Genomic DNA, 57671 nt, shown 5'->3' with positions numbered 1-57671 from the left:
GCCGCCTCGGTGGCCTCGGCGGCGAGTTCGGCGTGCGGATGGACCTCGGTGAGCGGCAGGTGCCGCCACACGTACCGGATGTTGGTGAACTCGGCCAGCAGCTCCCGTACCACCGGTTCGGCCTGGCCGCAGTAGGGGCACTCGAAGTCGCCGTACTCGACCACCGTCACCGGTGCGTCCGCCGGCCCCCGGATGTGGTCGCGCTCCGGGTCGACCGGCACCAGCAGATCGACGATCTCCTCCGCGGTACCGAGCAGCGCGCGGGCGCGCCGCTCGGCCGGCAGCCGGGCGGCGAGCCGGAACACCGCCCAGGTGACGACCGCCGACACGACCGTCGCGGCGAGGATGCCGAGTTTCGCCTCGTCCAGGGCGGGGCCGGTCAGCGCGTGGGAGGCCACCAGGAGGGCGACGGTGAATCCGATGCCGGAGACGGTGCCGACGCCGGTCACGGCGCCCCAGCCGACGGGCGGCCGGAGCCGGTTGTGACTGGACGCGGCCACCAGGCGCGAGGTGAGGATGATCCCCGCCGGCTTGCCGATCACGTACGCCACGACCACGCCGAGCGTGACCGGAGAGGTGACGGCCCGGGCCAGCAGGTCCCCGTCGATGACGAGGCCGACGTTGGCCAGGGCGAAGAGCGGCACGATCACGTAGCTCGCCCACGGGTGGTAGAGGTGCTGCAGGCGGTCGTTCGGGGAGAGCGCGGCCACCAGCCCGGCGCGCACCGAGTGGGCGAACTGCGGGGTGGGCTGTTCCCGGAAGAGGCGGAACAGATCGCTGGTCCGCTCCAGGTCGACCCGGCTCGGCGCGTAGGCGAAGGTGAGCAGGCCCATGAGGAGGCCCACCACGACCGGGTCGACGCCGGAGACCGAGACCGCGACCCAGGCCGCCACCCCCAGCAGCAGGTAGATCGGCCCGTACCGGAAGCCGGTCGTCCGAGCCAGCAGGACGACGGCGAAGATTCCGGCCGCGGCGAGCAGCGCGGGCGGCGACGGGTGTTCCGGATAGGCGACCGCCAGCACGACGATGGCGACCACGTCGTCGACGACGGAGACGGTCAGCAGGAAGCCGCGCAGCCGGTCCGAGAAGCGCGGTCCGAGGACGGCGAGCGTGGCGAGCGCGAGCGCGGTGTCGGTGGCCATCACCACGCCCCAACCGGCCGCGGTGGCGTTCCCCGCGTTGATCGCGAGATAGATCAGGATCGGTACGAGCATGCCGCCGAGCCCGGCCAGCAGCGGCAACATGAACCGCCGCCGTTCCCGCAGCTCCCCGATGTCGAAGTCGCGACGCAACTCCAACCCGGCGACCAGGAAGAAGATCGTCATGAGTCCGCTGTTGACCCAGCCGCGCAGGTCGCGGGAGAGGTCCCAGTCGCCGAGGCGTATCGAGAGCGGCGTGTGCCAGAACGACTCGTACGACGACGCGGCGACGTTCGCCCAGACGAGGGCGGCCACCGTGGCGACCACGACCAGGCGGGCGCTGCCCGTCTCGGTGCGCAGGAAGGAGCGGAGCGAGGCGTCGAACCGGCCGACCCACGTGGTCTGACCGGACCATCGCGGCCGGGCGGCGCCCCTGGTCATCGCGGCTCCTCGACCGTCTCGTCACACAGAATTCGGGCAATTCACCGTAGCTGGCCCGGAGAGTCGGCTCGGCGGATTGCATCTGCTGACGCAGCAGCGACTTCCTCCCCGCGGTTCGGTCCGAGGACCGTCGCGACGGAGATCCGAGGATCCGTCAACTGCGGTGAATATCCAATTTGTCGGAAAGGCGGCAAATTTCCCTATAGCTTCTAGCCAGCCTTCTCGACGGTCGAGAGGGGACTGAAAGAGCAGAGGCAAACGTGAGACTCATCCGGCGACTTTCGGCTACGGGGGCCGTGGCGATCGCGGCCGTTGGCGCCGTAGCCCTCCTCACCGCAACTCCCACACTCGCCGCACCCGGCGACGCCAGTGCCCGGGGCGTGGTGGTCGACCTGTCCGCGGAGGTCGCGGGCGTCCCGGTCATCACCGCGGACGTCGTCATCGGCTCGGCCACCGCCCCCGCCGACGGCGGCACCGACAGCGAGACCGCGCTGGCCATCACCATCCCCGGCGCCCTGGGAGTCACCGCCAGCGGAACCGTCGTCGAGGTCAGCGCCACCCGCGGTGAGACCGCGTCGTCGGCCAACGCCGAAATCGCCGATCTCTCCCTGGCGGTTCTCGGCACCCCGGTAGTCGACGCCGAGGTGATCACCGCGGCGGTCAGCTGCCCGCAGGTCGGCGCGCAGACCGCGGACACCACCTTCACCGGGCTGGAGCTCTTCGGTGAGCCGGTGGTCCTGGTCCCGAACACTCCCGGCGTGACCGCGAGCGCCGCAGTCACCGTACCGGGTCTGGTCGGCGCCGCCCTCGAGGCGACGCTCACCAATGTGGAGACCACCACCGCCGACGGCGCCACCGCCATCGCCGTGCAGGCCGCTCTGCGGCTGAGCGGCAGCATCGTCGGCGGGCCGCTGATCGACATCCCGGTCGGCACCGTCATCCTCGCCGAGGCGGTCTGCGAGCGCCCGCTCGGGCCGACCGGAACCCCGACCCAGCCCACCGCACCTCCGACGGACGGCCCGACACAGCCGCCGACCGAGGGCCCGACGCAGCCTCCGACAGGCGACCCGACACAGCCGCCGACGGCCGCGCCCACCCTTCCGGTCACCGGCGGTAACTCGTCCGGTCTGTGGTGGCTGCTCGGCACCGGCGCGGCGATGGTGGTCACCGGCACGGCGGCACGGCTGATCCTGCGCCGTTCCCGGGCCTCACTCGAGGCGTAGCCAGCTCCCTGAACTGGTCACCGCAGCGGGGGTTTCCGGCCTCATCGCCGGGGACCCCCGCTGCCGTCGTGCGGCGGCGGGTGCCCACCGCCCTGCTCGCGCTCCGCGCCGAGCAGGGCGGCCAGCTCGGCCGCGGAGCCGGGGCGGGCGCCGACCAGCCCGGGGACCCGGTCGAGCAGCCGGTGCACCAGCGGAGCCCAGGCCGGCAGCAGGTGCGCCGCGGCGAGCAGCCCCGCGTCGGCCAGAGCGACGGCCGCCGGCATCGTACGCACGCCACCGTCGGCGACCACGGCCACCGCGTCCGCCCAGCGGAAGGCGAGATCGACGTCGTGGGTGGAGAGCACCACCGTCGTGCCGGCGGCGTGCAGGTCGTCCAACGTCCGCAACAACGCCTCCACCCCGGCCGGATCGAGCCCGGCGGTCGGCTCGTCCAGGATGAGCAGCCGCGGTCGCATCGCCACCGCCCCGGCGATGGCCACCCGCTTGCGCTGGCCGTACGAGAGCAGGTGGGTCGGGCGGTCGGCGAGCGAGGTCACCCCGAGCGCCGCCAGCGCCTCGTCGCCGCGCCGCCGGACCTCCTCCGGCGGCAGGCCGAGATTGACCGGCCCGAAGGAGACGTCCTGCCGAACGCTGGCGGAGAAGAGCTGGTCGTCCGGGTCCTGCAGCACCAGCTGCACCTGCTGCCGGAGAGCGCGCAGCCCCGCCCGGTTGTGCCGCACCCGGGCACCGGCGACGGCGACCTGACCGGCGCCGGGCGTCAGCGCGCCGGCGGCGAGCCGGAACAGGGTCGTCTTGCCACCTCCGTTGGGGCCGACCACGGCCAGCCGCCCGCCCGACTCGACGCGGAGGTCGGCGCCGGAGAGGACCGGACGCTCCGGCTGGTAGGCGAAGTGCACGCCGGTGAGCTCCAGCAGCGGTTCGGTCACCACTGCGGTCCCACGACGGCGGCGGTCGCCGCGACGATCAGCACGAGCAGTCCCCCGCTGGCCGCCATGAACGGCCGTGACACCCGGCGCGCCTCGACCTGCACCGCGAGCGAACCGGTGTATCCGCGCAAGGCCAACCCCTCCTCGAGGCGCCGCGCCCGGCTGAACGCCCGCACGAAGACGGCGCCCGCCTGCCCGGCGAGCGACCGGTAGGTGGTGCGCCAGGTCCGGAAGCCGAGCCGTGCCGCCTGGGCCTCCCGGACCGCGCGCACGCTCTCCACCAGGAGGAAGAGCATCCGGTACGTCAGCGCGGCGACCTCGGTGACCGCCGCGGGGACGCCCAGCCGCCGCAGCCGCGGCAGCACGTCCGACAGAGGCGTGGTGGCGCTGAACAGCAGCAGGCAGGTCAGCGCCGCGACCGACCGGCCGGCGGTGTGCGCCGCCGGGCCGAAGCCGGCGGTGTCGAGCGTCAGCCGCACCGGCGCGTGCACCGTCACCACCAGCGGTACCGTCGACGTGGCCACGAAGAGCAGCGGCACCCGGGCCGCCCGCAGCACCACGGCCGGCGACACCCGGGCGGGCCCGACGAGCAGCACCGCCGCGGCCACGCCGGAGAGCAGCGCGCCCGGCCACGACGGCAGGATCACCGCGCAGGCCAGCAACCCCAGCGAGAGCAACGCCTTCTCCGCGGGGTGTCGTGACCGCCATGGGCCGCTGTGCGCCGCGACGTCGAGAGCGAACACCTACTCGTGCGGCTGCTCGGCGGCGCGGTACCGGCGCCGCGTCCGGGCGACCCCGAAGTAGTAGCCGAGGAAACCGGCGCCCAGCGCGGCCTGGAGCGCGAAGAGCGCGGACTCCACCTCACCGGAGGGTGGTTCGTAGATCGGCGAGAACCACGGCTCGTAGTCGGGGTGGCTGTCGACGATCGCCTGCTCGGCGAGCGCGTCCGCCCCGGCGAACGGCTCGTCACCGGAGCCGAGACCGAGCGCCACCGGCGCCACCGCCAGCAGCACGACCGCGAGCAGCAGGAGCAGGTTGGTCCGGGAGAAGCGCCTCATGCCTGCACCGCCGGCGTCCGCAGCACACCGAGCCGGCGCAGCTCGTCGCCGCTGACCCGGGTCAGGAGGCGTACCACCAGCACCGAGAGCAGCCCCTCGCTGACGGCCAACGGGATCTGGGTCACCGCGAAGATCCCGCCGAACTTGACGAGCGCACCGACGAACCCGGTCGCCGGGTCGGGGAACGCCAGCGCCAGCTGGGCGCTGGTCACGCAGTAGGTGGCCAGGTCACCGAGCGCCGCGGCGGCGAAGACCGCCGCGTCCAGACCGCCGCCGAGCCGGCGGATCAGCGCGTAGACCGCGTACGCCACCCAGGGGCCGACGATCGCCATCGAGAAGATGTTGGCGCCCAGCGTGCTCAGCCCGCCGTGGGCGAGCAACACCGCCTGGAAGAGCAGCACGATGCCGCCGAGCACGCTCATCACCGGTGGCCGGAACAGCACCGCCCCGAGCCCGGTGCCGGTCGGGTGCGAACAGGAACCGGTCACCGAGGGGATCTTCAGCGCGGAGAGCACGAAGGTGAACGCCCCCGCGGCGCCGAGCAGCAGCTTCGATTCCGGGTCCCGGCGGACCTGCTGGACCAGCGCCCGGCTGCCGTGGACGACGAACGGCGCGGACACCGCGAACCACGCCGCGGCCTGTATCGGGGGCAGGTACCCCTCGGCGATGTGCATCGACGACCTTCCTCTCCAGCACCTCGTGGATGAGATCCCGTCAAGGCCGGTCTCCTGGCTCCCGGATCGACGCTCACTCCGGCCTTCCCAGACCCGGATGGGCCCAGTGGCGTCTTCGGAGATCGCTACCCGGTCACAGTGGCGAGGGCCGCGCCGGCATTCCACCGGCTTCCCGTGCACCTTGACGGGCGAGAGGCTATCGGGCCGTCACCGGGCGGGGCAAGCGCGCGACGGGCGGCGTGACGTACGCCGCCCCCGGCGCTCCCGGCGTCGCCGTCCGCACCGGACGGAGCCCGGCCCGCGGACGCGGACGGGGTACCCGGCCCGGGGACGGCAGCGGCCCGCCGCGATCCCCCGTCGGTGAGGACGGTGGGCGCGGCGCACGACACGGGCCGGGTGACGGTGAGAGAAAGGCGACACGCGGACGCGACATCTGGTGTTGCCGGGCCGGGGACGGCGGCATATATGGTGTCTCACGCAGCTGGTTCGGCCGCTCCTGCACGGGACGGTCGAGGCAAGAGGGAACCCGGTGCGAATCCGGGACTGCCCCGCAGCGGTGAGTGGGAACGAACGCCGTCATCGAGCACTGGGCCCGACGGGCCTGGGAAGCGACGGCCAGTAGGCGACCGGCCTCCCCGGTCACGCCCGCGAGTCCGAAGACCTGCCAGCGCGCCGCACGCGACGCGTGCGGCGGTCGGAGGCCGCGCGGGACGGCCGACGCCATCGACCGGCCGGTCCCGGCCGGCCCGGTCCGCCGTCAGGCGACCAGTGGCGTTCCTCCTGCGCGTCCGTCGACCCGTGGACATGCGTGAGGAGGGGACATGACGGCGACGCAGGAACAGGCTGTGGCCGATCAGGCAGTGCCGGAGCAGCGTCGGCATGTGATGCAGGTCCGTAAGCGCGACGGCGACACCGAGCCGGTGGACGTCAACAAGATCGTCAGGGCGGTGGAGCGGTGGGTCGCCGACCTGGACGAGGTGGACCCGCTCCGGGTCGCCACCAAGACGATCAGCGGCCTGTACGACGGTGCGACCACCGCGGAGCTGGACAAGTTGTCGATCCAGACGGCGGCGGAGCTGATCGGTGAGGAGCCGCAGTACTCGCGGCTGGCGGCGCGGCTGCTCGCCGCCTACGTGGACAAGGAGGTACGCGGCCAAGGCGTCGCGAGCTTCAGCCAGTCCATCCGGTACGCCCACGGTCTGGGCCTGATCGGGGACGGCACGGCCGAGTTCGTGGCCCGTCACGCGCGCAAGCTGGACGACGCGGTGGACCCGGCCGGTGATCTGCGGTTCGAGTATTTCGGCCTGCGCACGGTCGCGGACCGGTACCTGCTGCGCCACCCGCAGTCGCGGCTGGTGGTGGAGACGCCGCAGTACTGGCTGCTGCGGGTGGCCTGCGGACTGTCCGAGACGCCGGTCGAGGCTATCGAGTTCTACCGGCTCATGTCGTCGCTGGCGTACCTGCCGAGCTCGCCGACACTGTTCAACTCGGGCACCCGGCACACCCAGATGTCGTCCTGCTTCCTGGTCGACTCCCCCCGCGACGAGCTGGACTCGATCTACGAGCGCTACCACCAGGTGGCGAAGCTGTCGAAGTTCTCCGGCGGCATCGGGATCGCCTGGTCGCGGGTACGCGGCCGCGGCGCGCTGATCCGCGGCACGAACGGCCGGTCGAACGGGATCGTGCCGTTCCTCAAGACCCTCGACGCCGGCGTCGCGGCGGTCAACCAGGGCGGCCGGCGCAAGGGGGCGGCCTGCGTCTACCTGGAACCATGGCACCCGGACGTCGAGGAGTTCCTGGAGCTGCGCGACAACACCGGTGAGGAGTCCCGGCGTACGCACAACCTCAACCTGGCGAACTGGATCCCCGACGAGTTCATGCGCCGGGTCGAGGCGGACGGCGACTGGTCGCTGATCGACCCGTCCGAGGCGCCGGAGCTGCCGGACCTGTACGGCGAGGAGTTCGACGAGGCGTACCGCGCGGCCGAGAAGAAGGCCGTGAAGACGGTCAAGGCCCGGGAGCTGTACGGGCGGATGATGCGCACGCTCGCGCAGACCGGCAACGGGTGGATGACGTTCAAGGACCCGTCCAACCGGCTCTCCAACCAGACCGGCGCGCCCGGCAACACGATCCATCTCTCCAACCTCTGCACCGAGATCCTCGAGGTGAACAACGACGCCGAGACCGCGGTCTGCAATCTCGGCTCGGTCAACCTCGGCGCGCACGTCACCCCCGAGGGGGTCGACTGGGAGAAGTTGCGCTCCACGGTGCGCACCGCGGTGGTCTTCCTCGACCGGGTGATCGACATCAACTACTACCCGGCCGAGCAGGCGGCGGCGTCGAACCCGCGCTGGCGGCCGGTCGGTCTCGGGCTGATGGGCCTGCAGGACGCCTTCTTCACCCTGCGCCTGCCGTTCGACTCGGCGCAGGCCCGGGAGCTCTCCACCCGGGTACAGGAGGAGATCTTCCTGACCGCGTTGGAGACGTCGGCCGGGCTCGCCGAGCGGTTCGGCCCGCACCCCGCGTACGCCGAGACCCGCGCCGCCGCGGGCGACCTGCACCCGGACCTCTGGGGCGTCGAACCCACCCAGACCGGCCGGTGGAGCGCGCTGCGGTCGACGATCGCCGCGCACGGTCTGCGCAACTCGCTGCTGGTCGCGATCGCCCCGACCGCCACGATCGCCTCGATCGCCGGCTGCTACGAGTGCATCGAGCCGCAGGTGTCCAACCTGTTCAAGCGCGAGACGATGTCCGGCGAGTTCCTCCAGGTCAACACGTATCTGGTCCGTGAGCTGAAGGCGCGCGGGCTGTGGACGCCGGCGATCCGGGAGCAGATCAAGCGCGCCGAGGGCTCGGTGCAGGGAATCGGCGAGCTGCCCGCCGACGTCCGCGAGCTGTTCCGCACCGCCTGGGAGCTGCCGCAGCGGGCCCTGATCGACCTCGCCGCCGCCCGCGCCCCGTTCATCGACCAGTCGCAGTCGCTGAACCTGTTCATGGGCGCGCCCACCATCGGCAAGTTGTCGTCGATGTACCTCCACGCCTGGAAGTCCGGGCTGAAGACCACCTACTACCTGCGGTCGCGTCCCGCGACCCGCATCCAGCAGGCCACCGTCGCCGTCGGTCAGGCGGTCACACCGATCGTCGCCGTGAGCGACGACGAGGCGCTGGCCTGCTCCCTGGAGAACCCCGAGAGCTGCGAGGCCTGCCAGTGACCACGATCCCCGAACCCCGTACCACCGGCGCCGGCGAGCGGCAGATGCTGCTCGACCCCGGCATGGACCTGACCCTGCGCCCGATGCGCTACCCGCACTTCTTCGACCGGTTCAAGGACGCCATCAAGAACACCTGGACCGTCGAGGAGGTCGACCTGCACTCCGACCTCGCCGACCTGGCGAAGCTCTCCCCCGCCGAGCGGCACCTGGTGTCCCGGCTGGTCGCGTTCTTCGCCACCGGTGACACGATCGTCGCCAACAACCTGGTGCTCAACCTCTACCAGCACGTCAACAGCCCGGAGGGCCGGCTCTACCTGTCCCGCCAGCTGTTCGAGGAGGCGGTGCACGTCCAGTTCTACCTGAACCTGCTGGACACCTACGTGCCGGACGACAAGGAGCGCTTCGCGGCGTTCGCGGCGATCGAGAACATCCCCTCGATCCGGCGCAAGGCCGAGTTCTGCTTCCGCTGGATCGACTCCATCTTCGACCTGCGCGAGCTGCGGACCCGGGAGGACCGCCGGGCGTTCCTGCTGAACCTGATCTGCTTCGCCGCGTGCATCGAGGGTCTGTTCTTCTACGGCGCCTTCGCCTACGTCTACTTCCTGCGCTCCCGCGGGCTGCTCAACGGCCTCGCCTCCGGCACCAACTGGGTGTTCCGCGACGAATCCATGCACATGGCGTTCGCCTTCGACGTGGTGGAGACCGTACGGCGGGAGGAGCCGGAGCTCTTCGACGACGAGATGGCCCGCCAGGTGCGGGAGATGCTGGCCGAGGCGGTCGAGTGCGAGGTGCAGTTCGCCGAGGACCTGCTCGAACAGGGCGTCTCCGGGCTCTCCCTCGGCGACATGCGGGAGTACCTCCAGCACGTGGCCGATCGGCGGCTCGCCCAGCTCGGCATCGAGCCGCTCTACGGTTCGGCGAACCCGTTCGCGTTCATGGAGCTCCAGGACGTGCAGGAGTTGTCGAACTTCTTCGAGCGCCGGGTGTCGGCGTACCAGGTCGCGGTGACGGGCAGCGTCACCTTCGACGACGACTTCTGACCAGCGGCGCGCGCACCGGGCCGTCCGACACCCCGGTGCGGCGCGCAGAGCACCCACCGGGCCCGCCCGGGCGCGGATCGAATTGATCCGCGCCCGGCGGGCCCGCCCCGTTTCCCGCCCCGGACGCACGCCGGTGGGTGTTGCCTCAAGTAATCCTCAAATCCCCAGCACGTCAGCCATCGATGTGAGGATTGCGAATACGATCACCGCACCCGGCTCGCCCACAGCCTTCCCGACCCGTTTCACGACCGCGATCCCCGTCCTGCCACCACGGTCCACCGTGGGCGAGTCCAACGCGTCAGTCCCCAGCAGATCGGAGCGGTCGGCACCTGGGCGGGCCAGGATCAACCACTGGCCGCACACGGAAGGAGGGGAGTATGCGACGCAGGCATCTCAACGTCGCGCTTCTCGCGCTGACCGCCATGACGGGAAGCGTCCTCATGGCGACCGCGCCGGCGGGCGCGGACCCCGCGCACCCCACAGCCGGCGCGGGTGCGAAGCGATCGCACCTCGAGGCTCAGGAATCGGTACGCCTGGTACGCATCCAGCTGACCGGCGCCGACATGCTGGACAAGGTGGTCGCCGCCGGGTTCGACCTGGAGCACGGCGTCAAGCGCGTGCCGACCGGCATCGAGGCCGAGGCGGTGGTGACCGCCGAGCAGGTCGCCGAGCTCCAGTCGATGGGCGCCGCCATCCTCGGCGCGAACGAGGGCTTCGCCTGGAACGAGCAGGCCGACGGCGGCTTCCAGGCCGCCGGCCGGCAGGCCGTCGCGCCGCTCAGCCACGAGCAGACCGTCCGGGTCGTCCGCGCCGACTGGTTCACCACCAAGGGGCAGGGCTTCCTCTACGTCGAGGCGCGGACCACCGAGGGGCAGCAGGCGGACCCGGTCGTCGGGATGCAGCTCGAGAACGACTCCGGTCGGGGCACGTCGTTCGGCTTCGCCCGGACGATGAGCCGGTTCGTCGACTCGGGGCAGTACATGTTCCACCGGAACCTGTTCAAGCTCGACGAGCGCCCGAGCCAGATCCGGGTCACCAGCTCGACCGGCGGCGTCACCACCGGCAAGGTCTCCGACTGGCTGGAGAACGCCCCGCCGCCGCTGACCGAGAACCGGGGCTACAAGTCGGACTTCGTCGACGGCTACAAGACTCCGCAGCAGCTCTACGACCGCGCCGAGGAGATCGCCCGGCAGTACCCGGACATCGCCCAGATCATCTACCTGCCGAACAAGACCAACGGCTACCAGCGCAAGGCGCAGGCCACGATCGGCGGCACCGGGCAGTCCGCGGTCGTCGTCAGCTCGGCGGCGTGGGGCCACGAGGGCGGCAACGACATCACCGTCGACTTCGTCGAGCGCCCGGGGGCGGACCTCCCGCTCGCCGTCGAGGTGACCGGCAAGGCGATCCGGGTACTGCTCGCCAAGGATGCCGCCGGCGCGCTCGCGAGCACGGCCGCCCAGGTGGCGACGGCGCTGGAGACCCAGTCCGCGGGCCTCGTCGACCGGGCGCACCCGTACCGGACCAACACCGGCACCGGCATCGTCGCGGCGACCGGCGGCCCGGTCGCGCTCACCGACTTCCTCGACCAGAAGCGGGTCGGCGCGCCGGAGGGTGAGGTGCCCCGCGGCCCGGCCACGATCCCGGTCCTGCGGATCGGCAAGCACCGCGACGGCACGAAGCCCGGCGTCCTGATCCAGGCGCAGGACCACGCCCGCGAGTGGGTGCCGGCCACGACCTCGTTGGAGTCGGCCGAGCGGCTGGTGCACAACTACCGGACCGACCGGGAGACCAAGAAGATCGTCGAGGGCACGGATGTCTTCTTCATCCTCTCCAACAACCCGGACGGGGCGAACTACAGCTTCTACAACTTCGCCTCGCAGCGTAAGAACCTGACGAACCACTGCCCGGACGAGAACGCCGATCCGGGGCGGCGTGACTCCTGGGGCGTCGACCTGAACCGGAACTACCGGGTCGGCTCGGGCCACGACGGCTACGCCGGCGGCTCGACGGTGTGCACCAGCGGCACCTACCAGGGGCCGGAGAAGCTCTCCGAGCCCGAGTCGCAGAACATCATCTGGCTGGTCGAGAAGTACCGGAACATCAAGTTCATGATGTCGGTGCATTCGAACGGGGGTCAGCTCTTCTGGCAGCCGGGCGCGTACATCGCCGACGGCCGGATCACCACGCCGCGCCCGCCGCTGGGCGACGAGGCGTTCTACTGGCAGTCGGCCGGCCGGATCCTCTCGCAGGTCAAGGCGTACCGGGAGACCGTCGTGACGCCGGAGAACGTCGGCGGCTCGTCGGACGTCCTCTACTCCTCGGCCGGCAACGTCCGCGAGGACCTGTACCACACCTACGGCATCTACGCCTTCGGTTGGGAGGTCGGCGGTTCGGTCTACAACCCGGCCACCGGCAACTGGCAGGGCGGCTCGTTCCAGCCACCGTGGGAGGGCGACCCGAACCTGGTCAGCGGCCACTCCGAGACGATGGAGTACGCCAACGGGATCATGGAGATGTTCCGGGTCGCGGCGGACTGGGGCAAGGACAAGAAGGACCCGAGGTCCACGCTCGTCCCCGGCGGTGGGAGGTACCGCGCGCCGGTCGACGTGCGCTTCGAGACGAACGAGCCGGCCACCGTCTACTACACGACCGACGGCAGCCGGCCCACGCTCCAGTCGCAGCGCTACGAGGCGACCGAGTTCCGTGAGCCGGGGCAGGTGTTCCACGTGACCGAGACGACCACGTTCAAGTGGTTCTCGGTCGACGCGGCCGGCAACGTCGAGAACAACTACGACCCGACGAAGAAGGGCAAGCGCGACAGCTACCGCACGGCGACCATCAGGATCGACAAGAGGTAGCCAGTCAGGTCGCCTCGTCGGTGCGGGTCGGTCCCACACCGACGAGGCGACGCTCGCCGCGTCAGGCCGTGCCGGCCGGCCGGTCGCGGGAGACGGCGGGAGTGAGCAGGTCCGCCAGGCCGAAGAGGGCTCCCGCGGCGGGCAGCCGCGGCGCCCAGTCCGGCTCCCGGTGGAGGTAGCTCGCCGGGTCGGCGCGGAGCAGCCCGATCAGGACCTCCGCCACGATCCGGCCGCCGACCGGGCCGAGCCGGTCGCCCGCACCGCGGTGTTCCGCCTCCTTGAGGATGTAGAACCACAGTGGAGTGCCCTGCGGCCAGGTCTGCTCCAGCTCGTCGGCGGTCAGCGGCGGCACGTCCATGAGCCGGGCGACCGCCTCGCCGCTGGGCAGGCCGGTGGTCTCGCCCCGCAGCAGGTCGCGTACCGCCAGCGAGCGGTAGGCGGCGGCGTCGACCGCGCCGGTCACCTGCTCGGGCAGCCCGATGAGGCTGGCGGGAAGCCGGCCGTCGAGGCGTTTGGCCCGCTGCGCGGGCGGGCGGCCGGGCACGTCGAAGAGCTGTGCGAGGTCCACCCGCCGGTCGGCCGGCAGCGGGCCGAAACCGACCAGATCGGGGAAGACCGGCACCGCGGGACCGCCCTCGACGAGCCGGTAGGTGTGCCGGATCTGCCCGTGGCCGTACCGGAAGGCGGCGTCGGCGAACTCCAGCGGGATGTACGCCTGGCCCGGCTCCGGCGCGAACCACCGGCCGCCCTCGGCGAGCACCTGCCGGACCAGGGGCGCACCGACCAGCCGGGGCAGGTAGTCGTGGACCACTGTCCACTGGTAGTGCCAGGTGAGGGCGGTCCGTGCCGCGTCGAAGACGTCGGCCTCGGGCAACCCGTCGGCGCGCAGCAGGTCGACGAGGCGGTTGTGCGCGTGCAGCAGGGCAACGTGCAGGCTCAGCACGAAGATGTGTGAGTCGTTGCGGGGGTCGCCGATCAGGGCCACTCCCTGCTGGTTGCGCGGCACGTCGCCGCCGTCGGGGCCGAGCAGGAACTTCGCCGGGTCGCCGAGGTCGAACAGGTAGGGCGAGCCGACCGGGCCGTCCGAATAGATCATCTCCAGGTTGAGCATCGGGGCGCGGGCGTTGCGCAGCGACTCGACGGCCACGCCGCCGGTGACGGGCGAGCGATCGGCGGTGATGTCGTGGGCGATCAACTGCCCGAAGAAGGGCCATCCGGCGGCCTCGGTGGCGTCGTCACCGCCGGTGTTCAACTGGTCCAGGGCCGCCGCGGCGGCACAGATCCCGCCGTCGCCGCCCGCGCGGATCAGGAGTTGGGGGTCGGTGCCCAGCGGGGCCAGGTCGCGGAACATCCGCCCGTAGCGGGCCGCGCCGGTGGGCCGGTCGACGGCGCGGACCGGGCTGAGGCAGTGGTCGCGGGCGGCCACCCGGCTGCCGTGCGGATGTGACGTGGCGCTGCCCACCTGCTGATTGTCCCCCCGGCCGACGCCCGTCGGGGGCCCATTCGGCGTCCGCCCCGTCGGTGTGCCGTCACCGGGTACCTCGCCGTCACCGGGCACCTCGGTCGACGGCGGGTGCTCGCCCGGTCCGGCGTCGCCGTCGAGGGCCCGCTCCGCGCCGAGCAGCCTGTTGACGTCGCGCTCGTGCGGGCAGGCGCCGGCGCCGAGTGGGGTGCTCATCTTTCCTCCGTGGCCTGGGTGAGCTCTGGTGCGGATGGGACGGGCCGACGCCCTCCCGGTCGAGACGGAGCACCCCGAGCGCACCACGATCTTCTGACGAGTCTCCTGGTCGCCGGAGCGCCCGTCGCAGCCCCGCTGCCACTAAGACCGGACGGTCCCCCGCGCTGTGACAGCCGGCGTTCCGCGCTCCTCGGCCCGTACCGGCCGAGCCCGGGCCGGTTCCGCCGGGGCGCCCGCCCGGCCGCCGAATCGCGCCGCAGGCCGTCACAATCCGCGCGGCTGTCCGGTCATACGAGGTGGGGCAACTCCCATCCGAAACCAGGAGGGTCAACGAACATGAAGATCGCTGTCATCGGAGGCACCGGGCTCATCGGGTCCCAGGTGGTGAAGATCCTGAACGCGGGCGGGCACGAGGCGGTGCCGCACTCCCCGAGCACCGGACTGGACCTGATCAGCGGGAAGGGCCTGACCGAGGCGATGGCGGGAGCCGACGTCGTCGTCAACCTGACGAACTCGCCGACCTTCGACGAGGCGTCGCCGGCGTTCTTCCAGACGACGATGGAGAACATGCTCGCGGCGGCCAAGGCCGCCGACGTCGGTCACGCCGTCATCCTCTCGATCGTCGGCGCGGACCAGGTGCCGGACCTGGTCTACTACCGGGCCAAGGTGCTCCAGGAGGATCTCCTCAAGGCCGGCCCCGTGCCCTACTCGATCGTCCGCGCCACCCAGTTCTTCGAGTTCGTGGACGCGGCCATGTCCTGGACCTCGGACGAGACGACCGTGCGCCTGCCCGCCACGCTCGTGCAGCCGATGGCCTCGGCCGACGTCGCCCAGGCCGTGGCCGACGTCGCCGCCGGGGCCCCGCTCGGGGGCACCCGCAACGTCGCCGGCCCCGAGGTCTTCCCCCTCGACGAGCTGGGCCGGATCACCCTCGCCGCCCGTGGTGACCAGCGCACCGTCGTCACCGACGACAGCGCCGGCCTCTTCGCCGCCGCCTCCGGCAACGCCCTCATCGCCGGGAGCGACGCGGTGATCTTCAAGACCACCTATCGGGAGTTCCTCGCGCGCTGACCGGCGGGGCCCGCACGACAGCGTCGTGCGGGCCCCTCAGCTCGGCCGGCGACGGTGCCAGCCGGCCAGCTTGGCCGGGTTCAGCACGATCCAGAGCGTGCTGACCCTCGCACCGTCCAGCTTCACGGCGGCCACCGCCACGGACCGCTCGCCACGGCGTAGCACCAGCCCCGCGCGGCCGTTGACTGCCTCGACGGTCAGCTCCGTGCCCGGTGGCGCGGACAGCAGGAGCGCGACCAGCCGAGCGGCCTCCTCCCCGCCGCGGACGGAGCCGAGGGCGGCGGGCACCACGCCGCCGCCGTCGCAGACCACGAGGGCGTCGGCGGCCAGGGCGGCCCGGAGCGCGGCGACGTCGCCGAGCCGGCAGGCCTCAGCAAGCCGGCGCACCGCCCGGTCATGCCGGTGACGGCGGAGCGAACCCGAACGACCACCGCGCGGGCAGCCCCACCGACGCGACCCCCACCTCCGGAAGAAACGGTTGATCCGTCGCACGCATGCGGCCCTCCGGTCTCGCGCGGTCACCAGCCAGGACCGGACAGCCCGCTGCTCTGTGACAGGGTCAGGCCACCGCGGCCGCCGCGTTCTTCTCCGGGTTGACCATCCACAGAACCTGGTCGATGCCGTCGGCCGAGGCGGTGACCGTGATCAGCCCGTAGACACTTCCGTCCTGCCGCAGCACGGCGGACGTCTGGCCGTTCGTCGTCGTCCACTCCACCTCGACCTTCGACCAGAACCAGTTCAGCGCGGCGAGGAACTTCGCCACCCGCTGCGCCCCCACCACCGGACGGCGGGAGACGCGAACCCTGCCGTTGCCGTCGGCGATGTTCGTCGCGTCCGCGGCGAGAAGCCGCTCCAACTCGGCCATGTCGCCGGAACGGGCCGCCGCGATGAAGGTGTTCAGCAACTCTTTCTGCGCGGCCGCGCTCACCGGCGTACGGCGCTCCTCGGCCATGTGCTTGCGCGCCCGGCTGACCAGCTGGCGCACCGCCGGCTCGGTCGACCGCAGGATGTCGGCGATCTGGGCGTACGGGTAGTCGAATGCCTCGCGCAGGACATAAGCCGCACGCTCGTTCGGCGTGAGCTTCTCCATCAGCAGGAGCGCCGCGAACTCCAGGGCGGCGCCACGCTCCGCCCCCAGATACGGATCCGCGCTGGTGTCCACCGGCTCCGGCAGCCACGGCCCGATGTACGTCTCACGCCGCGTCCGCGCCGAATGCAGCGCGTTGATGGCGAGGCGGGTCGTGGTCGTCGCCAGGAACGCCGACGGGTTGACCACGGCGCTGCGGTCGGTCGTCTGCCACCGCAGCCACACCTCCTGGACCAGGTCCTCGGCCTCGCTGGCGCTGCTGAGCATCCGGTACGCGATCCCGAACAGCCGGGGCCGGACGCTGGTGAAGACTTTTGCGGCCTCCTCGAGATCGTCCGAGCCGACCGGCTCGTGACCCACAGCGGATTCCGCCATTGCTCGCCCCCGTCCGATCATGCCGTCGGCTTCCCCGAGCCCATCGTGTGCCGGAGTTGCCGCAAATGCCAAGGCGCGGGGCGCAGAGGTGACGTTGACGACGAAACCCACGGGAACCGAAGAACATGATCGAGCCGCCGCCCCGGTCCGTCGTCGGCGTCCGACGCCCCCGCACCCGCACTCATCGTCTCCCAACCCGACACCGTGAGTAGGTCGATCCCGGGTGCCCGACACGATCGCGGTCGGCGGCTCGTCCCGGCTCACGGCCCGTATCGTGCGCCGGGAAGGTTCGTGCCGCCCGCGTCCACGGAACGCTTGGGGCGGACCGGCCGCAGCGAGAGAAGGGTGCGCGGTGAGGACCAGCCGACTCGAGGCGTTCAGTGACGGCGTGCTCGCCATCATCATCACGATCATGGTGCTGGAGCTGCGGGTGCCCGAGGGCGACCATTTCTCCGACCTCGTGCGCACCAGCGGCGTCGGCCTGCTCACCTACCTGCTCAGCTTCGTCTACGTGGGCATCTACTGGAACAACCACCACCACATGTTCCACCTGGTGCAGAAGGTCAGCGGCATCGTGCTCTGGGCGAACCTGGTGCTGCTGTTCTGCCTGTCGTTGTTCCCGTTCACGACCGCCTGGGTGGACGAGTCGAGGTTCGAGCAGACCCCTGTCGTCATCTACGGTCTGAACCTGCTCGCCGCGGCCGTCGCCTACTTCGTGCTCCAGCGTGTGATCATCCGGCAGCAGGGAGCGGACTCGCCGCTGCGCCATGCCCTCGGCCTCGACCTCAAGGGCAAGCTCTCCCCGGCACTGCTCGTCGCCGGGATCCTCAGCGCGCTCACCCTCGACCGGGACGGGCGGGTCGGAGTCTGGCTCGCCCTGACGTGCTTCGTCGTCGTTGCGATCATGTGGATCGTCCCCGACCGCCGAATCGACCGGGCCATCCGCGAGTACGGGGCTCCGGCGTGAGGTGCTCGCACCCTCCTCCGGCCCCGTTGCGGGGTTGACCGGGGCGGTCCGGCACCCTCGCGCCCCCCCCCAGCCGGCGGTGGACGCACCGCACCGGCCGCACTTCCGTCCGCAATGGACGATCTTCGTGCCGCCACCGCCGGCCGACCTGTCGGGGTGGCCTGTTACGGTTCCGCCGCCCTTGCCGCTGTCGGACCGGAGGTTGCCGTGATCCATTCAGTTGTTCCGTCGCTCGCCGGGCTGCCGGTGCCGCCCGTCCGGTCCGGGAGGTCGTTGCCCGACGGGGTGGCCCGCCGGGTCGAGCCGACGGGCTTCGACGCGGAGCCCGCGAGGAACGACAGCCGGCAGCACGGCGACCTCGTGGCCGGGGTGTGATCGGCGATGGCTTTCGGATCCCACGCACGTTCGTTCGCCGGCCGACCGGTCGTCGCGGTTCCCGAGGACGGTCCGCTGCCGGAAATGGACGGTCCGGTCTCGTGGCACTTCTCCCGCTGGGACTTCGACGACGACGCCGAGGACGTCCTCTCCGAGGAGTTCCAGGTGGCGTTCGAGGAGTTCGTGGCGCAGGCCGGCCCGCGGGTGGAGTCGCTGGTCGTGGGGGCCTGGGGCTACGCCGCGTTCAACCCCGCCCCGATCGCGCAGCTCTGCGCCGCGGCGCCCCGCCTGCCGGCGCTGCGTGCCCTCTTCCTCGGCGACATGACCAGCGAGGAGTGTGAGGTCTCCTGGATGAAGGTTGGTGACGTCAGCCAGTTGCTGGCGGCGTTCCCGTCCCTGGAGGTGCTGCGGGTACGCGGCGGCGAGGATTTCCGCTTCTCCCCCGTCCGGCATCCGCGGCTGCGGGAGCTGGCGGTGGAGAGCGGCGGCCTGTCGCGGGAGTTCGTCGGCGCGGTGCTCGATTCCGAGCTGCCCGCGCTGAGCGACCTGGAGCTGTGGCTCGGCACCTCGAACTACGGCGGCGACACGACGCCCGCCGACCTGGCGCCGCTGCTGGCCGGGGAGCGGTTCCCGCAGCTGCGACGGTTGGGGCTGCGCAACGCGGAGATCGCCGACGAGGTCGCGCAGGCGTTGACGTCCGCACCGGTGGTGCGCCGGATCGAGCGGCTGGACCTGTCGCTGGGCACCCTCGGCGACGAGGGTGCTGCCGCGCTGCTGGCCGGTCAGCCGCTGACTCACCTGGCCGGGCTCGACCTGCACCACCACTTCATGTCCGACGAGGTGGCGGCGTCGGTGGTCGCCGCGCTGCCGGGCGTCCAGGTGGACGTCTCCGACCGGCAGGAGCCCGACGAGTACGGCGGTGAGACCTACCGCTACACGGCGGTGTCGGAGTGACATGCGACTGACCGTCGTCGGTAACCCCGGCAATCGCCGGGTGGGGATGTTCACCCGTGCGGTGCTGGCCGCGGGGCTGCCCCGGCCCGAGGTGCTGCCCTGGGCCGACGTGCTGGCCGGGGCCGCGCCGCCGCCCGCCGGGGCGCTGGTGCGGGTGGATTCGCCCGGCGAGGACCCGCAGGTCGATCGGATGCTGCGCCGGGCGGCCACCACCGCCCGGCACGGCGAGCTGGTCGGCCTCGCCGCCGCGTACGCCGGCCTGGTCGACGGCCTGGCACGGGTCGGCGCCGGCGGCGCCGACCTGCTCAACCGGCCGGAGGACATCGCGGTGCTCTGCGACAAGCGGCGCTGCCACGCGGTGCTGTCGGCGGCCGGGGTGCCGGTGCCGGCCGCGCTGCCGCCCGTGGGCGGGTACGCGCAGCTGCGGACGGCGATGGCGGCAGCCGGCTGGGCCCGGGTCTTCGTCAAGCCCGCGCACGGCTCGTCCGCCGCCGGGGTGATGGCGCTGGCGGTCGGCCCCCGACGGGTGCAGGCCGTCACCACCGTCGAGCATACCCCGGAGGCGTTGTTCAACTCGCTGCGGGTGCGCCGCTACACCGACGAGCCGGAGATCGCCGCGATCGTCGACCGGCTCGCCCCGGACGGCCTGCACGTCGAGCGATGGCTGCCGAAGGCCGGCCTCGGTGACCGGGTGGTCGACGTGCGGGTGCTGGTGGTGGCGGGCCGGCCGACGCACGCGGTGGTCCGCGCCGCCGACGGACCGTTGACCAACCTGCACCTCGGCAACGCCCGCGGTGACCTCGCCGAACTGCGGGCCGCGGCCGGGACGGAGGGCTGGTCGGCGGCGATGGAGACGTGCGAACGGGTCGCCGCGTGCTTCCCGGGCTCGCTGCACGTCGGGATCGATCTGATGTTCCTGGCCGGCTGGCGCCGGCACGCCGTGGCCGAGGTCAACGCGTTCGGCGACCTGCTGCCCGGGGTGCTGGCCGACGGGCGGGACAGCTACGCCGAGCAGGTGCACGCGCTCACCAGCGGCCGGTGGCGGCGTTGGCGGGCGGCCCTCGGGGCGGAGCCGGCGCGGGAGGTGGTCACGTGCGGAGCCTGATCGGCGGTCATGACCTGCTCCTGGTCACCCTCGACACGTTGCGCTACGACGTGGCCGTCGCGGAGGCGGTGGCGGGGCGCACCCCGAACCTCGCGCGGGCCCTGCCGGGCGGGCGTTGGGAGCGACGCCACTCCCCCGCCAGCTTCACCTACGCCGCGCACCACGCCTTCTTCGCCGGCTTCCTGCCCACACCGGTGGGTCCCGGCCGGCACGAGCGGCTCTACGCGGCGGCCTTCCCGGGCAGCGAGACCTCCGGACCGGAGACCTGGGTCTTCGACGCGCCGGACCTGCCGAGCGCCCTCACCGAGGTCGGTTACCACACGCTCTGCCTGGGCGGGGTCGGCTTCTTCAACCGGCACAGCCCGCTCGGGGCGGTGCTTCCCGGCCTCTTCGCCGAGGCGCACTGGGAGCCGGAGTTCGGGGTCACCTCGCCGACCTGCCTGGACGCGCAGCTGGGCCGGCTGGCCGAGGTGCTGCCCCGCGTGCCGGCCACGCAGCCGCTGTTCACCTTCCTCAACGTCGCCGCGATGCACCAGCCCAACCGGCACCACCTGCCCGGCGCGGAGGTCGACAGCCTGGCCAGCCACAGCGCCGCGCTGCGGTACGTGGACGGGCGGGTCGATCGGCTCTTCAACCTGGTCACCGGCCGGGGCCGGCCGGTGTTCACGATCATCTGCTCCGACCACGGCACCGCCTACGGAGAGGACGGGCACACCGGCCACCGGATCGGCCACGACGTGGTGTGGACCGTTCCGTACGCTCACTTCACCCTGCACCCGGGAGAATGGTGACCAGCACCGACGCGAGCCTCGACGGCTCGCCGTACCAGCAGTACCTGTACGCGTACCCGCACAAGACCTCGTACCGGCCACTGCGGCCCCGCCCCCGGTTGGCGGACGTGTGGCGGGCCGAGGCGCGGGAAGCCCTCTTCCTCTACGTGCACGTGCCGTTCTGCGAGATGCGCTGCGGCTTCTGCAACCTCTTCACCCGCGCCAACGCCCCGCAGGAGCAGGTCACCGCGTACCTTCGGCAGCTGCGCCGGCAGGCCGAACGGGTCGCCGACGCGCTCGGCGACGACGCCGGGTACGCCCGGGCGGCGTTCGGGGGCGGCACCCCGACCCACCTCACCGCCGACGAGTTGACCGAGCTGTTCGACATCGCCACCGGCACGGTCGGCGCCCACCTGCCGGGCGTACCCCTCTCGGTGGAGACCTCGCCGGCCACCGCGACCCCGGACCGGCTCGCGGTGCTCGCCGCGCACGGCACGACCCGGGTGAGCATCGGCGTGCAGAGCTTCCTCGACGTCGAGGCCCGCGCCGCGGGCCGTCCGCAGCGCCGCACCGAGGTGGAAGCCGCGCTCGGCGCGATCCGCGACGCCCGGATCCCGGTGCTCAACATCGACCTGATCTACGGCATCGACGGGCAGACCGCCGAGACCTGGCAGGAGAGCCTGGCCGCGGCGCTGGCCTGGCGGCCCGAGGAGCTCTACCTGTACCCGCTCTACGTCCGGCCGCTCACCGGGCTCGGCCGGCGCGCCCACGCCCGCGCCGACTGGGACGCTCAGCGGCTCGCCCTCTACCGGCAGGCCGTGGAGACGCTGGGCGCGGCCGGCTACCGGCAGGAGTCCATGCGGCAGTTCCGCCGGACGGACGTGCCGGCCCCGGACGGTCCGGACTACTGCTGCCAGGACGACGGCATGGTCGGCCTGGGGTGCGGCGCGCGCTCGTACACCACGACGTTGCACTACTCCTTCGACTACGCGGTGAGCGTCTCCGAGGTGCGGGCGGTACTCGACGACTACCTCGCCCGCCCCGCCGACGACTTCCGGTATGCCGAGTTCGGGTTCCACCTCGACGGCGCCGAGCAGCGCCGGCGGTGGCTGCTCAAGTCGCTGCTGCGCGCCGAGGGCGTCGACGCCGACGCCTACCGGGCCCGCTTCGGGCGCCCGCCGGCCGACGACTTCCCCCAGCTCGGCCGGCTCGTCGAGCGGGGCTGGGCCACCGACGGCGGGCTTCGACTGACGCCCATGGGGCTGGCCCACTCCGACGCCGTCGGCCCGTGGCTCACCTCCGCCGAGGTCCGCCAGGCGATGACCGGGTACGTGCCGCGATGAACCTGGCGATCCTGTACCGCGGGCCGCTGGCGAGCTGCAACTACGACTGCCCGTACTGCCCGTTCGCCAAGCGGCGTGACCCGCCCGAGCTGCTGCGCGCGGACCGGGCCGCGCTGACCCGGTTCACCGACTGGGTGGCCGCGACCACCGACGTCTCGCTCTCCGTGCTCTTCACCCCCTGGGGCGAGGGTCTGACCCGGAGCTGGTACCGGAAGGCGATGGTGTCCCTGTCCCACCTGCGGCACGTGGAGCGGGTCGCCATCCAGACCAACCTGGCCGCCCGCGTCGACTGGCTGGCCGACGCGGATCCCCGCTCCGCCGCCCTCTGGGCCACCTACCATCCTGGGCAGGTCGAGCGGGCGCGGTTCCTGGGGCGCTGTGCCCGACTCTCCGAGCTCGGCATCCGGTACTCCGTCGGGGTGGTCGGCCTGCCGGAACACCTGGACGAGGCACGGGCGCTGCGCGCCGCGCTGCCCGAGCAGGTCTACCTCTGGGTGAACGCCGCCGAGGGCCACCGCTACGACGCCACCGCGGAGGCGACCTGGACAGAGCTGGACCCGCACTTCGGTTACAGCGTCCGACCGCACCTCTCCCTCGGCCGACCCTGCCACGCCGGGGAGACGGCGGTGTCCGTGCTGGGCGACGGCACGGTCCGCCGCTGCCACTTCATCCAGACCCCGATCGGCAACCTCTACGACGGCTCGTGGCGGGACGCCCTGAAGCCTCGGCCGTGCGGCAACGCCATCTGCGACTGCCACATCGGATACGTCCACCTCAAGCACCTCGGCCTGCGGGACGTCTTCGCCGGCGGGGTGCTGGAACGCATCCCCGCCGGCTGGCCGCAGCGGCCCTGAGCGCGCTCCCGAGCAGCCGGACGGTCTGGGCGCGACGGAGCGCCGGCCCTGACCGGGCCGGCGCTCCCCCTTCGACATGCCGGTCAGAGCGTGGTCTCGCCGGTCAGGCCGAAGTAGTCGTGCCACTTGACACCGGGACCGAAGCTCGTGCCGGTGGAGAGGCCGACGTAGACGTCGTTGAGGTTGCCCTTGGTGAAGACGACGATGTCGTCGCGGCCGTCGCCGTCGACGTCGGCGAGGTAGGGGAACTCGCCGGTGAGGCAGAAGAAGTCGTTCCACTTGACGGTGGTGCCGGTGAAGGCGGTGCCGGTGGAGATCGCCGCGTAGACGTCGGCGTCGGCGTTGCAGGTGAAGGTCACGATGTCGTCTTTGCCGTCGCCGTTGACGTCACCCACCCTCGGTTGTTCCGCGCCGACGGCGAAGAGGTCGTGCCACTTCTGCGATGCGCCGAACGACGATCCGGTGGAGAGCGCCACGATCACGTCGGAGGCGGTGGCTGGTCCCTGGGTGAAGGTGATGAGGTCGTCGCGGCCGTCGCCGTCGACGTCCCCCACCGCCGGGTACTCGCCGGCGACCGAGAAGAACTCGTGCCACTTCTGCCCCGGCCCGAAGGAGGTGCCGGTGGAGAGCGCCACGTAGACGTCGCCCGCGGCGTCGTGGGTGAAGGTGACGATGTCGTCCCGGCCGTCGCCGTTGACGTCCCCGACGGCCGGCACCTCGGCGCCGGGCGCGAACCAGTCGTGCCACTTCGCCCCGCCGGCGAATCCGGTGCCGGTGGAGAGCCCGACGTACACGTCGCCGAGCGAGCCGTGCGTGAACGCCACGACGTCGTCCCGGCCGTCGCCGTTGAAGTCGCCGGTCAGCGGGGTCTCGCCGGTGAGGCCGAAGAAGTCGTTCCACTTCACCGACGTCCCCGAGAAGCCGGTGCCCGTCGAGGTCGAGACGTAGACGTCGGCGAGCGCGCCGTGGGTGAACGCCACGACGTCGTCCTTGCCGTCGCCGGAGAAGTCGGTGGGCGAGCCGGCGAGGTACGCCGATCCGGTGCCCGTACCGCCCTGGTTGACCAGCGAGATGTAGTAGTTCCAGTTCCAGTTCGGCCCGGGGTCGGTGTGCGTGTTGCCGGGGATCTCGTTGTGGCCCTTGATACCGGTACGGCTCTTCGGGATGCCGTACTTGTCGCAGAGGTAGCGGGTCAGCGCCGCCGACGACCGGTACATCGCGTCGGTGAACCAGGCCGGGTTGTCCACGTACCCCTCGTGTTCGATACCCACCCCGTACGCGTTGCCCGAGCGGGCGTGGTAGGCCGTGTCGCCCTCGCGCACCATCTGGGTGATCTCACCGTTGCTCGACTTGACGACGTAGTGGGCGCTCACCCCGGCGGCGGGGTTCTGGAACCAGCTGATGGTGCCCGCGTACGAGCCCTGGGTGACGTGGATGATCACGGTGGTGATCGCGCTGGATCGGCCGGCCCCGTAGTTGGCGCCGTTGGCCGCGATCCAGCGAGCTGGACCGTACTCCGGCACGGCGGCGGCCGCGAGCTTCGCGGGAGTGCCGGCCGGCGGCACCTGCGCGTAGCGGCCCCGCTCGGGCTCGGCCCGCTGCGGGCGGACCGGCGCGGCGCCGGGGATGCCCTGCTGCATCAGGTCGTAGACGTGGTCGGCGTAGAGCCGGGCGGTCGGGTCGTCGACCGCTCCGCCGTAGCTCGCCACGACCGGGTACCAGGCGGTGATCCGGTCCCGGTCGGCCGCGGTGAGGCCCTGCGCGTCGGCCAGGTCCCGCAGGACGGCCGCACCGCCCCGGATGTTCGCCGAGGTGGTCGCCTTCAACCTGGCGACCGGCTCACCGGTCAACGTGGCCGCCCGTTCCAGGCTGTGCCGGCTCGGGTTGCTCACCAGATGCATGACGCCGTATCCGTTGGCCTGGCTGGGTTCGCCGTCGTGCCCGTCGAGCCGGGTCTCGCCGTACCCGACGGCGACCAGCAGGTCCCGAGGCACGTCGAACTCGTCGGCCGCGCGCTCGAAGGCGGAGTCGATCGCGGTACGGGTCGGGGTGTCCGCCGCCGCGGGCACGGCCGGGGCGATGGTGGCGGCGAGCGCCGCCGCGAGGAGGGTGGCGGCGCCACGGCGCCGGCGGGGACGTGTTCCTGCCATGGGGGTCTCCCGTTCGGATGTCACAGCGTCACCTCGCCGTTGAGGCCGAAGAAGTCGTGCCACTTGACACCGGGACCGAAGCTCGTGCCGGTGGAGAGGCCGACGTAGACGTCGTTGAGGTTGCCCTTGGTGAAGACGACGATGTCGTCGCGGCCGTCGCCGTCGACGTCGGCGAGGTAGGGGAACTCGCCGGTGAGGCAGAAGAAGTCGTTCCACTTGACGGTGGTGCCGGTGAAGGCGGTGCCGGTGGAGATCGCCGCGTAGACGTCGGCGTCGGCGTTGCAGGTGAAGGTCACGATGTCGTCTTTGCCGTCGCCGTCGATGTCACCCACCCTCGGTTGTTCCGCGCCGACGGCGAAGAGGTCGTGCCACTTCTGCGCGCCGCCGAAGGAGGTGCCGGTCGAGCGGGCCACGATGACGTCGGCGGCAAAGCCCTGGGTGAAGGTGATGAGGTCGGCCTTGCCGTCGCCGTCGACGTCGCCCACCGCCGGGTACTCGCCGAACGGGCTGAAGAACTCGTGCCACTTCTGCCCGGGGCCGAAGGACGTGCCCGTGGAGAGCGCCACGTACACGTCGCCGGCCGGGTTGTGGGTGAAGGCGACGAGGTCGTCGCGGCCGTCGCCGTCCACGTCGCCGACCGCGCCGATCTCCGCGCCCGGGGCGAACCAGTCGTGCCACTTCTGGCCGCCGCCGAAGGAGGAGCCGTTCGACAAGGCCACGTAGACGTCGCCGGTGTTGCTGTGCGCGAAGGTCACGATGTCGTCCCTGCCGTCACCGTTCACGTCACCGGTGGAGGCGGTCTCGCCGCCGATGGAGAAGAAGTCGTTCCACTTCGTCGAGGTGCCGGCGAAGGCGGAGCCGGTGGAGGTGGCGACGTAGACGTCGGCCAGGGCGTTCTGGGTGAAGGTGAGCACGTCGTCGCGGCCGTCGCCGGTGACGTCGGTCGACGATCCGCCGGCGATGGCGTGCGTGCGGGCCGCCTCGGCGAGCAGGGTCCGCGCCTTCGCCGCGACCTGGTCGTAGCGGTCCGGGAAGCCGGAGCGCTGCACGCACTGGGCGACCTGACCGGCGGTGTAGCCCGGGTTGTCGTTGTCGCAGACGATGGCCCGGGTGACGTACTGGGTGGTGGCGTAGACCGGGTCCATGATCTGCTCGGGGGTGCCCCAGCCGTAGTCCCAGCGCTGCTGGAAGACCCCGAGCGAGGTCTTGTCGCCGCAGGGCAGGTTGTTCATGTGGGACTCGACCCAGCCGGCCTCGAAGGCGGAGAGCAGCACCTTGTCGTTGACGTCGTGGGCGCGGGCCACCCGGTAGACGGTCAGGGTGATGGCGGGGTCATGGGTGGCGGGGATCGACGGGCAGGCCAGCGTACCGACCGGGTCCGCCTGTGCCGGCACGCCGACGGCGACGGCCGCCAGGGCAGTGCAGAGCGCCAGCGGGATGGCCGAGAGCTTGCGTCTCACGATGGCTCCTCACGGGTGAGTGGTGCGTGGGGGTCGGGTTTGCGTTTGACGGCTCGCTGGGGTGCTCGCCTCACGGCACGCTCGGTCGGGGCAGGTCGTCGCCCGGGGCGAACTGGTCGTGCCACCGGTCGGCCGTCGGCCCGAACCGTCCGCCGTCGGAGAGGGCGACGTAGACGTCGGCCGCCGTACCCCCGGTGAACGTCACGACGTCCGTCCGACCGTCCCCGTTGAAATCACCCACTCCGGGCGTCTCGTCGCCGACGGCGTGTCGGGGGTCGCCGCGACGGCTCTGCCGGCGCCGCTCGCACCGGCGTCGGGCGTGCTCGGCCCGGTGGCGTCCGCTGTCGTGGGCACGGTCATGACCAGCGCCGCCGCGACGGTGGCGGCGAGCCAACCGGGGGGTTCGTGGCCTCATCGGTGTCCCTTCGCAGCAGCCGTCGGGATAGCCGGCAATCGATTTCTCGGGAGTTAACTGCGGCCGGCGACGATTGTCAATAGTTGCCGACTTGCTTTGCGGTGAGGAATGAAATTTTCAATCCTGGCCGTACGGGATTGACAGGCATCGACATGTCCGGCTTCACTTCTGCCAGCGGCCCGGGAGCCGGGCACCGCGCCCGAGTCGGCCGGCGCGGTCGCCGCGATCGGCGCGCCCCCGGCCAGGCGGCGCCGGTACACGGCGCGCGCCCCGACCCGGCGGATCGCCGTCCGACGTGGCCGAACGCCTGGCGAGGCCGCCGGCGCGCCGACCCTCGACCATCTCCCGACAGGAGTCACGACATGTCCCGCCGTTACGGCGATCGCCTGCGTCGCAGCCTGGTCGCACTGCTCCTGCTGGCCACGGCCGTGCTGACCGGCGCGCTGGCAAGACCCGTGCCCGCGCTCGCCGCGCCGGTGTTCAAGGCCCCCTTCCCGTGCGGGCAGCGATGGACCTACAGCCACCACAGCGCCGAGGTGCGCCAGGCGCTGGACTTCGTCCGCGCGGACGGCGGGACCACCGGAGGCACCCCCCAGGTCGCCTCGGCCGCCGGGGTGGCCCGCCGGTACTCCCAGCCCAGCGGCGCCGGCAACTACGTCGTCATCGACCACGGCGGTGGCTGGACCACCTACTACTTCCACCTCAGCTCCTACTCGGTGCCGGACGGGGCGTACGTGCAGCAGGGCCAGCAGATCGGCGTGACGGGCAGCACCGGCAACTCCTCCGGCCCGCACGTGCACTACGAGCAGCTCCTCAACGGGGTCGGGCAACCGATCGTGATCAACGGAGTGTCGCTGGCCCCCTATCCCGGCCAGTACCAGCAGCGGTTCCTGGTCAGCGACAACTGCGGCGGGTCGACCACCGGCGGCCGCTACCTGGCGGGCTCCCCCACAGACTTCACCGGCGACGGCCGCGACGACGTGGTGGCCTTCACCCAGGGAGCGACGAACGACGTGTACGTGTCAAGCTCGACCGGCTCCGCCTTCGCCGGCACGTCGGTGAAATGGCACGACTTCTTCGGGCTCAACGGCGAGACGCTGCTCTCCGGCGACTTCGACGGCGACGGGAGGGACGACATCGTCACCTTCACGCACGGGTCGCTCGCCGACGTGTACGTCGCCCTCTCCACCGGTACCGCGTTCGCCGGAGCCACCAGATGGCACGACTGGTTCGCGCCGAACGCCGAGGTGGCGGCGGTGGGTGACGTCAACGGCGACGGCAAGGACGACATCGTCGCCTTCACCCACGACGCCGCGGGCGACGTCTACGTCGCGTTGTCCACCGGCTCGTCGTTCGCCGGCACGGCGGTGAAGTGGCACGAGTACTTCTCGATCGCCGGCGAGTACCCGGCGCTCGGTGACGTCGACGGCGACGGCAAGGCCGACCTCATCACCTTCACCCAGGGACCGGCCACCGCCTCCGACGTGATCGTGGCGCTCTCCACCGGATCGTCGTTCGGCGCATCGCAGAAGTGGCACGACCTCTTCGCCGTCGGCGCGGAACAACCGAGGGTGGGTGACGTCAACGGCGACGGCAAAGACGACATCGTGACCTTCACCTGCAACGCCGACGCCGACGTCTACGCGGCGATCTCCACCGGCACCGCCTTCACCGGCACCACCGTCAAGTGGAACGACTTCTTCTGCCTCACCGGCGAGTTCCCCTACCTTGCCGACGTCGACGGCGACGGCCGCGACGACATCGTCGTCTTCACCAAGGGCAACCTCAACGACGTCTACGTCGGCCTCTCCACCGGCACGAGCTTCGGTCCCGGTGTCAAGTGGCACGACTTCTTCGGCCTCAACGGCGAGACGACCCTCTAGCTCCCGTCCCGCCGATGACCACGTTCGACGGACGCGCCGATCGGGAGGGCTCCCGATCGGCGCGTCCCGATCGACCGGCGGCGAGGTCAGGTGCTCCGCGCCGGTCAGCGGCCGGGGGTCAGCGTGACGGACCTGCCCGGCTGGAGGGTGACCCGGCGCCGCCAGCTGCCCGACCGCACCTCGGTCTCGGTGCCGCCCACGCTGCGGACGGTCGCCCTGGTCACCTTGCCGTCACGCCAGGCGAGATCCACCTCGAACCCGCCGCGGGCGCCGACCCCGGTCACCTCGCCGCTTCGCGCCCAGGCCTCGGGGAGAGCGGGCAGCAGTTCGATGACGCCGGGCCGGGAGTAGAGCAGCATCTCCAGCGCGGCGGTGGCGCCGCCCAGGTTGGCGTCGATCTGGAAGATCGTGTAGCTGCCCTGGCTGTACATGTCGAACAGGTTGGCCGAGGTGCCGTTGCCGTTGTTCATCGACGGCCGCAGCACGGTCAGATAGAGCTGGTAGGCGTTCTCCGCGTGCTTGAGCCGGGACCAACAGAGCGACCGCCACGCGCAGGCCCAGCCGTAACTGTCCATGCCGCGTGCGGTGAGCAGCGCCCGTACGCCGTCGATCAGGGGCTTCGGGCTCGTGTCGGTGTTGATCCGGTCGCCCGGGTAGAAGCCGATCAGCGGGGAGAGGTGGCGGTGCGTGGTCTCACCGAGGTTCTCCGGGGACATCCACTCCTCCAGCCAGCCGGTCTTCGGGCTGACTCGGGGCAGGTAGAGCCGGGCCTGGAGATCGGTGACCGCCGTGGCGAAGTCCTCGTCCCGACCGAGCACCTCGGCCGCGACCCGGATCTGCTGGAACAGGTCCCAGGCCAGCTCCTGGGCGTAGGTGATGCCCTTCGCGTCCGGCCCGTGCTCCGGCGACCAGGCGGTGTCGTCGATGAGCACCTCGCGGGTCGTGCCGTCGGGCTCGGTGACAGTGGTCGGGACGAGCCGGGACTGCCAGAACTCGGCGGCTCCCCTGAGCACCGGATAGATCTTCGCCAGGTACCCGCGGTCCAGGCTGTACTCGTAGTGCCGCCAGAGCGAGTTGCACAGCCAGGCGTTGCCGGAGGGGTGCCAGGCCCAGCCGCTGCCGCCGTGGATGTTCGTGGAGAAGGCGACCGCCCACCCGGCCACCGTCCCGCTGCTGTTGCGGAAGCGGTTGCGCGGGTCGTTGAAGAGCCGTCGCGTCACGTCGGTCCAGACCGGCAACTGGGACACGCAGTAGTCGGCCAGGGCGTCCGCGCACTCGCCGAGCCCGGCCGGGTCGGCCAGCCAGTAGTTCATCTGGATGTTGATGTCGGTGTGGTAGTCCCCGTACCAGTCCGGGTTGTTGTTGTGCACCCAGATGCCCTGCAGGTTCATCGGCAGCCGGTCACGCGATCCGGTGATGGTGAGGTACCGGCCGAACTGGACGTACAGGGCCTCCAGCTCCGGGTCGGGGGTGGTCGGATCGGTGTAGCGCACCGCGATCCGCGACCAGGTGTCGAGCGCCCGCTGCACCGGCGTCGACTCCCCCAGCCGCAGTCGCATCCGGTCGTAGAGCCGCCGGTAGTCGGTCACGTGGGTGGCGAGCAGTCTGGTTCCGCCGACACGGGCGGCCTCCGCGACCTTCGACCGGGCGAGCGCGAGCGGGTCGACCGCCGGATCGCGGAAGTTCCGCGCCGCGTCCGGCGAGTAGTCGGTACCACCGCAGATAACCACCAGGACCTCCGTGCAGTCCTCGAAGGTGACCTTCGCGCCCTCGGTGCCGATCCGGCCGCCGGCGCCGATCGCGGTGACCGCCGCCGCGTACCGCAGACCGTTGTCCAGCGTGCCGGCGAAGCTCGCCTGGGCTCCGGACGCTGTGGTGGCCTCGCCGTGCGTGCCGGCCAGGGTCACGGTGCCGGTGTGGCGGCCGCCGCCGGAGCGGGTGAGTCGCAGCACGATCACGTCGTCCGGGTGGCTGGCGTACACCTCGCGCCGGTAGGTCGTCTTCCCGATCCGGTACCGCACCGACACGATTCCGTTGCTGAGATCGAGCGTCCGGCGATAGTCCGTGTACGCCTCCGGCGTGTGCCCGATGAGCGCCACGCGCACCTGAGCGAGCAGACCGAAGCTGCCGAAGCCGTCCCGGTCGTACGGGAGCTGTCCGTCGCTCTGCAGCGTGTCGTTGCGCCCACCCGTCCAGAACGAGCCGTCGGTGAGGTACACGACGTCGTCGTCGGGCCTGCCACCGGTCAGCGCACCGAGACGCCCGTTTCCGATCGGCAGCCCCTCCCGGATGATCTGGTCCTCCCGCGCCGGGGTGCGGTACCAGAGTGTGGTGGCTTCGTCGTCCGGGACCAGCGCGGCCTCGGCGGGGCGGGCCGGTGCGGCGTGCGCGGCGAACGGCCGGGCGCCGGCGAGCGCCAGACCGGCACCGGCCGCACCGGTGAGGCGGAGGAAGTTACGACGTGACGACTCGAGCACGGTGTTTTCCTTCCGACGTATACATCGGACCTCTGCCGAATGAAATCCTGCCAGTCCCGGCCCGGCAGGCGCCTCGCAGCCTCAGCGCTCCGATGTTTTCGTAAAATATGAACGGACGTCGTTGGGATGTCAACAGCCGTCGCCACACCCGGAAACCCGCACTCGGCGCGGCTCGCCGGCATGCTCGTCGCGGCCCGGCACAATGACCGGCCGCCCCCGGCAGGTCGCCGGGGTGCGGCCGACGAGAGAGATCGGGATGGACCGTCGTCAGGGCAGGGCCGGCGCGGGGTCACCTGTCGCGCCGCGCAGGCGGGCCGCGTCCTGGCTCGGTGAGGTGCCGAACTGACGGCGGTACTCCCGGCTGAACTGCGACGGGCTGTCATAGCCGACCCGACGACCGACGCCTGTGACGTCGTTGGGGTGCATGGTGAGGAGCAGGCGAGCCTCCTGGAGTCGGATCTGCTTCTGGAACTGGATCGGACTCATCGCGGTGACCGCCTGGAAGTTGCGGTAGAAGGCGGAGACGCTCATGCCGGACATGCGGGCCACGTCCTCCACCCGGAACGACCGGGTGTGATGGTCGCGGATCCACCGGACCGCCCGGGAGATGTGCGCCAGGCTGCTGTCGGCGAGGCCGAGCTGCCGGACCGCGGCGCCCTGCTCACCGCTGACGAGCCGCCAAAGGATCTCCCGCTTGATCAGTGGAGCGAGCACCGTGACATCGCGAGGACGCTCGAGCAGGCGCAGGAGCCGGACCACCGCGTCGAGCAGGTCGTCGGGCGCGTCGCTGACCGCGATGCCCAGCGGCGGAGCGCCGGCCACCGGCGGGAGGTCACCGGAGGCGGCCCGCAACAGCAGCTCGGCGACGGCGGCCGGTTGCAGCGTCAGGCCGAACCCCAGTGCCGGCAGCTGCGGACTGGCCTCGGTGAAGTGGCCGGTCACCGGCAGGTCGACAGACGCGACGAGGAACTGGCCGGCGCGGTAGTCGTACACCCGGTCGCCCAGCGCGAGACGTTTCGCGCCCTGCGCGATGAGTGCGAACACCGTGCCGGTCATCGACGCCGACGGCGGATCCGCCCGTTCGACCTTGGAGATCAGGACGCCCTCGATGGCGGTGGTCCCGTCGGGGCGGGCATGGCGGGCGAGGAGCGCCCGCAGCTCGTCAAGGTGCACGGCCTGATTGAAGCACAGCCGGGATTCTTCAACCTTGGAGGATCGTGCAAGTCCCGGAGAGCATCGTTCTACTGCCCCAGCTGTTCAAGTGGTGCTATTGGGTCAACCCCAATTTCCCGGAGCGTTACCGCGCTCCACGAACGGACAGGTAGGGCGGACCATGCGGGTCGCAATCGTCACCGGCGCCAGCTCCGGCATCGGACAGAGCGCAGCCATCCAGATCGCCAAGCGCGGCGTGGGGGTGATCCTGACCTACGGCAGAAATCAGGCCGGGGCGCTGGACACGGTCGCGCACATCGAGAAGGAGGGCGGCAGCGCGGTCGCGCTGCCACTGGACGTCGGCCGGAGCGAGACCTTTCCGGCCTTCCGGGAGGCGGTCGGCGCGGCGCTGCGCGACACCTGGCAGCGCGACACGTTCGACGTCCTGGTGAACAACGCCGGCATCGGCGAGATGGCCATGTTCGAGGACACCACCGAGGAGCTCTTCGACCGGCTCATGCGCGTCCTGCTCAAGGGGCCGTACTTCCTCACCCAGAGCCTGCTGCCGCTGCTGGCCGACGGCGGCGCCATCGTCAACGTCACGAGCAACGCCGCGCTGCACTCCGGTATGACGGCCGGCTACTCGGCGTACGGCTCGATGAAGGGCGGCCTGACGGTGTTGACCCAGTACATGGCGAAGGAGCTCAGTCCGCGCGGCATCCGGGTCAACTCGATCGCCCCCGGCGCCACCCGGACCCGGTTCGCCGACGACGCCTTCGAGAAGTACCCCGAGGTTATCCCCGAGCTCGCGGCGAAGACCGCGCTGGGCCGCGTCGGCGAGCCGGACGACATCGGCATGATGATCGCGACGCTGGTCGCCGAGGAGGGGCGCTGGGTCACGGCCCAGAACATCGAGGTCTCCGGCGGTCTCAACCTCTAGCTCGCTCCATCCTCTCGCGAGCACCTGATGGTCAACTCGGGTTCCTTGACGTCGGGGCGTCCGCCCGCCCCGGACACCCCGACTCTCAAGGAAGCCGAGTCGATCGGCGGCTACGCGGAGCCGGCGGATCAACGCGGGCGGGACAGGCTGGGCGGGTTAGCCTGATGATCATGGTGGACTGGGAAACTCGGCCTGCCTCGGCGGCCGACGTCGAGGCGGCGGCCGAGTTGCGGGCCGTGGTGCTGCGGGCGGACCTCGAGCGGCTCGGGCGGTACGACGAACGGCGGGTGCGGCAGCGACTACGGGACGGGTTCGCCCCGGAGCACACCTGGGTGATCGAGGTGGGCGGCGCGTTCGCCGGCTGCGTGGCGCTGCGCCCGGCCGAGGACGCCCACTGGCTGGAGCACTTCTACCTGGCCCCGCACCTGCAGGGCAGCGGCATCGGTACGGCCATACTGCGCGGATTGCTCGAGCGGTGCGACCGCGAGCGCACCACGGTCCGGCTGAACGTGCTGCGGGGCAGTCCGGCCCGACGGCTGTACGAGCGGCACGGCTTCACGCTCGAGCGCGAGGACCCGGTGGACGTCTTCATGGTCCGTGCGCCGGCCTCTGTGGTGCGCGACGGGTGACCGCCTGACGAAAACGTCCCCCCGGTCCCCGACCCTGGGCGGGTCGGGCGTGGCAGCCGACGGCGTACCTGTCGCGCCACGGCCGACCGAGGACTACCCGCAGGAGTGGTGTCCGGACGCGAGGCGCAGGTCGAGGTACCGGGCCCGGTTGTTGCTGATGTCCCCGTACAGGTCCGCGATGCTCGTGCTGTTCACGTTGTACGAGACGACGAGGTTGTCCCGGTCGCTCAACGTCGGGTGCACGGCCACGTTGTAGGTGTAGATGTCACCGTCGGCGTCGGCGTCGAAGTCCGGCTGCCCCTCGGGCGTGTCGTAGACCTGCACCCGCTCCGTACCGGCGAAGCCGAACGGCGTCGACGCCGTGTGCACGTAGATCTTGGAGCCGAGGTAGCTGTCGGTGGTGACCAGCACGAACTGGCCCTGCACCTCGGCGACGCCGTACGAGGAGCCGACCTCGTCCAGGATCGAGACGGAGTCGCCCTCGTTCGGGGACCAGCCGCTGCCCGTGAAGAACTCCCAGCCCTGGTCGAGGTGGCCGGACAGGGCACGCGCGACGTGCGCCTGCTTGCCCGGCCACTGCGAGCCCACACCGTAGATGTAGATGTACTCGCCCACGCGGAGGAGTTCCACGCCCCACTGGATGCCGTTCCCGTCATAGGTCGGTACGACCTTCTGCAACCGCAGATCGGGCAGCGACAGGGCCGCGAGGTCCGTCCCGATCCATTCGAAGCCGAAGTGGCCCTCGCCGGCGGTCTGCTGCTGGAACTCGAAGACGTACAGCTTGCCGTCGTCGACGATGCCGTCGCCGTTCCAGTACCACGGATCGTCGGTGCCGGCCGGACCGACGATCGGCAGCGGGTTCTCCGCGGTGCCGCGCAGGATGGTCTCGGTCGGCCGATCGCTGCGGCCGTGCGCCGTCACGATCGTGTTGTGCACCGGCGCATGCGGCGTGATGCTCCGGCCGGGACCCACGGGGCCGAGGAACGTGTCGTTGAACAGCCACGCCGTACGACCGTCCGGCAGCGGCGTCGAGTAGGTGCCGTCGCCACCCGCCCACTCCCCCGCACCGGCGCGGTCCCCGAAGTGTGCCCACTTCTGCTGAAGGCCGACCGCCGGTCGGGCGGCGGTCACGACCGGCGCGCAGGTGCCGCCGGGCGCCTCGCTCGCGCTGGCTCCGGCCGCCGGGCCGACCACCACCGTCGTCGAGCCCACGAGCAGCGCGACGAGTCCTCCGTAGATGCGGCCGTGGCGCATGGCCCCTCCCCGATCAGCACGGAACCTCACTGCCAAGATCATTCGACAGTTTCACGTTCCGCGTTCGCGCGTCAAGGTCGGGCCCCCTTCCGCGGCCGCGCCTGCCGCGCGGTATCACCCGCCGCGGGTCATGACGGCCGCCCACCGAACTGCCACCTGTGCACCTCGATGCCGGCGTACCGGTCCCGGGTGAGGATGGCACCGGCCGCGTCCGGGCCCGGGGCTCGGACCAACGCCGCGGTGCCCAGCCAGGCGGCGCCGTCGTCGGACAGCAGCGGCCCGTAGGCGATCAGTTCGTCCGGGTCGGCCGGCGGGGCGAGGTCTGCGGCCTGCCCGGCACCGAAACCGAGCACCAGATACCGGTCGCCGCCGGTCCGGCCTCCGGGAAATTCCCACATGGTACGTCCCAACGTGTTGCGCCATCGGCGGAGCAGCACGTCGCGGTACACACCGGCCTGGTAGTTCGGCTCGTCGAAGGCGAACGCGCGGGCGGCGGCCGGGTCGGGTAGGTCGACGATGTGCACGCTGCCCGTGGGCAGGTCGCCGTCATCGGTGAGGGTCGGGCCCCGGGCGATCATCTCTGCCGCATACCGGTCCATGTAGGACCAGTGCGCTTCGAGCAGGTCGTCGCGCAACGTCAGCGAGCCGGACCGGTCGCGGTGGTAGCACAGGAACTCCATGCGGCACACGCTGCACGACGGCGGATGCCCGCGCGGACCCGGGTACCAGCGTCCTGGCCGTGGCCTGCCTACACCTAGGCGACCCACCACCAGCCGTCGCCGAGATACCGCACCGGGTGGCCCATGTCGCCGGACGCGGTGGCGATCAGGGTGTCCGGGTTCGGCGAGGTCGGGAAGTACGCCAGGCCCACCCCGCTCTCGGCGCGCCAGTCCTGCCACACCGGCAGGTACAACGCGCCGCCGCGTCGATGGGCCTGCCCGTCGATGGACAGGTACGTGAGCCGCCACGGCAACGCGACATCAGCCGGTGGCTCGCCGTCGCGATAACGGGCCGCCAGTTCGGCCGGCTGGCTCCGGTGCAGCCGGAACTGGCTGTCGACGTACGTACGTTCCCAGTCGGTCGTCTGCGGATCAGCCCGGATCCGAGAGCGAGGGCCAGGGCACCGGCGGCCCAGACGTACGCCCGCTTGAGCAGGAGCACCACCAGCGCGGCTACGGAGGCGCTCACGGCCGTCAGCCAGCACGCGGCCAGCACCGGCAGAGCAAGCAGCGACAGCACGTCGAACAACGGGTAGGCCAGGTAGTTGCAGGCCACCAAGGAGAGCCACCCACCAGCGACCCCGATCAGCAGGAGCCGGCTTCGCCCAGTGCGGCGGGGGCCCGTTGTCATCGGCACCGCGACAGTCTGCCAACGAACCTGTGTGGGGGGTGATGGGGGCCGCGCCCGGCTGGACGCGGCCCCCTCGATTTCTGTCCGGAACCTCGCTCCGGCGCTGCTGTCTAGCCGCGCAGCGCGTCCGGCAGCTCGGCCGCGTCCACCTTGGTCGACGGGCCGTGGTAGATCGCGTTGAAGAGCAGCTTGCTCGGGTCACGGGACCAGGTACGGAAGGTCGGCTCGCTGCCGAAGGTCACGATCAGACCCTCACCCACCTGATGCTTGACGATGTTGGCCTTGCCGTTGAGGTGTTCGCCGCCGATGAGCCAGCCGCTCCGCAACTGCTCGCCCGACTCGGGGAACGAGGAGACGACATCACCACCCTCGACGTCGTACGCCTGGTCGTCCTCGCCGAACCAGACCGGGGTGTCGGGGCGCATACCCCAGGCCACCGGGTCGGAGGTGTCGAACCGCTGGTTGAGGATGCTGCCGGGAGAGAAGAAGACATGCTCGTCGGTCGGAAGCGCCGGAGTGATCGGCAACGAGGCGAGTTGGCGTGCCGTCGCCACCGAATCGCCGATGGCCAGCAACGTCCCGCCGTCCTCGACGAACTTGCGCAGCTGCGCCCAGCCGGCCTCGCCGACGCCGTACGCCCAGGCCCACTCGGCCGGGTAACGGTCCCGGTTCAGACCGGAGACGATGTCGGCGCGGCTGATCCCCGCCGGCAGCACGATCGTGTCGAACTTCGCGTTGAGGTCACCGGCGAAGTCGGCGGCCACGACCTCCTCGAAGCCGATGTCGTACTGCTCGAAGAGCCACTTCATCCAGCCGCCCGGGATGTTGTTGACGCCGCGGAAGAGGCCGACCCGGGTGTGCTCCTTGAGCTGCTCCGCCACTACCCGCGGAGCCTCGGCGACGGCGGAGACGGGGATGCCGGTCTTGCGGGAGACGTCCTGCAACGCGGTCCGTGCCGCCCGGCTCGGCTCGACGATCAGGGTTCCCGGCGCGTGGCTCCGCCCGCCGGCCGAGAACTCGGCGCCCGCACGGAACGTTTTCGCACCAACCTTCTGCAGCGCGGCGATCATCATGGCGGTGCCGTACGACTCGGGGCCGACCAGGTAGGCGCCGCGGTTGCCCGGGTCGCCGGGGAACGCCGGGGCGGCCGGCTGCACCTTCTTGACCCGGGTGGTCGAGACGGTGAAGGGCTTCGCGATGGTGTCGACCTGGACGCCGAGGAGCATCGGCAGGGTCTGCGCCGTCACGTCGTACGGGTTCTGCGGCGGGCCACCCGGGTACTCCCGCAGGTCCGGGTAGTCCTGTGTCTCCAGCAGCGTCTTGGCGAAGCGGCCGTAGGGCTGCGCGTACCGGATGATCCAGGACCCGGCCTCGTACCGCTTGCCGTTCGCGGTGAAGTCGGAGATGGCTTTCTCGATCTCGACGTCGCCGGTCTGCAGCGTCTTGAGCAGTTCGTACGTGGCGAAGGGGTCCCGCTGGCCGGCCGGCGCCACGTAGGCGAACGGCTTGTCGGCGCTCGGCTCGACCGCGTTGCGCTGGGTGCGGTAGAAGTTGTAGAGCCACTCGGTCCGATACTTGGCGACGTTGCTCAGCGCGCCGAAGACCGTCGTGTCGAGGTAGTCGACGATCTGCGCCAGCGTCCAGGTGGACTGGTCGTACGGCTCGATGAAGTTGGTGTCCGGCTCCTGCGGGCCGATCGGGCCGCCGTCGCTGCTGCGGTAGGTGTAGGCGAGGTCCTGCGCGCTCGCCGCCTCGACGAGGATGCGCGGCGCGCCGTGGTAGGTCATGTACTGCCGCGACGGGGTCCAGTAGTCGTAGGTCGAACCCCAGTTGACGCCCTTCTTGCCCTCTGCGGTCAGGCTCCGCGAGATCTCCATCCCCAGGGAGTTGGTCTGCTGGACGGTGATGGGGTCGATGTTCGGGTCGTTCGGCGACAGGTACGGCGGGATGAAGATCCGGCCCCGAGCGTTACCCATCTGGTGCAGGTTCTGGACGACCTGCGGCTTCCACTCGTTCTGCAGCGCGACGCTGAGCTGCGTCTCGGGCTGGGTGAACATGAACCAGTCGCGGTTGTCGTCGTGCCCGATGTATTTCTGGTAGAGGTCGGGATAGGTACGGGCGTAGTTGGTGCCGGCGGTCTCGTTGAAATGGTCGCCCACCCACTTGGTGCCGTCCGGGCTCTGCGCGGGGATGATGAGCAGCACCACGTTGTCGAGGATTTCCGAAATCGTGGCCGACTTCTCCTCGGCGAGCCGGTGGAGAATGTTCGGAATTACCTGCGCGGTGCCCACCTCGGTGGAGTGGATCGCAGCTTCCAGCAGGAAGACGGGTTTGCTCTGCGCGGCGAGTTTCTTGGCCTCCGCCTCGGTCAGGCCACGCGGATCGGCGAGCCGCTTGTTGACTTTCTTGATCCGGTCGAGGTTCTTGAGGTTCTCCCGGGAGCTGACCGTGAGGAGGGGGAACGGCCGCCCCGCCGCGGTCTTGCCGATCTCCTGGTAGAGCACCTTGTCGGAGCGGTCCGCGACGAGCTTGTAGTAGCGCACGAGGTCGTCCCAGCGGGCCAGCTTGCCCTCCGAGCCGAGGGGGAAGCCGAAGAACTGCTCGGGACTGGTGATGCGCGGGGCCGCGGTGGCGGACGAATTCAGAACGAGACTGCTACTGAGGGGCAGGGTCAGTGCGAGCAGAGCGGCTGCGGGTAGCAGCGCCCTCCTCCGCCAGGTGCGCACAGACATTCTCCTTGGGTCGGCGTCAGGCTTGGACGACTGTCGAATCGGGGCCCGGACCGTGCTCCTGGATTCCGACTGGTGTCGAATTTTGGGCAGGGGTGATCGATGCCGGGCCCGACGAATCCTCACCTCTCTTTCACACATAGAAATATCAACATGCGTAAGTGGGAGTCAATATCTGGCGCATTACCGCGGGGTCGACCGACCCGGCCGTACGCGCATGGCGGCGGAACGTGTCAGGAGCGCGTTCGACAGTGCCGGTCGTCGGGCTGCCCGGCGGCGGCCGTACCCGGGGCGTCGCGCAGCACCCGGCACACGGTGCCGAGAGTGGGGTCGGCTGTCACTTCCCGCATGACCGCGAGGACATCCCCACCGGAGCCGCCACCGAACCGCCGGAAGACCCGGTCCAGCATCTCCAGGAAGGTCAACGAGTCCCCACCCAACCGGTGGAAGTCGGCGTCCGGGTCGCCGGCATCGACCGGCACCCCCAACACCTCGGACCAGATCCCGGCCACCACCCCGGCGGTCGGGTCCGGGGCGTCCACCAGCGGCGGTACGGCGGCGGCGTCGTCCCGGACCGCGGCCAGCAGGACATCGGTGTCGACCTTGCCGTTCGAGGTCAGCGGGAACCGCTCCAGCACGGCTATCTCCGCCGGCATGACGGCAGGCGGCAGCAGCCCGGCCAGGTGGGCCCGCAGCGCGGCCTCGGTGACCGGCTCCTGCGTCGTCACGTAGGCGTGGAGCCGGACCCGCCCGTTCGCGCGCTGCGGGTGCGCGAGCACCACAGCGCGGGCGACCGCCGGATGCTCCGCCAGCACGCCCGCGATCTCCCCCGGCTCGATCCGGTACCCGCGAACCTTCACCTGGTCATCGGTGCGGCCCAGATACTCCAGCAACCCGTCCGGACGGAGCCGACCGAGATCGCCCGTACGGTACGCCCGCGTGCCGTCGGGCAGCCGTACGAAACGGGCGCGCTCCGGCTCGGGCCGGTTCCGGTAACCCCGGGCGAGCTGCGTGCCGGTCAGGTGGAGCTCGCCGACCGCGCCCGGGGGCACCGGTAAGCCGTCCCGGCCGAGGAGCGTGGCGCCGGTGCCGGGCACCGGCTCCCCGATCGGCACCGCGCCGGCGGAGCCGTCCCGCTCGGCGTCGAAGGAGCCGACGATGCAGCCGATCGTCGCCTCGGTGGGGCCGTACTCGTTGACGATGTCGCATCCGGGGCCGAAGAGCCGTTGGGCGCGGGCCGCCACCGCCGCGGACAGTTGTTCCCCGCCGACGACCACGGTCCGGAACCGGGCCGGGGCGAGGTCGAGCCGGTTGATCAGGTCGAGGTAGGTCGGGGTGAGCTTGAGCGCGTTCACACCCCCGCCCTCGAGGATCTGCCGCAGGACCGGTGGGGTCATCTCGCCGGGCACCAGTTCGACGCTGCCACCGGCGAGCAGGGGCAGGAAGACGGCCGTCGCGCCGAGATCGAACGCCATCGAGGTGAAGAAGGCGAAGCGGGTGCTCCGGTCGACCCGGTAGCGCGGCAGCGCCCAGGCGGCGTACGCGGCGAGGTTCCCGTGTTCGACCTGGACGCCCTTCGGCCGTCCGGTGGATCCGGAGGTGTAGATGACGTAGGCCAGGTCGGTCGGGGCCGGCCGGGTGGGTGGTGCGGATGCTCCAACCGACGGTAGGTCGTCGATCACCACGACGCGCCGCCCGCCGAGCCGGTCGGCGAACCGGCGCTGCGCGAGGCAGAGCGCGGCACCGGCGTCGTCGAGCAGGAAGGCGAGCCGACCCGGCGGGTACGACGGTTCGAGCGGCAGGTACGCGGCGCCGGCCTTGAGCACGCCCCACAGCGCGCTGATCGCCGCCGGGGTGCGGTCGGCCAGCAGCCCCACCACGTCTCCCGGCCCCACGCCGAGGCGGCGCAGCCGCTCGGCCACCACATCGGCGCGCCGGTCCAGCTCGGCGTAGCTGACCGCGCCCTGCGGCCCCGTCAACGCCACCGCGTCGGGGGTCTGCCGGACGCGCTCGGCGAAGATCTCCACCACGGTCGGGCCGGCAACCTCCTCGGGCGGTGGCGGCGTACGCCCGGGTCGGGGCGCGGTGGCGCGCGGCCCGGCGGTGGCGGGTGGGGCGCCCGTCGGGGTGAGCGCCGCGGTGACCGCGTCCAGCAGGTGCTCGGCGGCGCGCTCGGCACCGGGCCCGGTCGAATACGACATGGTCAGCTCGGTGTGCCCCGGCAGCTCGGTCGTGCTGAACGAGACCGGGATGAAGGGTCCGTGCACCGGCAGGGTGTAGACCGTGCCGGCGGTGAACGTGTCGGTGGAGAAGGCGTCGAGGTCGATCCGGCCCAGGTGGGAGACGGCGGCCGTGCAGATCCCCCGGTTCCACCGGCGGGCGACCCGCTCCGCGGCGGAGAGGCCGGCGCGCAGGACCGGGCGCGGCAGGCGGCCGGCCCAGCTCTCGGCCGCGGAGACCGCGAGCTCCCGACGTTCGGCGAGCGCGCGCAGGAGGAGTTCGTGGACTTCCGCCCAGGGCTGGTCCGCTGTCACGTCGAGGAAGACGGGCAGCGCCAGGTTCCCGGTCGCGACGAGGCTCCGCTCGTGTCGGCGCAGATCGACCGGGACCATGAAACGCGACGGCCGGCCGGCCGCCGAGCCGATCGCCGCGATCGTCCGGGCGACCAGGGCGTGTTGGTTGCCGCCGATGGTGGCGCGTCGCCAGCGGTGCCGGCGGTGGGCCGCCGCGCCGACGAGCGGGCTCCGCCACCGCAGCCGGGTGTCCAGCCGGGCGGGCGAGGGCGCGACCCGTCGGCGGAGCGCGTCGTCGGTCACCGGCGAGCGGGCGCCGAGCGGATGTTCGTGTCGCAGGGCCCGCATGACGTCGGTGGCCCAGATGAGCGCACCCCTGGCGTCCATGATGGAGTGCGCGGCGCGGAAGACGATCGTCGTCGCTGCTCCCGGGGCCAGCAGCACCTCGCTGAGCGGGCCCGTCGAGGGGTCGAACGGGCGGCGCAGGGCCGGACCGTCGAGGTCCAGCGCGGGCAGCACGGTGACCGGTGGTGGCCAGCCGCTGTCCACCCAGAGCCGGCCGCGGCCGACCAGTCGGGACCCCGGGCAGGCCTCGGAGGCGACGGCCACCGCCCGGCGCAGCGCTGCCACGTCGACCGAACCGACCCCCTCCACCAGGAGTTGGATCGCGAAGGGGGGCAGGAGTGGGGCGCCGGCCAGATAGCCCTGCTCGATCGGGGAGATCGGGCGGGAGAAGCTCATCCCCGTGCCCCGCGGGCCAGCGCCGCGACGCCGCCGATCTGCTCGACCCACTGCTTGAGCTGCACGAGCCCGGTCTCCAGGTCGACGCCGGGTCGATAGCCGAGGTCCCGGTTCGCCGCCGCGGTGTCGTAGGTGGACGTCCGGGTCAGCAGGGCGATCCCGTAGCGGGAGACCGGCGGTGGCCGGCGGGCGAGCAGCGGCACCCGCCAGAGCAGCTCGACCAGGCCGACGACGCCGGTGAGTATCGGACCGGGAATCCGGCGGGTCGGCGGGTGGAGGCCGAAGAGTTCGGCGACCCGGGTGATCAGCGCCCAGACGTCGATCCGCTCGGCGTCGGCGATGAAGTAGGCCCGGCCGGCGACCCGGTCGGAGGTCGCGGCCAGCCGGCAGGCCGCGGCCGCGTTGCGGCAGTGACAGAGGGAGGCGAGGACCGGCTCCGGGCCGGAGAGATCCGGCAGCGTGCCCCGGTGCATTCTGGTCAGCAGCCGGGGCAGGAAGCCGGTCCGGTCCCGGGGACCCCAGATGCCCCTCGGCCGGATGGCGCAGGTGGTCAGCTCACCGTCGTTCGCTTCGAGCACCAGCTGTTCGGCGGCGGCCTTCGTCTCCGAGTACAGGTTCAGGAACCGCCGCGGGTAGCCCACGCTCTCGTCGATGTCGACCTGGTCGTCCCCGCTCATGATGGCGCTCGGGCTGCTCACGTGGACGAACCGCGGCACACCGTTGCTCCGGGCGGCGGCCAGCAGGTGCCGGGTGCCGGTGACGTTGGCCGCCCAGAACTGGCTGCGGGTGCCGAAGTCCTGCACCCGGGCGGCCGAGTGGTAGATCACGTCCATCCCGCGGGTCGCCGAGCGCAGCGAGGCGGGGTCGGTCAGGTCGCCGCTGACCAGTTCGAGGCCCGGTACGGTGCGGAGGTGGCCGAGGTCGCTGGTCGGGCGGACCAGCACGCGCACCTGGTCGCCCCGGCGAACGCACTCGTCGACGAGGTGACCGCCGAGGAAGCCGGAGCCACCCGTGATGAGCGCTCTCACGCCGCCCCCGTACGCCGTGCGCGGCGGGTTCCACCCGTGCGCGTACGCGCCGCCCAGGCGGCCAACCGGCCGTGGTCGATCTTCGCGTTGTGGCGTACGTCCACCGGGAACGAGGGGTGGAAGAGGAATTCCGTGAGCCGGTGCGTCGCCTCGTGCCGCTGCGCCAGCTCGCGCAGCTCGCGCTCGATCCTGGGCCGTTGCGTCGCCGGCACGCCGTCGCGCAGTTCGACGCAGACGACAGGCTGCTGCCGGCCGGGGACACCCACCCCGACCAGCGCCGTCCGGCGCACCTCCGGGTGCTCGTCCAGCACGGTCTCGCATGGGACCGGGTAGAGCGGCCCGTCGGCGGCGCGGACCACGTCGCTGCGCCGGCCGGCGAACCAGACCCGGCCCTGCTCGTCGACCCGACCCAGGTCTCCCGTCCGGTGCCAGACTCGTTCGGCCTCCGCGATCTTGGCGTTGGCGTTCGCGGCGGCCGGACCGAGGTAGCGGCGACTCACCGTCGGCCCGCTGACCACGATCTCGCCGATCTCCCGCGGCCCGGCCGGGCGAACCGCCGTCCAGTCGGGGATCGGCCCGTCGGCGGCGCGGATGACGCGCAGGTCGACCCCGTCGACGGGCCGGCCGACGCACGTGCCGCCGCCGCTCGCAGCGGTGGAAAGGACCTCGTCGAGCAGTTCGCCGGCCTCGATGGACGCGATCGGAACCGCCTCGGTGGCGCCGTACGTGACGTGCATGCGGCCGTGCTGGGGGGCCAGGACGCGCCGCAGCCGCGCCACGACCTCGTTCGCGACGGGGGCTCCGCCGGAGACGACGAGGCGCAGCGTCGCCACCTGCTCGCCGGTCTCGTCGAGGTGACGGGCGAGCGGGTCGAGCAGCGCGGGTGAGCCGAACATCGCGGTCACCGCGTACCGCCGGATCAGGTCGCTGATCATCGCCGGCTCGGCGGCCGAGACGCGCGCGAAGTCGATCTCCGGCACCACGCAGGTCGCGCCGGTCAGCAGGTGCAGGAAGGCGAAGGAGAGCGAGGTGACCAGGCAGACGTCCGACGGGGTGTGCCGGTAGTGGGTGCCCGTCTGCCGGACCATCTCCGCCAACGCGCCGTGGGTGGACTCGACCCCCTTCGCGCTGCCGGTGCTCCCCGAGGTGAAGCTGATCATGAGGAGGTCGTCGGCCGCGACGGCCGGCCTCGGCGGCGCGACTGTGGTCGCCGCCAGCCCGCGCAGCGTCGCGCCGCCCCAGCACCAGCGACGACCGGCGGTGACGACCGTCCGGATCCCGGCGAAGGCGTCCGGTCGCAGGACGCGAATGGCCTGTGCGGCCGGTACGCCGATGAACGCCCGGGCCCGGGCGGCCCGGTAGCAGCGCAGCATCCGGCGCAGGCCCATGCCGGGGTCCACGATGACCGGTACCGCGCCGAGCTTGAGCAGGCCGAAGATGACTGCGACGAGTTCGGCACCGACCGGCATCATGACGACCGTCCTGGTGCCGGTCTCGATGCCGACCTGGGCGAACCCGGCCGCGTACCGGTCGGACTCCGCGTCGAGTTCCGCGAACGTCGTGGTTCGGGTCTGTCCCGTGGCGGCCGGGAAGACCAGTGCCGGCTTGTCGCCGAACGCCGCGGCGTGGGCACGCAACCGGTCACCGGGAGAGGTCAGCACCTCCCGCCGCGCCACTGTCGTCCGCGGCGGGCTCCCCGTGGTCATCGGCTGACCGCCCGCACCCGCAGGGTCGCCCAGCTCGGCAACGCGGCTCGCCGATCGGCTCGGGCGGAGACCACCACCGGCCGGTACGGAGCGAGGGCGGCCAACGTGTCGGCGAGCTGGGCTCGGGCGAGCCCAGCGCCGGGGCAGCTGTGCGTGCCCGCTCCGAACACCAGTTGTGAGATCCGCGGCGTCATCGGGGCGACGGGGTCGGGTCCCATCTCGTGAGCGTACGCGGCGTGCCGGGCGACCAGGATCAGCCGGTCGCCGGAGCGCACCGGGCAGCCGCCGATCTCGCCCGGCGCCGCGACCGCTCGCGGCAGGACCGGACTGGGCGCGGTGACCCGCAGCAGCTCGGCGACGAGCGTCGGCAGCAGCTCCGGGTCGGCGGCGTGGGACCAGAGCCGGTCGTCGGCGCACCAGGCGACGGCGCGGGGTATCGCCGCGACCGTCGTGTTGACCGCCGCGACGGCGATCATGCTGGCCAGCGCGGGGTCGACGGCGGCGCCGGCCAGCGCACCGGTCAGCCGGTCGACGGCGGCCCGGGTGGCGCGTTCCCGCCCCGGCCCGCGCGGACCCGGCAGCTCCGCGCGTACGGCCGCCGCGGCGGCCGTACGGGCCGCGACCGAGACGGAGTGTGGATCGGTGTTGAGGCCGATCAGCGACACCGTCGCCACGCCGGCCAGTTCGGCCGCGACGTCCACCAGATCGATCGTCTCGCCGGTGGCGAGCGGCGCGAGTCGCCGCCGTAGCACGTCGGCCCAGAGCGGACGGGTTCGCGCCACCCCGGCGGAGTTGAAGACGTGCGAGAGCTCGCGCCGGGCGCGGCGGTGCGCCGCGTCCTCCTGGTCGAAGAGGAGGTCACCGCCGGTGAGCCGGCGGGCGTTCCCGCCGGTCGTACCCGCCGCGCTCCGGTCCAGGGCGATCTCGGTGAGCGCCTGCAGGTACGCCTCGGTGCCGTTGACCAGCACCGTACGACCGAGGCGTAGCACGGGCATCCGGCGGGCGGCGGCGAGCAGGGCGAAGAGGAAGGGATGGCTGCGCAGGTAGACGCGACGGTCACGGCGCCGTCCCGGTGACGACAGGGTCATACGTCAGGACTTCTCCCACACCATCGTCGTGATGCTGACCCCGCCGCCCAGGCCGAGGCAGAAGACCCGGGACCCGCTGGGAAGCTCCTCGGCGGCCCGGGCCAGCTGCACGCCGATGGTGGCACTGGCGACGTTGCCCAGCTCGGGCACGGTCACGATCAGCTTCTCGGCCGGCACCCGGGCCAGCTCGACGAAGCGGTTCAGGTACGGCAGCGTGACCTGGTGCACGAGCACCCGCGCGTAGTCGGACCAGTCGAAGCCGGTGCGGTGGTGGACCGCACGGAGCACGTCCAGGCCGACCCGTTCGAAGACGGAGCGCAGCTTCCCGCCGTCGCCGTGGAAGTAGGTGTGCTCGTCGCCGCGTGGGTGCCGGGAGCCGCCGCCGTCGATACCGCCGATCGTCCAGTACTCCGAGAAGGTGGCCGTCTGCACGTCGAGGATGCCGCCGGTCGGCACCGGCTCGACCAGCACCGCCGCGCCCGCGTCACCGAACGTGTAGCCGGCGAACGACGAGCGGACCTGCGCCGCGCTCGACGCCCGCATCCGCATCGACCGGGTCGGCGTCTCGCCGGTCACGACCAGGGCTCGTCGCGCCCGCCCGGCCAGGACGAACGTCCTTGCCGTGTCGATTCCGTTGAGGAAACTGTTGCAGGCGTTCGTCAGGTCGAAGACGTGTGCGCGGGTGCCCAGCTCCGCCTGGACGATGTGGGCGGTAGCGGGCTCGGCCATGTCCCGGGACGCGGAGGCGAAGATCAGCAGGTCGATGTCGTCGGGCTCGACGACGGCGCTGTCCAATACGGCGCGCGCCGCCCGGACGGCGAGGGTGGAGGCGTGCTCGTCGGGGCCGGCGACGCGACGGGTCTCGATGCCGGTCATCCGCGAGAAGAGCCTCGGCGGTAGGGCGATGCCGCTGGCTCGTTCGACCTGTTCCTGGAGCTCCGCGCTCGTCACCACCCGCTCCGGCAGGGCGGCCGCGACGGAGGTGATTCCCACCCTGGTCGCTGGCGGGGCGTCGGCGGTTCGGCTGTGGACCATGCCGGAGATGATCGTGCAGTGGCCCCGCCGAGTACAGTCGCGGCCACGTCGCAGCTCGGTGAGGAGAGTCACCCAGCGGCCCCGACAGGAATGGTCGGCCGACTCGGCGCCGGCGCAGGAGATGCACGGAAGTCAGTGAGTGCTCCGCGCGTGCCGCTCACCGTTCACGGATGACTCCGCCGCATTCACACACCTGTCGCCTGGCTGTAATGCGTAAATGCAGTAATTGCCAAGGCTTTGCAACTATGCCACCCTGATCATCCAGGTCCGCGCCGCGACCGGCGCCACCCCGACGTCCCCCTCCGACCCGCAGGAGCTTCCGTGATCCGGTCACGTCCGACTCTCCGGCGCCTCGTGGTGACCACCACGGCGACCGGCCTGCTCGCCCTCGCCGGCTGTTCGGCCCCGACGGTCCCCGAGGAACCGGCCGGCCGCAGGACGTTCGTCGTCGCCACCGCGGGCGAATCCGACACGTTGAACCCGGTGCTCAACTACGGCGTCGACGGCGCCTCGCTGATCTTCGACGGGCTGGTCGCCCGGGACGCCGGCAACCGGCTCGTCCCCGGCCTGGCCGCGGAGCTGCCGACCGTCTCGGCCGACGGCCGCACAGTGACCGCGACGCTCCGCGACGGCGTGCTGTTCCACGACGGCGGGGCGCTCACCGCGACCGATGTCGCCTTCACCTACCAGGCCGTGCTGGACCCGAAGGTGGACTCGACGCTCCGGTCCGACCTGGACATGGTGGAATCGGTCACCGCACCCGATCCGGCCACTGTGGTGTTCCGGCTGCGCTACCCGTACGCCCCGTTCCTGCAGCGGCTCACCCTCGGCGTCGTCCCGGCAAAACTCCTCGACGGGCAGGACATCAACAAGGCGGAGTTCAACCGGAAGCCGATCGGGACCGGTCCGTACCGGGTCGAGTCCTGGACGCCGGGCGACCGGCTGGTGCTCACCGCGAACGAGCGCTACTTCGGTGGCCGCCCGGCGAACGACCGGGTGGTGGTCGCCTTCGTCGAGGACGACAACGTCCGTGCCCAGCGGATGCGGGCCGGTGAGTTCGACGCGGCGGAGCTGCCGCCGAAGCTCGCCACCGGCTTCGCCCCGGACGACACCTACCGGGTCGAGCAGGTGGCGACCGCCGACTACCGCGGCGTGATGCTGCCCATGGGCAACCCGGTCCTCGCCGACGTGGCGATCCGCCGGGCGCTCAACCTGGCCGTCGACCGGGCCGCGATGGTCGCCGGCATCCTCGGCGGCACCGGCGACCCGGCGTTCGGCCCGGTCCCGCCGACCTCCGAGTTCGCCGAGCCGTCCATCGTCGGGAAGCCGACCGCCGATGTGACGGCCGCGGCGGCGCTGCTGGACGCCGCCGGCTGGACGCCCGGCCCCGACGGGGTACGCGCCAAGAACGGCCGCCCGGCCCGCTTCACGCTCATGTACCCGGCGAGCGACACGCTGCGCAAGGACCTGGCCCTGGCGGTGACCGCGGACGCGAAGAAGGTCGGCATCGAGGTGAAGCCGGAGGGGCTCACCTGGGACGCCATCGACCCGCGAATGAAGTCCGACGCCCTGCTGATGGGGTACGGCACGCCGTACGACCCGGACTTCGTCTCGTACAAACTGTTCCACTCGCGCTTCGCCGGGCAGGGCTACTTCAACCCCGGCTCGTACCGCTCCCAGGTGGTGGACCAGGCCCTGCAGGCGGGGCGGGACCAGGCCGATCCGGCCCGCCGCAAGGCCGCGTACGCGACGTTCCAGAAGCAGCTCGCCGCCGACGTGCCGTGGCTGTTCCTGACGTACCTGCGGCACAGCTACGTGCTCAAGTCCTCGGTCCAGGGCGTCTCGCCCCGGGTGGAGGCGCACGAGCACGGCGTGGCCAACAGCCTCTGGTGGAACATCGACACCTGGACCCGATCGTGACCACCCGTACGGCGCCGGCCCGCCGTCGCACCGGCCGGCTGGCCGGGGCGGCGGCCGTGGTCCGGCGCCGGCTCCTGGTCGCCGTACCGGTGCTCGTCGCCACCAGCGTCGGGATGTTCGCGCTCGGCGCCGCGTCCCCCGTCGACCCGGCGAAGCAGTACGCGGGCGCGGCGGCGTTCACCACCAGCGAGGAGAACCTGGCACAGATCCGCGCCAACTGGGGCGTCGACGACCCGCTGCCGGTGCAGTACCTGCGTTGGGTCGGCAACCTCCTCCGGGGCGACCTGGGCTGGTCGACGAGTCGCCACGAGCCGGTCACCTCGGTGCTCGCCGCCCGCGCCGGCTGGACCCTGCTGCTGATCGGCGTCACCCTGGCGGTCGTCCTGCTCGCGAGCCTGCTGCTGGGCGCCCTGGCCGCGTACCGCCGGGGCGGGCTCTTCGACCGCGCGTTGCGGGCCGCCGCGTACGCGGTCGAGTCGATGCCGGTCTTCTGGATCGGCCTGGCCGCGATAGCCGTCTTCGCGCTGGCCCTGGGCTGGTTCCCGGCCGGCGGGCTCACCGACGTCACCGCGACGGGCACGTCCTGGCCGGACGTCGCGCACCACCTGATCCTGCCCGTCGCGGTGCTGGCGGTGTCCCAGGCGCCCTGGTTCCTGCTCTTCGTCCGCGACGCGGTCGCGGAGAGCCTGCGCGACGACCACGTGCTCGCGGCACGGGCCCGCGGGCTGCCCGGCCGGACGGTGCTCTTCGGGCACGCGCTGCGTACCGCGCTGCTGCCGTTCCTCACCCTGGTCGGCACCCACCTGCCCGAGCTGGTCGGCGGGGCGGTGCTGGTCGAGACGGTCTTCTCCCTGCCGGGCCTGGGCGCGGTCACGGTCGAGGCCGCGCTCGGCAGCGACTTCCCGCTGCTCGCGGCGATCACCCTGGTCACCACCGCCGTGGTGCTGGCCGCCAACCTCGCCGCCGACCTCGCCTACGCCGCTGCCGACCCGAGGGTGCGACTCGATGGCTGACCTCGCTGCCCGCCGCCCGCTGCTGCGACCCCTGCGGTTGCGACCCCGCCGGGCCGGTGCCGTCACGGCCGGGCTCGTCCTCGTCGTCGCGGTCGCCGGTACGCTGCTCGCCCCGATCCTCTGGCCACTGGACCAGAGCGCGGTCGCGCTCGACCAGACCCGGCTGGCGCCGTCCTGGGGCCACCTCGGCGGCACCGACGACCTCGGCCGGGACGTCGCCCACCGCGCGGTCTACGGCCTGCGCGTCTCGCTGCTCGTCGGCGCGGTCGCCGCGCTGGTCGCCACAGTCATCGGCGGCCTGATCGGCGGGATCGCCGGTACGCTGGGCGGGCGCGTCGACCGGGTTCTGATGCGGATCGTCGACACCATCGCCGCGCTGCCGCACCTGCTGCTCGGCATCTTCATCGTGGCCATGCTGCGGCCCAGCCTCGGCGCGGTGATCGCCTCCGTCGGGCTCACCCACTGGCTCTCCACTGCCCGCATCGTCCGGTCCGAGCTGCTCAGCCTCCGTACCCGGACCTTCGTCGACGCCGCGATCAGCGGCGGAGCCGGCCGGCGAAGGGTGCTGGTGCGTCACCTGCTGCCGCACGTGCTGCCCCGGTTGGCGCTGGCCACCACGCTGATGATCCCGCACGCGGTGTGGCACGAGACCGCGTTGTCGTTCCTCGGCCTCGGCCTGCCACCGCACCTCGCCTCGCTCGGCAACATGATCAGCGACGGTGAGGGGTCGCTGCTGACCGGAGCCTGGTGGGCGAGCCTGGTGCCGGGAGCCGTGATCGTCGTCGTCACCCTCGCCATCGCGGTCCTCGCCGCCCGGTGGCGCGACCGTCTCGATCCCCGGGTCAGAGCGGAGTTGCACCTGTGACCACCACCCAGCCGGCCACCGTACCGGCCCGACCGTCCGACCCGCGGACGTCGCCGCTGCTCACCGTCGACCGGCTCGGCGTCCGGTTCCGGCTCCGCGACGCGGTCGTGCACGCCGTCACCGACCTCAGCCTCACCGTCCACGCCGGCGAGCTGCTCGCCGTCGTCGGCGAATCGGGCTGTGGCAAGTCCGTACTCGCCCACGCCCTGCTGGGGCTCCTGCCGGGCAACGCCACCGTCACCGGCCGCGCGTTGCTGCACCAGCCGGAGACCGAGCCGGTCGACCTGGTCAGCTGCGGCCAGCGCCGACTCGCCCGGCAGGTGCGTGGTCGCCGGATCGGGCTGGTCCCGCAGAGCCCGGCCACCGCGTTGAACCCGGTCCGGACCGGACGGCGGCTGCTCGGGGAGACGTTGCGGGCCCACGGCCGCGACCGCGGGCAGGCCGATCGGCTCGCGACCGACGTCGGGCTCGACCCGGCAGACCTGGACCGCTACCCGCACGAACTCTCCGGCGGCATGGCCCAGCGCCTGGTCACCGCCCTCGCGCTGGCAACGGATCCACCGCTGCTGATCGCCGACGAGCCCACCACCGGCCTGGACCGCCCACTTGTCGACCACACCCTGGACCTGCTCCGCCGCCGCTGTGACGCGGGCGCCGCCGTCGTGCTCATCACCCACGACCTGGCGGCGGCGCGCCGGGTCGCCGACACCGTCGCCGTCATGTACGCCAGCCGCGTCGTCGAACACCGGGACGGCGGCGACTTCTTCACCGCCCCCACCCACCCGTACGCGGAGGCGCTGCTCGACGCCCTGCCGGACCGGGCCTTCCGGCCGGTACCGGGCCATCCGCCGATGCTGACCGCCCTTCCGGTGGGCTGCGCCTTCGCGCCCCGGTGCCCGCGGCGCGCCGACAGCTGCGAACGCGCGCCGCAGCCGTCACCGGTGGGCGCCGGCACGGTCGCCTGTCATCACCCGATCCTCCCCGGAGCCGCCCCGTGACCAGCCCGCAGCACCTGCTCGCCGACGAGGTACGTGTCGCCTACGACCGCCAGGTGGTGCTCGACGGCGTCACCCTGAGCGTCGCGCGGGGCGAGACGGTCGGGCTGCGCGGCCCGTCCGGCTGCGGAAAGTCCACACTGGTCCGGGTGCTCGCCCTGCTGCACCGCCCGGACGGCGGGCGGGTCAGCATCGACGGCACACCGGTCACCGGGGTGCGGTACGCCGTACCGGTCGGCCTGCGTACCCGGGTGGCCGTCCTGTTCCAGAGCCCCCGGGCCGCCGCCGATCCCCGGCTGAGCCTGACCGACCTCATCGCCGAGCCGCTGCGCGCCGTCCGGGCTCCCGAGCCGGGCGTCCGCGAGCGCGTCGCCGAGCTCGCCGACCTGGTCGGGCTCACCCCCGACCTGCTCACCCGCCGGCCGCACGCGGTCTCCGACGGGCAACTGCAACGGGCCTGCCTGGCCCGGGCCCTGGTGCACCGTCCCGACTACCTGCTCTGCGACGAGGCGACGGCGATGCTCGACGCCTCCACCCAGGCCCACGTCGCCGCCGTCATCGCCGGGTACCAGCGGACGCGGAACGCGGGTGTCCTGGTCGTCACGCACGACGAGGCGTTGATGGACCGTTGGGCCGACCGGGTCGTCGACCTGGCGGGGGAGGTGAGCGCGCCGGCCCGGTGAGCCGGCCCGGCCACTCCCCTCCGGCGGGGTCGCCTCTCAGCCGCGCGCCGCGCCGAGCGGGCGATCCGCTGCGGCAGTCCCCTCGCCGGCCGGCGGGAGCCCGGCCTGTCGCCGGCGGAAGGCCGCCGCGTACATCCGGTTCGCGCATCGCTCGCTGCAGTAGCGTCGCTGGGCGGCCCAGCGGCGGACCAGGTAGACCGACCGGCATCGGGACGCCTGGCACCGGCCGAGCCGGTCCGGGCCGTACCTGCCGACCCACTGCGCCAGCCCCCACGCCGCGTTGGCCAGGTACTCCGCCGCCGGCGAGCCACCCCGTCCGGCGACGTAGGTGCGCCAACCGTCGCCGTCGACCGTCACCCTCGGTCGCGCGTACAACCGGGCCATGACCAGGTTCAGGGCCGCCGCGCTGCCGCCGGCGTCGCCGTCACCCGCGCGGAGGAACGCCTCCCGCAGGCCGGCGGAGGCGGTACCGGCCATCGCCAGGTCGTCCGGACCGGCCGCGGGCCCGGGGGACGCCGCTCCGGCGAGCAGCGCCTCCAGGTCGGACAGCCTCTCGAAGTCGGTGTTGGCGACGACGGCCGCGCGCTGCGCCCACGTCGTGATCGCTGTGCCGGACCACGTGTCCATGCTGTGAAGGTCGGCCGGCGGACGCGAATGGTTCCCGGCTTCCGTCATCCGCCCGGCGCGGGGCGCTGCGGCCGGTGACTCGTCCGGGAACCAGGGCCGTGCTCCGGGCGACTACCGGGACGGGGTCGTGGGTGGCGCGGACCGGCGGCCGTCGGGCCGCGGATGCGGAAAGTTCCCACGATGATCGGTGAGAACAGTCACTTTCATCCCGGAACTTTCCTTTTGCGGTATTCGACCAACCGGGCGAGAGATCAACCGCTGAAGGGAACGCCCATGTCCAGCACCATCGTCGGCGTCCGACGTCGCCGCGCCCTCCTGCTCGCCGCCGCAGCGGCCTGCCTCACGGTCGGCGCGGCCGGCTGCAGCCAGTCGTCGTCGGCCGAGCCGAGCCCGTCGACGTCGGCCGGCGCGCCCGCGGAGGTGCTCGGCATCCGCGACCCCTGGGTCAAGGCCGCCGACACGGGGATGACCGCGGCGTTCGGCACCCTCGTGAACGACGGGGAGAGCGACGTGACGGTCACCGCCGCCGCCACCGAGGTGTCCCCCATGGAGCTGCACGAGATGACCATGAAGGACGGGAAGATGGTCATGCAGCCCAAGAAGGGCGGCATCGTGGTCAAGGCGCACGGCAGCACGACGCTGGAGCCCGGCGGCGACCACCTGATGCTGATGGAGCTGAAGCAGCCGGTGAAGGCCGGTGACGAGCTCGCTTTCACGCTCACCTTCGCCGACGGGAAGACCCAGACGTTCCGCGCGGTGGCGAAGCCGTTCACCGGCGCGCAGGAGAGCTACGACCCCGGCCACGGTGCACCGATGCCGGGCATGTCCGCCACGCCGGGGACGAGCATGAGCCCGGCGTCATGACCGAGCCCTCCGTCCGGCCGGTGAGCAGGCGCGGCCTGCTCACCGGCGGGGTTCTGGCCGCCGGGGGCGCCCTCGCGGGGGCCGCCGTCGTCCGGTCCAGCACCGACGAGGCACACCCCGGCGAGCAGGTACCTGTGGCGCAGGTCGGCAGCGCCGTGGAACGCTTCCACGGCGCCCGCCAGGCGGGGGTGGACACCGAGCCGCAGGCACACGCCGCCTTCGTCGCGCTCACCCTCAAGGCCGGCACCGACCGGGCCGCGCTCGGCCGGCTGCTGCGCCTGCTCTCCGACGACGCCGCCCGACTCACCCGGGGTCGACCCGCGCTGGCCGACACCGAACCCGAGCTCGGGCTCCTCCCGGCTCGGCTGACCGTCACCTTCGGCTTCGGCCCCGGCCTCTACGCCGCCGCCGGCCTCGACGACCGGCGACCGCCGTCGGTGGCCGAGCTGCCCGCGTTCCGTATCGACCGGCTCCAACCGCGCTGGTCCGGCGGTGACCTGTTGCTGCAGATCTGCGCCGACGACCCGCTCACCGTCGCCCACGCGCAACGGGTCCTGGTCAAGGACAGTCGACCGTTCGCCACCGTCCGGTGGGTGCAGCAGGGCTTCCGGCGCGCCGCCGGCGCCGAACCCGGCCGTACGCAGCGGAACCTGTTCGGGCAGCTCGACGGCACCGCCAACCCGGCACCGGGTGCGGCGACGGACGCGGCCGTGTGGGTGCCCGACGGGCCGGCGTGGCTACGCGACAGCAGCACCCTCGTCGTGCGCCGGATCAGCATGAACCTGGAGACCTGGGACCTGCTCGGCCGCACCGACCGGGAACTCGCCGTCGGCCGGCGCCTCGACACCGGCGCCCCGCTCACCGGATCCGTCGAGCACGACGAACCCGACTTCGCCGCCACCGGGGCCGACGGGCTCACCGTCATCCCCGACTTCTCCCACCTCACCCGCGCGCACGTCACCGACGACCGGCAGAGGATCCTGCGCCGCCCCTACAACTACGACGGCACGCCGACCCCCGACGGGCACGCCGACAGCGGCCTGATCTTCACCTCGTACCAGGCCGACGTCACCCGCCAGTTCCTGCCCATCCAGCGACGGTTGGCCGAACGGGACCTGCTCAACGAGTGGACCACCCCGATCGGCTCCGCCGTCTTCGCCATCCCGCCCGGCTGCCCGGAGGGCGGCTGGATCGGCCAGCAGTTGCTCGGCTGAGCGAGACCGAGTTGGGGGAAAGACTCACATGAGCACACGTTCTCGTCGGCCTATCGCCGCCCGCGTCGCCGCGCTGCTGACCGCCGTGGCGGTGCTGGTGGCACCGGCCGCACCGGCCGCCGCGCACAACGCCCTCCGGGCGTCCGAGCCCGCCGCGGCCGCCCACCTCTCCGCCCCACCGACGCGGATCAGCCTGACGTTCCTGCAGAAGCTGGACCCTGCCTTCACCACCATCGTGCTCAGCGACGCCGGTCGGCGGAAGGTGCCCACCGGCGCGCCCGTCGTCACCGAGGCGACGGGAACCGTGACGATCGACGGACCCCTCGTCAACGGCACGTACACCGTCGCCTACCGCGTCGTCTCCGCCGACGGACACCCGGTGCAGGGCTCCTACTCCTTCACCGTCGACGATCCGGCCGCGAGTGGCGCGCCGGTCGTCGCCGCGCCGGATTCGGCCGGCCCGACCGCCGCCGCGTCCGGCCGGTCCACGGGTCCGGGTCCCTGGCCCCTGGCCGCCGGCGCACTCATCGTGATCGTCGTCGCCGGGGGTGCGGTGCTGCTCCGCCGACGCCGCGCCACAGCCTGAGCCCCCCCCACGCGGCGAACCTTCGCCGTCCCCCACCGCCGAGGTCGAAGCCCATGCCAGAGATCCGCTCGCCCCGGGCCGAGCCGTCCCGTACCCCGGACGCCTCCCCCACCAGTACGGCGACCCGCGACGTCCCGAACGCGGAGGCGCCCGGAACTGGCAGCCGTCCCGCCACCAGGGCGGCCCTCGTCCCGCTCGCGGCGGCGGCGGTCGGCGCCACGGTGCTCCTGATCGCCCTGCGGGCCGGCGGGGCGCTCACGGTCGCCATTCCCGGTCTTCCCGATCCGGGGCCCGTCACCACGTGGGCGCTGCCGTCGATCCGGCTGCTCGGCGACGCGCTCGCCACCGTGACCGTGGGGATGCTGGTCACCGCCGCGTTCCTGCTACCCGGCGACGGGCCGAGCGTGTCACCGCACGGCTGGCTGCTGCTGCGCCGGGCCGGTCTGCTCTCCGCCGGGTGGGCGGCCACCGCGCTGGCCCTGATCACCCTGACCGTCTCGGACCTGCTGGGCGTCCCGCCGCAGCGGCTCGGCCTGGCAACCGTGGTCAGCTTCGCCTCCTCGATCGCCCAGGGGCAGGCCCTGCTGATCCAGGCCGGGCTGGCGGTGACCGTGGCGGTGCTGGCCCGGGTGGGGGTGTCGCGCGGGCTCGCCGCCACTGCCGCGGTGCTCGCCCTGGTCGCGGTGACGCCACCGGCCTTCACCGGGCACGCCGCCGGGGCCGGCAACCACCAGACCGCGGTGAGCAGCCTGGTGCTGCACATCCTGGGCGCCGCGCTCTGGGTCGGCGCCCTGGCCGCGCTGCTGACGGTCCGCCGCAGCCGGGAGCTCGCCGACGCGGCCACCCGGTACAGCCGCCTCGCGCTGGGCTGCTTCCTCGCCGTGGCGGTCACCGGTCTGGCCAACGCGGCCGTGCGGTTGGGCGCGGTGGAGCAGCTCTGGCAGTCCCGGTACGGGTGGCTGGTCGGCGCGAAGCTCCTCGCCCTGGCGGTCCTGGGCCTCGTCGGTGCGGCGCACCGGTCCCGGACCCTGCCGGCGTTGCGTGCCGGACGGCGGGGCGCGTTCGGCCGGCTGGCCGCGGGTGAACTGGTGGTCTTCGCGGCGACCTTCGGGCTGGCCGTGGCGCTGTCGCGCAGCCCCACCCCGGTCGCGTCCGACCCGGTCGACGCCGATCCGATCACCGAACTGCTCGGCTTCCCCATGCC

General features: G+C 72.2%; 47 protein-coding genes and 2 riboswitches (1 of these 49 running past the window's edge). Of the genes, 24 read left to right on the top strand and 23 right to left on the bottom strand.

From position 1 onward, the window contains the following. Positions 1-1580: the 5' portion of a Na+/H+ antiporter NhaA gene (locus tag E1211_RS04990; RefSeq protein WP_132345854.1), read on the bottom strand. The gene continues 310 nt to the left of window position 1, outside the view; the window shows 1580 of its 1890 coding nt (coding positions 1-1580); its start codon is at positions 1578-1580; its stop codon lies beyond the left edge, outside the window. A 296-nt stretch (positions 1581-1876) separates the two neighbouring features. Here E1211_RS04990 and E1211_RS33790 point away from each other — a divergent pair, with 296 nt between their 5' ends. Further along, complete coding sequence (locus tag E1211_RS33790; RefSeq protein ID WP_132345852.1) at positions 1877-2803, top strand: hypothetical protein; 927 nt, start codon at positions 1877-1879, stop codon at positions 2801-2803. 41 nt (positions 2804-2844) lie between these two features. Here the strand turns inward: E1211_RS33790 and E1211_RS04980 are convergent, their stop codons facing one another. Genes E1211_RS04980 through E1211_RS04965 form a run of 4 tightly spaced genes read right to left on the bottom strand, consistent with a single transcriptional unit; the run spans position 2845 to position 5461 of the window. After that, positions 2845-3732, bottom strand: coding sequence for an energy-coupling factor ABC transporter ATP-binding protein (locus E1211_RS04980; RefSeq protein WP_132345850.1), 888 nt, complete (start codon positions 3730-3732; stop codon positions 2845-2847). After that, the gene (cbiQ, locus tag E1211_RS04975) at positions 3726-4472 is read right to left on the bottom strand and encodes a cobalt ECF transporter T component CbiQ (protein ID WP_132345848.1); all 747 of its coding nucleotides are present in this window, start codon (positions 4470-4472) and stop codon (positions 3726-3728) included. Before cbiQ ends, E1211_RS04980 begins: the two co-directional genes overlap by 7 nt. Further along, positions 4473-4787 (bottom strand): energy-coupling factor ABC transporter substrate-binding protein, encoded by a 315-nt coding sequence (locus tag E1211_RS04970; RefSeq protein ID WP_132345846.1) that lies wholly within the window; start codon positions 4785-4787, stop codon positions 4473-4475. Further along, entirely contained in the window at positions 4784-5461 is a 678-nt protein-coding gene (locus tag E1211_RS04965; protein ID WP_132345844.1) for an energy-coupling factor ABC transporter permease, read from the bottom strand. The genes E1211_RS04970 and E1211_RS04965 overlap by 4 nt, the downstream gene beginning before the upstream one ends. A gap of 26 nt (positions 5462-5487) precedes the next feature. Then, positions 5488-5660, bottom strand: a riboswitch (cobalamin riboswitch). A 266-nt stretch (positions 5661-5926) separates the two neighbouring features. Continuing rightward, positions 5927-6145, top strand: a riboswitch (cobalamin riboswitch). A gap of 137 nt (positions 6146-6282) precedes the next feature. Here E1211_RS04965 and E1211_RS04955 point away from each other — a divergent pair. From E1211_RS04955 to E1211_RS04945, 3 genes are all read left to right on the top strand, one after another. Then, entirely contained in the window at positions 6283-8673 is a 2391-nt protein-coding gene (locus E1211_RS04955) for a ribonucleoside-diphosphate reductase subunit alpha (RefSeq protein ID WP_132345840.1), read from the top strand. Positions 8674-8717: 44 nt separating this feature from the next. Continuing rightward, positions 8718-9713 carry a ribonucleotide-diphosphate reductase subunit beta gene (locus E1211_RS04950; RefSeq protein ID WP_132345884.1) on the top strand — a complete coding sequence of 332 codons (996 nt, stop codon included), beginning with the start codon at positions 8718-8720 and terminating at the stop codon, positions 9711-9713. 377 nt (positions 9714-10090) lie between these two features. Then, the gene (locus tag E1211_RS04945) at positions 10091-12571 is read left to right on the top strand and encodes a M14 family metallopeptidase (protein WP_132345838.1); all 2481 of its coding nucleotides are present in this window, start codon (positions 10091-10093) and stop codon (positions 12569-12571) included. Between the two features lie 61 nt (positions 12572-12632). Here E1211_RS04945 and E1211_RS04940 read toward each other — a convergent pair whose 3' ends face one another. Next, on the bottom strand, positions 12633-14249 hold the full coding sequence (locus E1211_RS04940) for a peroxidase family protein (RefSeq protein WP_243709349.1): 1617 nt from the start codon (positions 14247-14249) through the stop codon (positions 12633-12635). A 336-nt stretch (positions 14250-14585) separates the two neighbouring features. Here E1211_RS04940 and E1211_RS04935 point away from each other — a divergent pair, with 336 nt between their 5' ends. Continuing rightward, on the top strand, positions 14586-15320 hold the full coding sequence (locus E1211_RS04935) for an SDR family oxidoreductase (protein ID WP_132345836.1): 735 nt from the start codon (positions 14586-14588) through the stop codon (positions 15318-15320). Between the two features lie 36 nt (positions 15321-15356). On the opposite strand, the gene E1211_RS04930 is transcribed toward E1211_RS04935, so the two are convergent. Both E1211_RS04930 and E1211_RS04925 read right to left on the bottom strand, forming a co-directional pair. Beyond that, entirely contained in the window at positions 15357-15707 is a 351-nt protein-coding gene (locus E1211_RS04930) for a siderophore-interacting protein (protein ID WP_132345834.1), read from the bottom strand. Positions 15708-15879: 172 nt separating this feature from the next. Then, positions 15880-16782, bottom strand: coding sequence for an RNA polymerase sigma-70 factor (locus E1211_RS04925; protein ID WP_132345832.1), 903 nt, complete (start codon positions 16780-16782; stop codon positions 15880-15882). Between the two features lie 352 nt (positions 16783-17134). Between E1211_RS04925 and E1211_RS04920 the strand changes: the two genes are divergently transcribed. The 7 genes from E1211_RS04920 to E1211_RS04895 all read left to right on the top strand — a co-directional run bounded on the left by E1211_RS04920 (position 17135) and on the right by E1211_RS04895 (position 23150). Continuing rightward, a complete protein-coding gene (locus E1211_RS04920) occupies positions 17135-17749 on the top strand; it encodes a TMEM175 family protein (RefSeq protein WP_132345830.1) in 615 nt (204 codons plus the stop codon). Between the two features lie 207 nt (positions 17750-17956). Continuing rightward, positions 17957-18124 carry a hypothetical protein gene (locus E1211_RS32335; RefSeq protein ID WP_165947172.1) on the top strand — a complete coding sequence of 56 codons (168 nt, stop codon included), beginning with the start codon at positions 17957-17959 and terminating at the stop codon, positions 18122-18124. 84 nt (positions 18125-18208) lie between these two features. Beyond that, on the top strand, positions 18209-19078 hold the full coding sequence (locus E1211_RS04915; RefSeq protein WP_243709348.1) for an STM4015 family protein: 870 nt from the start codon (positions 18209-18211) through the stop codon (positions 19076-19078). 1 nt (position 19079) lies between these two features. After that, positions 19080-20183, top strand: coding sequence for an STM4014 family protein (locus E1211_RS04910; protein WP_132345826.1), 1104 nt, complete (start codon positions 19080-19082; stop codon positions 20181-20183). Further along, positions 20171-20974 (top strand): STM4013/SEN3800 family hydrolase, encoded by an 804-nt coding sequence (locus E1211_RS04905; RefSeq protein ID WP_132345824.1) that lies wholly within the window; start codon positions 20171-20173, stop codon positions 20972-20974. Before E1211_RS04910 ends, E1211_RS04905 begins: the two co-directional genes overlap by 13 nt. Next, positions 20971-22296 carry an STM4012 family radical SAM protein gene (locus E1211_RS04900; protein ID WP_243709347.1) on the top strand — a complete coding sequence of 442 codons (1326 nt, stop codon included), beginning with the start codon at positions 20971-20973 and terminating at the stop codon, positions 22294-22296. Before E1211_RS04905 ends, E1211_RS04900 begins: the two co-directional genes overlap by 4 nt. Beyond that, positions 22293-23150 (top strand): STM4011 family radical SAM protein, encoded by an 858-nt coding sequence (locus E1211_RS04895; protein WP_132345820.1) that lies wholly within the window; start codon positions 22293-22295, stop codon positions 23148-23150. Before E1211_RS04900 ends, E1211_RS04895 begins: the two co-directional genes overlap by 4 nt. Positions 23151-23233: 83 nt before the next feature. On the opposite strand, the gene E1211_RS04890 is transcribed toward E1211_RS04895, so the two are convergent. From E1211_RS04890 to E1211_RS33850, 3 genes are all read right to left on the bottom strand, one after another. Then, positions 23234-25300 (bottom strand): N-acetylmuramoyl-L-alanine amidase, encoded by a 2067-nt coding sequence (locus tag E1211_RS04890; protein ID WP_132345818.1) that lies wholly within the window; start codon positions 25298-25300, stop codon positions 23234-23236. A gap of 20 nt (positions 25301-25320) precedes the next feature. Then, positions 25321-26760, bottom strand: a complete 1440-nt coding sequence (locus E1211_RS04885) for a VCBS repeat-containing protein (protein ID WP_132345815.1) — start codon at positions 26758-26760, stop codon at positions 25321-25323. A gap of 70 nt (positions 26761-26830) precedes the next feature. Then, the gene (locus tag E1211_RS33850) at positions 26831-27175 is read right to left on the bottom strand and encodes a hypothetical protein (protein ID WP_371686125.1); all 345 of its coding nucleotides are present in this window, start codon (positions 27173-27175) and stop codon (positions 26831-26833) included. Between the two features lie 362 nt (positions 27176-27537). On the opposite strand from E1211_RS33850, the gene E1211_RS04875 reads away from it, so the two are divergent. Then, positions 27538-29058 carry an FG-GAP-like repeat-containing protein gene (locus E1211_RS04875; protein ID WP_371686124.1) on the top strand — a complete coding sequence of 507 codons (1521 nt, stop codon included), beginning with the start codon at positions 27538-27540 and terminating at the stop codon, positions 29056-29058. Positions 29059-29162: 104 nt separating this feature from the next. On the opposite strand, the gene E1211_RS04870 is transcribed toward E1211_RS04875, so the two are convergent. Next, positions 29163-31535, bottom strand: a complete 2373-nt coding sequence (locus tag E1211_RS04870; protein ID WP_132345811.1) for a glycoside hydrolase N-terminal domain-containing protein — start codon at positions 31533-31535, stop codon at positions 29163-29165. A gap of 267 nt (positions 31536-31802) precedes the next feature. Beyond that, a complete protein-coding gene (locus E1211_RS04865; protein WP_132345809.1) occupies positions 31803-32708 on the bottom strand; it encodes an AraC family transcriptional regulator in 906 nt (301 codons plus the stop codon). 160 nt (positions 32709-32868) lie between these two features. Here E1211_RS04865 and E1211_RS04860 point away from each other — a divergent pair, with 160 nt between their 5' ends. After that, on the top strand, positions 32869-33627 hold the full coding sequence (locus E1211_RS04860; protein ID WP_132345806.1) for an SDR family NAD(P)-dependent oxidoreductase: 759 nt from the start codon (positions 32869-32871) through the stop codon (positions 33625-33627). Positions 33628-33797: 170 nt separating this feature from the next. Beyond that, positions 33798-34256 (top strand): GNAT family N-acetyltransferase, encoded by a 459-nt coding sequence (locus tag E1211_RS04855; RefSeq protein ID WP_132345804.1) that lies wholly within the window; start codon positions 33798-33800, stop codon positions 34254-34256. Between the two features lie 93 nt (positions 34257-34349). Here the strand turns inward: E1211_RS04855 and E1211_RS04850 are convergent, their stop codons facing one another. From E1211_RS04850 to E1211_RS04810, 9 genes are all read right to left on the bottom strand, one after another. After that, positions 34350-35510: a hypothetical protein gene (locus tag E1211_RS04850; protein ID WP_132345802.1), complete on the bottom strand. Its 1161-nt coding sequence runs from the start codon at positions 35508-35510 to the stop codon at positions 34350-34352. A 128-nt stretch (positions 35511-35638) separates the two neighbouring features. After that, complete coding sequence (locus E1211_RS04845; protein ID WP_132345800.1) at positions 35639-36190, bottom strand: YciI family protein; 552 nt, start codon at positions 36188-36190, stop codon at positions 35639-35641. Positions 36191-36264: 74 nt separating this feature from the next. After that, positions 36265-36483 carry a hypothetical protein gene (locus tag E1211_RS04840; protein WP_132345798.1) on the bottom strand — a complete coding sequence of 73 codons (219 nt, stop codon included), beginning with the start codon at positions 36481-36483 and terminating at the stop codon, positions 36265-36267. Between the two features lie 487 nt (positions 36484-36970). Beyond that, the gene (locus E1211_RS04835; RefSeq protein ID WP_165947171.1) at positions 36971-39586 is read right to left on the bottom strand and encodes a M14 family zinc carboxypeptidase; all 2616 of its coding nucleotides are present in this window, start codon (positions 39584-39586) and stop codon (positions 36971-36973) included. A 236-nt stretch (positions 39587-39822) separates the two neighbouring features. Beyond that, a complete protein-coding gene (locus E1211_RS04830) occupies positions 39823-42843 on the bottom strand; it encodes a non-ribosomal peptide synthetase (RefSeq protein ID WP_132345794.1) in 3021 nt (1006 codons plus the stop codon). After that, positions 42840-43871: an NAD(P)-dependent oxidoreductase gene (locus tag E1211_RS04825; protein WP_132345792.1), complete on the bottom strand. Its 1032-nt coding sequence runs from the start codon at positions 43869-43871 to the stop codon at positions 42840-42842. Before E1211_RS04825 ends, E1211_RS04830 begins: the two co-directional genes overlap by 4 nt. Further along, entirely contained in the window at positions 43868-45577 is a 1710-nt protein-coding gene (locus tag E1211_RS04820) for a fatty acid CoA ligase family protein (RefSeq protein ID WP_132345790.1), read from the bottom strand. The genes E1211_RS04825 and E1211_RS04820 overlap by 4 nt, the downstream gene beginning before the upstream one ends. After that, the gene (locus E1211_RS04815) at positions 45574-46665 is read right to left on the bottom strand and encodes a cytochrome P450 (RefSeq protein ID WP_132345788.1); all 1092 of its coding nucleotides are present in this window, start codon (positions 46663-46665) and stop codon (positions 45574-45576) included. Before E1211_RS04815 ends, E1211_RS04820 begins: the two co-directional genes overlap by 4 nt. Positions 46666-46668: 3 nt before the next feature. Then, complete coding sequence (locus E1211_RS04810) at positions 46669-47700, bottom strand: 3-oxoacyl-ACP synthase III family protein (protein ID WP_132345786.1); 1032 nt, start codon at positions 47698-47700, stop codon at positions 46669-46671. Positions 47701-48021: 321 nt separating this feature from the next. On the opposite strand from E1211_RS04810, the gene E1211_RS33230 reads away from it, so the two are divergent. The 5 genes from E1211_RS33230 to E1211_RS04785 are packed head-to-tail and all read left to right on the top strand — an operon-like array spanning position 48022 to position 53176. Further along, entirely contained in the window at positions 48022-49620 is a 1599-nt protein-coding gene (locus E1211_RS33230) for an ABC transporter substrate-binding protein (protein WP_243709346.1), read from the top strand. Next, a complete protein-coding gene (locus E1211_RS04800; protein WP_243709345.1) occupies positions 49590-50633 on the top strand; it encodes an ABC transporter permease in 1044 nt (347 codons plus the stop codon). Before E1211_RS33230 ends, E1211_RS04800 begins: the two co-directional genes overlap by 31 nt. Beyond that, a complete protein-coding gene (locus E1211_RS04795) occupies positions 50626-51498 on the top strand; it encodes an ABC transporter permease (RefSeq protein WP_132345784.1) in 873 nt (290 codons plus the stop codon). The genes E1211_RS04800 and E1211_RS04795 overlap by 8 nt, the downstream gene beginning before the upstream one ends. Next, a complete protein-coding gene (locus tag E1211_RS04790; protein WP_132345782.1) occupies positions 51495-52496 on the top strand; it encodes an ABC transporter ATP-binding protein in 1002 nt (333 codons plus the stop codon). The genes E1211_RS04795 and E1211_RS04790 overlap by 4 nt, the downstream gene beginning before the upstream one ends. Then, complete coding sequence (locus tag E1211_RS04785; RefSeq protein WP_243709344.1) at positions 52493-53176, top strand: ABC transporter ATP-binding protein; 684 nt, start codon at positions 52493-52495, stop codon at positions 53174-53176. The genes E1211_RS04790 and E1211_RS04785 overlap by 4 nt, the downstream gene beginning before the upstream one ends. Positions 53177-53212: 36 nt before the next feature. On the opposite strand, the gene E1211_RS04780 is transcribed toward E1211_RS04785, so the two are convergent. Continuing rightward, positions 53213-53803, bottom strand: coding sequence for a CGNR zinc finger domain-containing protein (locus E1211_RS04780; RefSeq protein ID WP_165947170.1), 591 nt, complete (start codon positions 53801-53803; stop codon positions 53213-53215). A 273-nt stretch (positions 53804-54076) separates the two neighbouring features. Here E1211_RS04780 and E1211_RS04775 point away from each other — a divergent pair, with 273 nt between their 5' ends. From E1211_RS04775 to E1211_RS04760, 4 genes are all read left to right on the top strand, one after another. Further along, positions 54077-54667, top strand: coding sequence for a copper chaperone PCu(A)C (locus tag E1211_RS04775; RefSeq protein WP_132345778.1), 591 nt, complete (start codon positions 54077-54079; stop codon positions 54665-54667). Beyond that, entirely contained in the window at positions 54664-55881 is a 1218-nt protein-coding gene (locus E1211_RS04770; RefSeq protein WP_132345776.1) for a Dyp-type peroxidase, read from the top strand. The genes E1211_RS04775 and E1211_RS04770 overlap by 4 nt, the downstream gene beginning before the upstream one ends. A gap of 28 nt (positions 55882-55909) precedes the next feature. Continuing rightward, the gene (locus E1211_RS04765; protein WP_132345774.1) at positions 55910-56467 is read left to right on the top strand and encodes a copper resistance CopC family protein; all 558 of its coding nucleotides are present in this window, start codon (positions 55910-55912) and stop codon (positions 56465-56467) included. A gap of 53 nt (positions 56468-56520) precedes the next feature. Next, positions 56521-57671: copper resistance D family protein (locus E1211_RS04760; RefSeq protein WP_207915242.1), on the top strand; the 1151-nt coding region annotated here is incomplete at its 3' end.

Source organism: Micromonospora sp. 15K316, from assembly GCF_004348525.1.
GTDB lineage: Bacteria > Actinomycetota > Actinomycetes > Mycobacteriales > Micromonosporaceae > Micromonospora.
Note: the sequence above shows the minus strand (reverse complement) of the source record. Positions and strands in the feature narration are given on the sequence as shown.

Bases quoted from the DNA above. Each gene is read 5' to 3' on its own strand.
- E1211_RS33850 (WP_371686125.1), bottom strand. From the start codon at position 27,175: ATGAGGCCACGAACCCCCCGGTTGGCTCGCCGCCACCGTCGCGGCGGC.
- E1211_RS04780 (WP_165947170.1), bottom strand. From the start codon at position 53,803: ATGGACACGTGGTCCGGCACAGCGATCACGACGTGGGCGCAGCGCGCG.
- E1211_RS04830 (WP_132345794.1), bottom strand. From the start codon at position 42,843: ATGAGCTTCTCCCGCCCGATCTCCCCGATCGAGCAGGGCTATCTGGCC.
- E1211_RS04855 (WP_132345804.1), top strand. From the start codon at position 33,798: ATGGTGGACTGGGAAACTCGGCCTGCCTCGGCGGCCGACGTCGAGGCG.
- E1211_RS04795 (WP_132345784.1), top strand. From the start codon at position 50,626: ATGGCTGACCTCGCTGCCCGCCGCCCGCTGCTGCGACCCCTGCGGTTG.
- E1211_RS04935 (WP_132345836.1), top strand. From the start codon at position 14,586: ATGAAGATCGCTGTCATCGGAGGCACCGGGCTCATCGGGTCCCAGGTG.
- E1211_RS04820 (WP_132345790.1), bottom strand. From the start codon at position 45,577: ATGACCACGGGGAGCCCGCCGCGGACGACAGTGGCGCGGCGGGAGGTG.
- E1211_RS04770 (WP_132345776.1), top strand. From the start codon at position 54,664: ATGACCGAGCCCTCCGTCCGGCCGGTGAGCAGGCGCGGCCTGCTCACC.
- E1211_RS04890 (WP_132345818.1), bottom strand. From the start codon at position 25,300: ATGGCAGGAACACGTCCCCGCCGGCGCCGTGGCGCCGCCACCCTCCTC.
- E1211_RS04875 (WP_371686124.1), top strand. From the start codon at position 27,538: ATGTCCCGCCGTTACGGCGATCGCCTGCGTCGCAGCCTGGTCGCACTG.
- E1211_RS04965 (WP_132345844.1), bottom strand. From the start codon at position 5,461: ATGCACATCGCCGAGGGGTACCTGCCCCCGATACAGGCCGCGGCGTGG.
- E1211_RS04815 (WP_132345788.1), bottom strand. From the start codon at position 46,665: ATGACCCTGTCGTCACCGGGACGGCGCCGTGACCGTCGCGTCTACCTG.
- E1211_RS04810 (WP_132345786.1), bottom strand. From the start codon at position 47,700: ATGGTCCACAGCCGAACCGCCGACGCCCCGCCAGCGACCAGGGTGGGA.
- E1211_RS04775 (WP_132345778.1), top strand. From the start codon at position 54,077: ATGTCCAGCACCATCGTCGGCGTCCGACGTCGCCGCGCCCTCCTGCTC.
- E1211_RS04895 (WP_132345820.1), top strand. From the start codon at position 22,293: ATGAACCTGGCGATCCTGTACCGCGGGCCGCTGGCGAGCTGCAACTAC.
- E1211_RS04950 (WP_132345884.1), top strand. From the start codon at position 8,718: ATGCTGCTCGACCCCGGCATGGACCTGACCCTGCGCCCGATGCGCTAC.
- E1211_RS04945 (WP_132345838.1), top strand. From the start codon at position 10,091: ATGCGACGCAGGCATCTCAACGTCGCGCTTCTCGCGCTGACCGCCATG.
- E1211_RS04955 (WP_132345840.1), top strand. From the start codon at position 6,283: ATGACGGCGACGCAGGAACAGGCTGTGGCCGATCAGGCAGTGCCGGAG.
- E1211_RS04845 (WP_132345800.1), bottom strand. From the start codon at position 36,190: ATGGAGTTCCTGTGCTACCACCGCGACCGGTCCGGCTCGCTGACGTTG.
- E1211_RS04925 (WP_132345832.1), bottom strand. From the start codon at position 16,782: ATGGCGGAATCCGCTGTGGGTCACGAGCCGGTCGGCTCGGACGATCTC.
- E1211_RS04765 (WP_132345774.1), top strand. From the start codon at position 55,910: ATGAGCACACGTTCTCGTCGGCCTATCGCCGCCCGCGTCGCCGCGCTG.
- E1211_RS04940 (WP_243709349.1), bottom strand. From the start codon at position 14,249: ATGAGCACCCCACTCGGCGCCGGCGCCTGCCCGCACGAGCGCGACGTC.
- E1211_RS04850 (WP_132345802.1), bottom strand. From the start codon at position 35,510: ATGCGCCACGGCCGCATCTACGGAGGACTCGTCGCGCTGCTCGTGGGC.
- E1211_RS04910 (WP_132345826.1), top strand. From the start codon at position 19,080: ATGCGACTGACCGTCGTCGGTAACCCCGGCAATCGCCGGGTGGGGATG.
- E1211_RS04915 (WP_243709348.1), top strand. From the start codon at position 18,209: ATGGACGGTCCGGTCTCGTGGCACTTCTCCCGCTGGGACTTCGACGAC.
- E1211_RS04970 (WP_132345846.1), bottom strand. From the start codon at position 4,787: ATGAGGCGCTTCTCCCGGACCAACCTGCTCCTGCTGCTCGCGGTCGTG.
- E1211_RS04860 (WP_132345806.1), top strand. From the start codon at position 32,869: ATGCGGGTCGCAATCGTCACCGGCGCCAGCTCCGGCATCGGACAGAGC.